General features: G+C 38.4%; 63 protein-coding genes (1 of these 63 only partly in view). 58 read left to right on the forward strand and 5 right to left on the reverse strand.

Annotation, left to right across the window (positions count from 1 at the left end; all coding sequences use genetic code 11):
- Positions 1 to 119: 119 nt before the first annotated feature.
- The 4 genes from spoIIR (at position 120) to Q9306_RS06985 (ending at position 3,227) form a co-directional block, all read left to right on the forward strand.
- Entirely contained in the window at positions 120 to 947 is an 828-nt protein-coding gene (gene spoIIR, locus Q9306_RS06970) for a stage II sporulation protein R (protein WP_306196659.1), read from the forward strand.
- Positions 948 to 999: 52 nt separating this feature from the next.
- The gene (locus Q9306_RS06975) at positions 1,000 to 1,458 is read left to right on the forward strand and encodes a GNAT family N-acetyltransferase (RefSeq protein ID WP_306196661.1); all 459 of its coding nucleotides are present in this window, start codon (positions 1,000 to 1,002) and stop codon (positions 1,456 to 1,458) included.
- A gap of 107 nt (positions 1,459 to 1,565) precedes the next feature.
- Positions 1,566 to 2,609, forward strand: coding sequence for an L-threonylcarbamoyladenylate synthase (locus Q9306_RS06980; RefSeq protein WP_306196663.1), 1,044 nt, complete (start codon positions 1,566 to 1,568; stop codon positions 2,607 to 2,609).
- Between the two features lie 57 nt (positions 2,610 to 2,666).
- A complete protein-coding gene (locus Q9306_RS06985; RefSeq protein ID WP_306196666.1) occupies positions 2,667 to 3,227 on the forward strand; it encodes a manganese efflux pump MntP in 561 nt (186 codons plus the stop codon).
- Between the two features lie 552 nt (positions 3,228 to 3,779).
- On the opposite strand, the gene Q9306_RS06990 is transcribed toward Q9306_RS06985, so the two are convergent.
- Positions 3,780 to 4,388, reverse strand: a complete 609-nt coding sequence (locus Q9306_RS06990; protein ID WP_306196669.1) for a flavin reductase family protein — start codon at positions 4,386 to 4,388, stop codon at positions 3,780 to 3,782.
- Positions 4,389 to 4,571: 183 nt separating this feature from the next.
- Positions 4,572 to 4,958, reverse strand: a complete 387-nt coding sequence (locus Q9306_RS06995) for a DoxX family protein (RefSeq protein WP_306196671.1) — start codon at positions 4,956 to 4,958, stop codon at positions 4,572 to 4,574.
- Positions 4,959 to 5,397: 439 nt separating this feature from the next.
- Between Q9306_RS06995 and Q9306_RS07000 the strand changes: the two genes are divergently transcribed.
- From Q9306_RS07000 to Q9306_RS07080, 18 genes are all read left to right on the forward strand, one after another.
- Complete coding sequence (locus tag Q9306_RS07000; protein ID WP_306196673.1) at positions 5,398 to 5,895, forward strand: PTS sugar transporter subunit IIA; 498 nt, start codon at positions 5,398 to 5,400, stop codon at positions 5,893 to 5,895.
- A gap of 365 nt (positions 5,896 to 6,260) precedes the next feature.
- The gene (locus Q9306_RS07005) at positions 6,261 to 6,701 is read left to right on the forward strand and encodes a low molecular weight protein arginine phosphatase (RefSeq protein WP_306196674.1); all 441 of its coding nucleotides are present in this window, start codon (positions 6,261 to 6,263) and stop codon (positions 6,699 to 6,701) included.
- A gap of 99 nt (positions 6,702 to 6,800) precedes the next feature.
- Positions 6,801 to 7,244, forward strand: a complete 444-nt coding sequence (gene rpiB, locus Q9306_RS07010) for a ribose 5-phosphate isomerase B (RefSeq protein WP_098917345.1) — start codon at positions 6,801 to 6,803, stop codon at positions 7,242 to 7,244.
- Between the two features lie 66 nt (positions 7,245 to 7,310).
- Positions 7,311 to 7,883: a TIGR01440 family protein gene (locus Q9306_RS07015; RefSeq protein WP_306196679.1), complete on the forward strand. Its 573-nt coding sequence runs from the start codon at positions 7,311 to 7,313 to the stop codon at positions 7,881 to 7,883.
- Positions 7,884 to 8,061: 178 nt separating this feature from the next.
- On the forward strand, positions 8,062 to 9,303 hold the full coding sequence (gene glyA / locus Q9306_RS07020) for a serine hydroxymethyltransferase (RefSeq protein WP_306196681.1): 1,242 nt from the start codon (positions 8,062 to 8,064) through the stop codon (positions 9,301 to 9,303).
- Between the two features lie 544 nt (positions 9,304 to 9,847).
- Positions 9,848 to 9,967, forward strand: a complete 120-nt coding sequence (locus Q9306_RS07025) for a helix-turn-helix domain-containing protein (RefSeq protein ID WP_306196683.1) — start codon at positions 9,848 to 9,850, stop codon at positions 9,965 to 9,967.
- Positions 9,968 to 10,284: 317 nt separating this feature from the next.
- The gene (upp, locus tag Q9306_RS07030) at positions 10,285 to 10,914 is read left to right on the forward strand and encodes a uracil phosphoribosyltransferase (RefSeq protein WP_020061432.1); all 630 of its coding nucleotides are present in this window, start codon (positions 10,285 to 10,287) and stop codon (positions 10,912 to 10,914) included.
- A 398-nt stretch (positions 10,915 to 11,312) separates the two neighbouring features.
- Positions 11,313 to 11,357 carry a DUF4024 domain-containing protein gene (locus Q9306_RS24575; protein WP_368087050.1) on the forward strand — a complete coding sequence of 15 codons (45 nt, stop codon included), beginning with the start codon at positions 11,313 to 11,315 and terminating at the stop codon, positions 11,355 to 11,357.
- A gap of 41 nt (positions 11,358 to 11,398) precedes the next feature.
- Positions 11,399 to 11,623 carry an AtpZ/AtpI family protein gene (locus Q9306_RS07035; RefSeq protein WP_306196687.1) on the forward strand — a complete coding sequence of 75 codons (225 nt, stop codon included), beginning with the start codon at positions 11,399 to 11,401 and terminating at the stop codon, positions 11,621 to 11,623.
- Positions 11,623 to 12,015 carry an ATP synthase subunit I gene (locus tag Q9306_RS07040; RefSeq protein ID WP_306196689.1) on the forward strand — a complete coding sequence of 131 codons (393 nt, stop codon included), beginning with the start codon at positions 11,623 to 11,625 and terminating at the stop codon, positions 12,013 to 12,015. The genes Q9306_RS07035 and Q9306_RS07040 overlap by 1 nt, the downstream gene beginning before the upstream one ends.
- A 7-nt stretch (positions 12,016 to 12,022) precedes the next feature.
- Positions 12,023 to 12,745, forward strand: coding sequence for a F0F1 ATP synthase subunit A (gene atpB / locus Q9306_RS07045; RefSeq protein ID WP_306196691.1), 723 nt, complete (start codon positions 12,023 to 12,025; stop codon positions 12,743 to 12,745).
- A gap of 57 nt (positions 12,746 to 12,802) precedes the next feature.
- Positions 12,803 to 13,021: a F0F1 ATP synthase subunit C gene (gene atpE / locus Q9306_RS07050; RefSeq protein ID WP_020061436.1), complete on the forward strand. Its 219-nt coding sequence runs from the start codon at positions 12,803 to 12,805 to the stop codon at positions 13,019 to 13,021.
- A 126-nt stretch (positions 13,022 to 13,147) separates the two neighbouring features.
- A complete protein-coding gene (gene atpF / locus Q9306_RS07055; protein ID WP_306196693.1) occupies positions 13,148 to 13,657 on the forward strand; it encodes a F0F1 ATP synthase subunit B in 510 nt (169 codons plus the stop codon).
- Positions 13,654 to 14,196 carry a F0F1 ATP synthase subunit delta gene (locus Q9306_RS07060; RefSeq protein ID WP_306196695.1) on the forward strand — a complete coding sequence of 181 codons (543 nt, stop codon included), beginning with the start codon at positions 13,654 to 13,656 and terminating at the stop codon, positions 14,194 to 14,196. Before atpF ends, Q9306_RS07060 begins: the two co-directional genes overlap by 4 nt.
- A gap of 11 nt (positions 14,197 to 14,207) precedes the next feature.
- Positions 14,208 to 15,716, forward strand: a complete 1,509-nt coding sequence (gene atpA / locus Q9306_RS07065) for a F0F1 ATP synthase subunit alpha (RefSeq protein ID WP_306196697.1) — start codon at positions 14,208 to 14,210, stop codon at positions 15,714 to 15,716.
- A gap of 204 nt (positions 15,717 to 15,920) precedes the next feature.
- Positions 15,921 to 16,778 (forward strand): ATP synthase F1 subunit gamma, encoded by an 858-nt coding sequence (gene atpG, locus Q9306_RS07070; protein WP_306196699.1) that lies wholly within the window; start codon positions 15,921 to 15,923, stop codon positions 16,776 to 16,778.
- 152 nt (positions 16,779 to 16,930) lie between these two features.
- Positions 16,931 to 18,325: a F0F1 ATP synthase subunit beta gene (gene atpD / locus Q9306_RS07075; RefSeq protein ID WP_306196701.1), complete on the forward strand. Its 1,395-nt coding sequence runs from the start codon at positions 16,931 to 16,933 to the stop codon at positions 18,323 to 18,325.
- Between the two features lie 20 nt (positions 18,326 to 18,345).
- Positions 18,346 to 18,747: a F0F1 ATP synthase subunit epsilon gene (locus Q9306_RS07080; RefSeq protein ID WP_306196703.1), complete on the forward strand. Its 402-nt coding sequence runs from the start codon at positions 18,346 to 18,348 to the stop codon at positions 18,745 to 18,747.
- Between the two features lie 228 nt (positions 18,748 to 18,975).
- On the opposite strand, the gene Q9306_RS07085 is transcribed toward Q9306_RS07080, so the two are convergent.
- From Q9306_RS07085 to Q9306_RS07095, 3 genes are all read right to left on the reverse strand, one after another.
- A complete protein-coding gene (locus tag Q9306_RS07085; protein ID WP_306196706.1) occupies positions 18,976 to 20,910 on the reverse strand; it encodes a sensor domain-containing diguanylate cyclase in 1,935 nt (644 codons plus the stop codon).
- Positions 20,911 to 21,070: 160 nt separating this feature from the next.
- Positions 21,071 to 21,355, reverse strand: a complete 285-nt coding sequence (locus tag Q9306_RS07090; RefSeq protein WP_306196708.1) for a GNAT family N-acetyltransferase — start codon at positions 21,353 to 21,355, stop codon at positions 21,071 to 21,073.
- A gap of 60 nt (positions 21,356 to 21,415) precedes the next feature.
- Positions 21,416 to 21,643 (reverse strand): (4Fe-4S)-binding protein, encoded by a 228-nt coding sequence (locus Q9306_RS07095; RefSeq protein ID WP_306196710.1) that lies wholly within the window; start codon positions 21,641 to 21,643, stop codon positions 21,416 to 21,418.
- A 430-nt stretch (positions 21,644 to 22,073) separates the two neighbouring features.
- On the opposite strand from Q9306_RS07095, the gene Q9306_RS07100 reads away from it, so the two are divergent.
- The 36 genes from Q9306_RS07100 to Q9306_RS07275 all read left to right on the forward strand — a co-directional run.
- Entirely contained in the window at positions 22,074 to 23,165 is a 1,092-nt protein-coding gene (locus tag Q9306_RS07100; protein ID WP_306196712.1) for a low temperature requirement protein A, read from the forward strand.
- Between the two features lie 174 nt (positions 23,166 to 23,339).
- Positions 23,340 to 23,993, forward strand: a complete 654-nt coding sequence (locus tag Q9306_RS07105; protein ID WP_306196714.1) for a DUF975 family protein — start codon at positions 23,340 to 23,342, stop codon at positions 23,991 to 23,993.
- A gap of 269 nt (positions 23,994 to 24,262) precedes the next feature.
- Entirely contained in the window at positions 24,263 to 24,631 is a 369-nt protein-coding gene (locus Q9306_RS07110) for an NADH-quinone oxidoreductase subunit A (protein WP_020061446.1), read from the forward strand.
- Positions 24,622 to 25,140 (forward strand): NADH-quinone oxidoreductase subunit NuoB, encoded by a 519-nt coding sequence (gene nuoB / locus Q9306_RS07115; protein WP_306196717.1) that lies wholly within the window; start codon positions 24,622 to 24,624, stop codon positions 25,138 to 25,140. The genes Q9306_RS07110 and nuoB overlap by 10 nt, the downstream gene beginning before the upstream one ends.
- Complete coding sequence (locus Q9306_RS07120) at positions 25,137 to 26,318, forward strand: NADH-quinone oxidoreductase subunit C (RefSeq protein WP_306196719.1); 1,182 nt, start codon at positions 25,137 to 25,139, stop codon at positions 26,316 to 26,318. The genes nuoB and Q9306_RS07120 overlap by 4 nt, the downstream gene beginning before the upstream one ends.
- 3 nt (positions 26,319 to 26,321) lie before the next feature.
- Positions 26,322 to 27,422 (forward strand): NADH-quinone oxidoreductase subunit NuoD, encoded by a 1,101-nt coding sequence (nuoD, locus tag Q9306_RS07125; RefSeq protein ID WP_306196721.1) that lies wholly within the window; start codon positions 26,322 to 26,324, stop codon positions 27,420 to 27,422.
- Positions 27,422 to 28,423, forward strand: coding sequence for an NADH-quinone oxidoreductase subunit NuoH (gene nuoH / locus Q9306_RS07130; RefSeq protein ID WP_306196853.1), 1,002 nt, complete (start codon positions 27,422 to 27,424; stop codon positions 28,421 to 28,423). Before nuoD ends, nuoH begins: the two co-directional genes overlap by 1 nt.
- A 21-nt stretch (positions 28,424 to 28,444) precedes the next feature.
- Entirely contained in the window at positions 28,445 to 28,864 is a 420-nt protein-coding gene (nuoI, locus tag Q9306_RS07135) for an NADH-quinone oxidoreductase subunit NuoI (protein ID WP_306196723.1), read from the forward strand.
- Entirely contained in the window at positions 28,861 to 29,385 is a 525-nt protein-coding gene (locus tag Q9306_RS07140) for an NADH-quinone oxidoreductase subunit J (RefSeq protein WP_306196725.1), read from the forward strand. Before nuoI ends, Q9306_RS07140 begins: the two co-directional genes overlap by 4 nt.
- A complete protein-coding gene (gene nuoK / locus Q9306_RS07145) occupies positions 29,378 to 29,692 on the forward strand; it encodes an NADH-quinone oxidoreductase subunit NuoK (protein WP_098917324.1) in 315 nt (104 codons plus the stop codon). The genes Q9306_RS07140 and nuoK overlap by 8 nt, the downstream gene beginning before the upstream one ends.
- A gap of 29 nt (positions 29,693 to 29,721) precedes the next feature.
- Positions 29,722 to 31,587, forward strand: coding sequence for an NADH-quinone oxidoreductase subunit L (gene nuoL / locus Q9306_RS07150; RefSeq protein WP_306196728.1), 1,866 nt, complete (start codon positions 29,722 to 29,724; stop codon positions 31,585 to 31,587).
- Positions 31,584 to 33,086, forward strand: coding sequence for an NADH-quinone oxidoreductase subunit M (locus tag Q9306_RS07155; protein ID WP_306196730.1), 1,503 nt, complete (start codon positions 31,584 to 31,586; stop codon positions 33,084 to 33,086). Before nuoL ends, Q9306_RS07155 begins: the two co-directional genes overlap by 4 nt.
- 7 nt (positions 33,087 to 33,093) lie before the next feature.
- Positions 33,094 to 34,614 (forward strand): NADH-quinone oxidoreductase subunit NuoN, encoded by a 1,521-nt coding sequence (gene nuoN / locus Q9306_RS07160; protein ID WP_306196855.1) that lies wholly within the window; start codon positions 33,094 to 33,096, stop codon positions 34,612 to 34,614.
- A gap of 125 nt (positions 34,615 to 34,739) precedes the next feature.
- Positions 34,740 to 34,976: a DUF1146 family protein gene (locus Q9306_RS07165; RefSeq protein ID WP_306196732.1), complete on the forward strand. Its 237-nt coding sequence runs from the start codon at positions 34,740 to 34,742 to the stop codon at positions 34,974 to 34,976.
- A 70-nt stretch (positions 34,977 to 35,046) separates the two neighbouring features.
- Positions 35,047 to 35,745 carry a YwmB family TATA-box binding protein gene (locus Q9306_RS07170; RefSeq protein ID WP_371932347.1) on the forward strand — a complete coding sequence of 233 codons (699 nt, stop codon included), beginning with the start codon at positions 35,047 to 35,049 and terminating at the stop codon, positions 35,743 to 35,745.
- A gap of 34 nt (positions 35,746 to 35,779) precedes the next feature.
- On the forward strand, positions 35,780 to 37,084 hold the full coding sequence (murA, locus tag Q9306_RS07175) for a UDP-N-acetylglucosamine 1-carboxyvinyltransferase (RefSeq protein ID WP_306196737.1): 1,305 nt from the start codon (positions 35,780 to 35,782) through the stop codon (positions 37,082 to 37,084).
- Between the two features lie 201 nt (positions 37,085 to 37,285).
- Complete coding sequence (gene spoIID / locus Q9306_RS07180) at positions 37,286 to 38,311, forward strand: stage II sporulation protein D (protein ID WP_306196739.1); 1,026 nt, start codon at positions 37,286 to 37,288, stop codon at positions 38,309 to 38,311.
- Between the two features lie 242 nt (positions 38,312 to 38,553).
- Entirely contained in the window at positions 38,554 to 40,164 is a 1,611-nt protein-coding gene (locus Q9306_RS07185) for a long-chain fatty acid--CoA ligase (RefSeq protein WP_306196741.1), read from the forward strand.
- A gap of 152 nt (positions 40,165 to 40,316) precedes the next feature.
- Positions 40,317 to 41,318: a LytTR family transcriptional regulator DNA-binding domain-containing protein gene (locus Q9306_RS07190; RefSeq protein ID WP_306196743.1), complete on the forward strand. Its 1,002-nt coding sequence runs from the start codon at positions 40,317 to 40,319 to the stop codon at positions 41,316 to 41,318.
- Positions 41,319 to 41,686: 368 nt separating this feature from the next.
- Positions 41,687 to 42,529 carry an ABC transporter ATP-binding protein gene (locus tag Q9306_RS07195; protein ID WP_306196746.1) on the forward strand — a complete coding sequence of 281 codons (843 nt, stop codon included), beginning with the start codon at positions 41,687 to 41,689 and terminating at the stop codon, positions 42,527 to 42,529.
- Complete coding sequence (locus tag Q9306_RS07200; protein WP_306196857.1) at positions 42,529 to 43,236, forward strand: ABC transporter permease; 708 nt, start codon at positions 42,529 to 42,531, stop codon at positions 43,234 to 43,236. Before Q9306_RS07195 ends, Q9306_RS07200 begins: the two co-directional genes overlap by 1 nt.
- Before the next feature lie 163 nt (positions 43,237 to 43,399).
- On the forward strand, positions 43,400 to 44,368 hold the full coding sequence (spoIIQ, locus tag Q9306_RS07205; protein ID WP_306196748.1) for a stage II sporulation protein SpoIIQ: 969 nt from the start codon (positions 43,400 to 43,402) through the stop codon (positions 44,366 to 44,368).
- Between the two features lie 661 nt (positions 44,369 to 45,029).
- Positions 45,030 to 45,164: a hypothetical protein gene (locus tag Q9306_RS07210; RefSeq protein ID WP_020061466.1), complete on the forward strand. Its 135-nt coding sequence runs from the start codon at positions 45,030 to 45,032 to the stop codon at positions 45,162 to 45,164.
- 317 nt (positions 45,165 to 45,481) lie between these two features.
- Positions 45,482 to 45,754, forward strand: a complete 273-nt coding sequence (spoIIID, locus tag Q9306_RS07215) for a sporulation transcriptional regulator SpoIIID (protein WP_020061467.1) — start codon at positions 45,482 to 45,484, stop codon at positions 45,752 to 45,754.
- A gap of 158 nt (positions 45,755 to 45,912) precedes the next feature.
- Positions 45,913 to 46,914, forward strand: coding sequence for a rod shape-determining protein (locus tag Q9306_RS07220; RefSeq protein WP_098917311.1), 1,002 nt, complete (start codon positions 45,913 to 45,915; stop codon positions 46,912 to 46,914).
- Positions 46,915 to 47,397: 483 nt separating this feature from the next.
- Complete coding sequence (gene fabZ, locus Q9306_RS07225; RefSeq protein ID WP_035430592.1) at positions 47,398 to 47,832, forward strand: 3-hydroxyacyl-ACP dehydratase FabZ; 435 nt, start codon at positions 47,398 to 47,400, stop codon at positions 47,830 to 47,832.
- Between the two features lie 277 nt (positions 47,833 to 48,109).
- Positions 48,110 to 48,787 (forward strand): CpsD/CapB family tyrosine-protein kinase, encoded by a 678-nt coding sequence (locus Q9306_RS07230; RefSeq protein ID WP_371932346.1) that lies wholly within the window; start codon positions 48,110 to 48,112, stop codon positions 48,785 to 48,787.
- Positions 48,788 to 49,091: 304 nt separating this feature from the next.
- Positions 49,092 to 49,835 (forward strand): YveK family protein, encoded by a 744-nt coding sequence (locus Q9306_RS07235; protein ID WP_306196761.1) that lies wholly within the window; start codon positions 49,092 to 49,094, stop codon positions 49,833 to 49,835.
- A complete protein-coding gene (locus Q9306_RS07240) occupies positions 49,825 to 50,529 on the forward strand; it encodes a CpsD/CapB family tyrosine-protein kinase (protein WP_306196764.1) in 705 nt (234 codons plus the stop codon). The genes Q9306_RS07235 and Q9306_RS07240 overlap by 11 nt, the downstream gene beginning before the upstream one ends.
- 63 nt (positions 50,530 to 50,592) lie before the next feature.
- Positions 50,593 to 51,360: a tyrosine-protein phosphatase gene (locus tag Q9306_RS07245; RefSeq protein ID WP_306196767.1), complete on the forward strand. Its 768-nt coding sequence runs from the start codon at positions 50,593 to 50,595 to the stop codon at positions 51,358 to 51,360.
- Positions 51,361 to 51,626: 266 nt separating this feature from the next.
- Complete coding sequence (galU, locus tag Q9306_RS07250; protein WP_306196769.1) at positions 51,627 to 52,508, forward strand: UTP--glucose-1-phosphate uridylyltransferase GalU; 882 nt, start codon at positions 51,627 to 51,629, stop codon at positions 52,506 to 52,508.
- Positions 52,509 to 52,527: 19 nt separating this feature from the next.
- The gene (locus tag Q9306_RS07255) at positions 52,528 to 53,214 is read left to right on the forward strand and encodes a sugar transferase (RefSeq protein ID WP_306196771.1); all 687 of its coding nucleotides are present in this window, start codon (positions 52,528 to 52,530) and stop codon (positions 53,212 to 53,214) included.
- Positions 53,215 to 53,232: 18 nt separating this feature from the next.
- The gene (fcl, locus tag Q9306_RS07260) at positions 53,233 to 54,177 is read left to right on the forward strand and encodes a GDP-L-fucose synthase (RefSeq protein WP_306196773.1); all 945 of its coding nucleotides are present in this window, start codon (positions 53,233 to 53,235) and stop codon (positions 54,175 to 54,177) included.
- 46 nt (positions 54,178 to 54,223) lie between these two features.
- Complete coding sequence (gene gmd / locus Q9306_RS07265; RefSeq protein WP_306196775.1) at positions 54,224 to 55,300, forward strand: GDP-mannose 4,6-dehydratase; 1,077 nt, start codon at positions 54,224 to 54,226, stop codon at positions 55,298 to 55,300.
- A 219-nt stretch (positions 55,301 to 55,519) separates the two neighbouring features.
- Complete coding sequence (locus Q9306_RS07270; protein ID WP_306196777.1) at positions 55,520 to 56,839, forward strand: flippase; 1,320 nt, start codon at positions 55,520 to 55,522, stop codon at positions 56,837 to 56,839.
- A gap of 3 nt (positions 56,840 to 56,842) precedes the next feature.
- On the forward strand, positions 56,843 to 57,671 hold the 5' portion of the coding sequence (locus tag Q9306_RS07275) for a polysaccharide pyruvyl transferase family protein (RefSeq protein ID WP_306196779.1). 125 nt of this gene lie beyond the right edge of the window; only the first 829 of its 954 coding nucleotides appear in the window; the start codon lies at positions 56,843 to 56,845; the stop codon falls past the right edge of the window.

Genomic DNA, 57,671 nt, shown 5'->3' on the forward strand with positions numbered 1-57,671 from the left:
GCCGATATATCAGTGGACATGTAATCGCTCGTTTAAAAAATGAATAGATTCTAAATTTAGTAGTTTAGAAAGAAAAAAACTTGTCTACACTGTTTTACTGAAGGGGCGGTGGAGATAAGATGAAAAAACAAGCGATTGCTTATCTACTTTTATTATTAATCGGTGCACAAATGATTGCGCACTTTGGATATATGAAAGCTGATGCAAAGGGACCTGTCCTAATTCCAAAAGAGGCAATTCGATTACGTATTTTGGCTAATAGTGATTCGAAGGAAGACCAAGAGTTAAAACGTAAAGTGCGTGATGAAGTGAAAGCGCAAATCGATGGCTGGGTGGCAGAGTTAAAATCGTTTGAAGACGCACGCCGCGTCATTCAAAGCCGCATTCCAGAACTTGAACAAACAGTTGCAAAAACATTGAAACGAGAAGGTAGTAAGGAAACTTTTACAGTTCAGTTTAATAAACATATAAAATTTCCAACGAAAGTATATGGAAACTTTATTTATCCAGCTGGAGAGTATGAAGCAGTACTTGTGACAATCGGAAAAGGTGAAGGGGCAAATTGGTGGTGTGTGTTATTCCCACCTATGTGTTTCTTAGACTTTTCAAGTGGTACAGCTGTAAAGCGAGAAGAGAATGTTGTACAGGCAGAAACAATTGATGAAGACGATATAGAAGAAAATTATGAACAGAAAGAAATTGTAAAAGAAGAAGTAAAACAATTTCTTAAAGTGAAGAAAGAGACGCAAATCGCACCGAAACAAAAAGTGAAAGCAAAGGCTGCGCAAGAAAACCGTATTGAAAAAGAATTACAAGAAGAAAGTAAGCAAGAAGAACCGCGTGTTAGTAAACAAGAAGAGCAAGTGAAGGTAGTAGAAGAAACGGAAGAAAAGCCAGAAGTAAAATTGTTTATTGTAGAGGCATTTACATCTTTATTTTCAAAATAAGTTCTAAAAAAGAATCCCTCCTCATATATAAAAGTATGGGGAGGGATTGTGTATGAAACAAATCCGTTTTGCTACAAAAGCAGATGTGGAAAGACTGCAAATCTTTTTTGGACAAGCTCGGATGAAAGAAGAGTGCTTAGATCAATTGTATGGGAATTTTATGATATTAGAAGAAGAGGAACAAATTCAAGCAGCTGTTGGATATGAGCAAGCTGGAAATGATGCGCTTCTTCGTTCTTGTTTATTCACACCTGCTGTGGATAAAACGATGTTCCTACATTTTTTCGAAACGTTTTTACAGTATATTAAAGAGAAAAATATTGAACAATTATATTTACTCACAAATAGTCCACAATCTGTGACAATATTTCAGTTTTTTCAATTTGAAATGGTTGAAAAGGATGTTGTAGCAGAAGGAATCCGGGAATTAGAACATTTTTGTAAAAATATAAAACAACCGAATGTAATTATACTAAATTGTCAGCTATTCACAAAGTTATCCACTGATTAAATGAATTTATCCACATTTTGTGGATAAATCTTATTTGTCTTTTGGATAAATATCATAGTAAACTACAAATAACAAGTATTTCATGGCAGAAAAGGACGTGGAAAAAAATGAATACAAAAATGTGGACTGTGGATAATGTTGTGGAAATAAAAAAAGATTATCCACAATTACAAGAAGCAGCGCATTTATTACGAGAAAATGAAGCGATAGCATTTCCGACTGAAACAGTGTATGGACTTGGTGCGAATGCATTAAGTGACGAAGCTGTTGCAAAAATTTTCGAAGCAAAAGGAAGACCAAGCGATAATCCGCTTATTGTACATATTGGTACGGAAGAACAATTAGATGGCATTGTAGCTGATATTCCGCCAGTTGCGAATGTATTAATGAAGCATTTCTGGCCAGGACCATTAACGCTTGTTTTTCCGAAAAAAGACGGGATCTCTGAAAAAGTAACGGCTGGATTGGAGACGGTGGCAGTTCGTATGCCAGATCATCCGGTAGCATTAGCGCTTATTGAAGCAGCAAGTGTACCAGTAGCGGCTCCAAGTGCGAATCGTTCTGGGCGCCCTAGCCCAACGCTCGCTTCCCATGTATATGAAGATTTAGATGGGAAAATTGCTGGTATTGTGGATGGCGGGGCAACTGGTGTTGGTGTGGAATCAACTGTACTAGATTGTACGAGTGAAATACCAACGATTTTGCGTCCGGGTGGTATTACGAAGGAACAATTAGAAGAAGTAATTGGCCCTGTTTTATTAGATCCAGCATTAAAGGATGAAACGGAAAAACCAAAATCGCCAGGGATGAAATATACACATTATGCACCGAAAGCCCCACTTAGTATTGTTGAAGGTTCACGTACATTTATTCAACAACTTGTGGATAATAAAAAGCAAGAAGGTTATAAAGTAGGTGTATTAACAACAGAGGAATATGAGCATGTGTATAAAGCAGACGTTGTTCTTTCTTGCGGAAAGCGCAGTGAGTTAGCAACCGTTGCGACAAAGCTTTATGATGTATTGCGTACATTTGACGCAAGTGGTGTTGATATTATTTTTAGCGAGTCGTTCCCAAGCGAGGGGATTGGCAGTGCAATCATGAATCGTTTAACAAAAGCTGCAGGTCACCAAATCATCTTCGAAAAATAAATTCTAACTCTCCTCGGACGTGCATATTGTGAAGTAGCAAGTCCGAGGAGGGACATTATGACGATTGAACATATTATAAGCGAATTGTTGCCGCTATTTATTATGGCATTTGCGCTAGGGCTTGATGCGTTTTCTGTTAGTCTCGGTATGGGGATGATTACGCTTAAGCTGCGTCAAATCTTTTATATAGGCATTACAATTGGTACATTTCATATCATTATGCCTTTTATCGGTATGATGCTTGGTCGTTTTTTATCAGAGCAATTTGGCTCTGTTGCTACTATTATAGGTAGTATTTTATTAATGGGATTAGGATTTCACATTGTGTATACGTCAATGTCACATGATGATGAGCATAGAAATGTTCCGGCCGGGGCAAGTTTACTATTGTTTGCTTTTAGTGTGAGTATGGATAGTTTTTCGGTTGGCTTAAGTCTCGGTCTTTACGGAGCGCGTACGTTTGTTACAATTCTCATATTCGGTATTGTGAGCATGATGCTTACTTGGTTTGGATTGTTAATTGGTCGCAAGGCACATAGCTTTCTTGGAACATATGGAGAAGTACTTGGCGGTATTATACTTGTTGGATTTGGGATAAAATTATTATTTTCAGTATGAACGCAGTCAACTTCTTAGAAGGAATGACGACTATGGTTAAAATCAAACGATTTTTTGATATTATTGTTAGCTTTTTTATTTTCTGGTTTATCTTATTTCCTTATATTTCTTTGTTGTGAAATTAGCGAAACCGAAGAAAGAAGCAGAATCATTTCGCGAAGAGTAAAAGCCTAGCTGCGATAAGTAGCTGGGCTTTCGTAGTATTTACATAATATATCGGTGGCTTCGCGTCTTCCGCCGAGGCAAAAAGCGCCTCTATGTCAGAAGCTCCATCCCCCTCTTGTTCTGAGCGAGCCGCCTCCGCTTTTAATCTATCCAGCTCCGACTCCCAGCCCCTCCCGTCTAAGAACCTTCCGCACAAAAAGGTAAAGAGCACCTTTTGTACGAAAGAACCTTAGTCGACGAGGCTGAACAGTCGCCTCCGCTTTTAATCTATCCAGCTCCGGCTCCTAGCCCCTCCCGTCTAAGAACCTTCCGCACAAAAAGGTAAAGAGCACCTTTTGTACGAAAGAACCTTAGTCGACGGGGCTGAACAGTCGCCTCCGCTTTTAATTACGGCCTTACAAGTTCAAATTGCTCTCCAAGTTTTGCGTAGTTATGCCCGGCTAATCGGCTTATTGGTTTTAGTTGTTCAGCGTGAATGCGTCCATTTTCATATAGGTGCTCAGCGATATGGAATCGGACGATGCGACCGATTAGTAGATCGCATGCTGGGGAATCCTCTGTTCCACCTAATTGAATCGCGCGCTCTAATACACATTCCATACGAATACTTGCTTCTTTTACCCCTGGTACAGAAATGACATCGCTATCAATTGGTGTTAGTTTGGCAAGTTCAATTTCGCTTTCGTTTGGAGGAAGATTAGCTGCTGTTTTGTTAATAGCCTCTGCATAAGATTCATCAGAAATATGAACGACAAATTCTTCTTTTTCCATTGCATTTCGTGCTGTATCTTTTGGCTTTCCATCTTTTCGTTGTACGGAAACGGAGATAAGAGGCGGATTCGCCGCAACGATATTAAAGTAGCTAAACGGGGCGCCGTTTAGGATCCCCTCATTTGTAACAGTTGTGACAAATGCAACTGGGCGCGGAATAATGCTTCCCGTTAGTAATTTGTAATTGTCTTTTTCAGTTTGCTCATTTGGATTAATAGACAGCATATATGTAATCCCCCTTCTTAATATGTGTAGCACTTCTTTGTTTGTTTACAAGATAAAAGGGGGAAACTCCTGCTGGAAAAATATATTTTTGTAAGGGGATAAAAAATGGAGCTGGCTCAAAAGAGATGTAGAAGTCTTTTGAATCAGCCCCATTGGAAAAAATCTTGAATTCGAGATTTTTAGTTAAATTAACGTGTAAGCACCAGGTCCAATAAGCGCTACGCCAACTGCAACTGCGATTAAAATAAGGTTATATTCAAAGCCGTTTTGTGTAACCCAGTAGCCGTTTTTACCGTGAACTGTGATGATGGCCACTAACATCGTGCCGACAATAAATAGAGCACCTACCCAAGTGAAAATACCAGCAGCAAATAAGAAACCGCCTAGTAATTCAGTTGCTCCGGCCATAAATGCCATCAATACGCCTGGTCGTAAGCCGATTGATTCCATCCAGCCGCCAGTTCCTTTTAAACCGTAACCACCGAACCAGCCAAATAACTTTTGAGCGCCATGCCCCATGAAAGTAATCCCGATAATAAGACGAATAATAAGAAGACCAATGTTCATCATTTTATAAAACCTCCAAAAAGTTTATTTACTTATCTTATGTAAGTAATAATAAAATAGTTACTTACTTTAGTCAAGTGGATAATTAAATAAATAAAAATAAATTTTACAAACAATAAATGAAAAGATAATGATGTTGTTAAGCGTTTTAGAAAATTTGTGGGAAAAATCAAAGGGAATTCGCTTCCTTTTCGATTAAATTCAGACAGTCTGAATTGACTGGAATTTTGCGAGGCGATACAATAAGGGTCTGGTTAATAATTTCATTTTTATCCCGCATTAACGGGCAGTAAAGGATGAGGAAGAACAGGGAAGAAAACTGCCCGTAAAAGCCCGGTTGGGCGGGCTAACCATCAGTGAAAAAAGCGTCACTGATGGAAGTTTCACTTTATGGAAATTTTTTTATATCGCTAAAGCGGTGAATGATGAGGAGGATTATCCTATGTTTAAAAAATTATTTGGTTTTGGTTCTAAAACAAATGCAGAAACAATCGTATCTCCATTAACTGGAGAAGTGAAAAATATTGAAGAAGTACCAGATCCAGTATTCGCTGGTCGTATGATGGGGGACGGTGTTGCCATCGATCCAACTGAAGGTGTAGTAGTATCCCCGGTAGATGGTGAGATTGTACAATTATTCCACACAAAACATGCTGTAGGGATTAAATCAACAAACGGTGCAGAAATCTTAATCCACGTCGGATTAGAAACTGTAAAAATGGAAGGCGAAGGTTTCGAAACGCATGTATCGGAAGGACAAACTGTTAAAGCTGGCGATAAATTAATCTCTTTCGATTTAGAATTAATTCGTGAAAAAGCGAAAAGTACAATTACACCAATCGTTATTACAAACACAGATGCAACAGAATCTATTGAAACAACTGTAGGTGTAACAGCTACAAAAGGTTCAACTGGAGTAATGAAAGTAACAATGAAATAATCGTTTGACAAATCAGGAATCCATTTCATAATCGGAATGGATTCCTTTTTTATGTTGGGTGTTAAAATGGAGAATAGTGGTATATTTTTTCTTGTGTTACTATATATCCATTTTAATTTTCCGGCACATAAGCCATTGCTATGCAGAATACAACATACCTGCTACTGGCTTGCTCCTTTTGTTTCAAACCTCGCATGTGGCAGGAAAAAGGGATCTGACCGCTCCTATACACGACTAGACGCTCTCGCCCTCCCCTAAAAAAGCGGTTTTTATGTCTGTTTTTTAACTTATATATACATTTCTTTTTTTCGCTATCATTGTGAGTTATGATGAAAAGAGATATTCATCATAAGGAGTGGTGTTTGGTGAAGCGAGTATTATTCGTTTGTACAGGAAATACGTGCCGCAGCCCGATGGCAGAGGCACTATTACGTCATCATGGTAAGGGGCAGTTTGATGTACAATCTGCCGGTGTTTTTGCGGCGGTTGGTAGCGATGCATCTCTTCATGCTAAAAATGCGTTAGAAGAAAAAGGTATCCTGATTGCGCATTCTTCCAAGCAAGTGACAGAAGAGTTGTTAGAGTGGTCGGATGTTGTCTTGACGATGACCGCAGGACATCGTCAGCTTTTATTAGCGCACCATCCAGAAGTAAGCGAAAAAGTGCATACATTATACGAATTTGTAGAAGGTACAAATAAGGATATTTCTGATCCTTTTGGCGGTTCGCTTGCTGTCTATCAAGCGACACTGGCAGAAATGCAACAACTTGTGCAAACTTTGGTGAAAAAACACTCAGAAAGCTAATGTTTCGTGTATAATACGATATTGGAGATTATGCTGATTTAATGGAAAGAAGAGATTTCTACTAATAGAAGTTTCATTTTATATTTGGAGGGGTTTAGAATGAAAGTAGTTGTAGCATCTGATCATGGCGGATTGAATATTCGTAAAGAAATCGTAAGTCTATTAGAAGAATTGAACATTGAATATATTGATTTAGGTTGTGAGTGCGAGGCAGGTTCTGTAGATTATCCTGATTTTGCATTCCCAGCAGCAGAAATGGTTGCAAATGGTGAAGTAGATCGTGGTATTTTAATTTGCGGAACAGGCATTGGTATGTCAATTGCGGCAAATAAAGTACACGGCATTCGCTGCGCATTAGTGCATGATACATTTAGTGCAAAAGCAACGAGAGAACATAATGATACGAACATGCTAGCAATGGGTGAGCGTGTAATTGGAGCTGGATTAGCGCGCGACATCGCGAAGATTTGGTTAACAACGGATTATGAAGGCGGCCGTCATGAAAATCGTGTAGGAAAAATTAAAGCATACGAAGCGAAGTAATTGTAGTCTAACTTCTAGTAAGAAGTAATATAATTTGTTGAACCTACCTGCGAAAGGAAGAGCGTAATGAGTGAAATATCACAATTAAAAGAGCAGTTGCAAACAGCGCTTTTTGAGTTTCAAGAGCAAGCCACGCTGCGGAATGGGAACCTTTTTGTTGTGGGATGTAGTACAAGTGAAGTGCTTGGTGAAAGAATTGGAACATCAGGAACGATGGAAGTAGCAGAGGCGATTTTTTCTGAGTTAAAACATTTTCAAGAGCAATATGACATTACCCTAGCATTTCAGTGTTGTGAACATTTAAACCGTGCTTTAGTGGTAGAAAGAGAAGTCGCAGAAAAGCATCAGTTCGAGATTGTAACTGTTACGCCTGTCAGATCAGCGGGTGGGGCTCTTGCAACATATGCATATCATAATATGAAAGACCCCGTTATCGTAGAGTTCGTAAAAGCGGATGCAGGTATTGATATTGGAGATACATTTATCGGTATGCATTTAAAACATGTAGCTGTTCCGGTCCGCACACGAGTGAAAGAGATTGGGCATGCTCATGTAACGATGGCAAAAGCGCGTCCGAAGTTAATTGGCGGAGCGCGTGCAGTATATGCAATAAAAGAGGAAACGTTTACTTGTAGTTAAGTAAGAAAAAAAGACCGAATTTGGTCTTTTTTTCTTTTATCATGTGTGGAGTCGTGTTAGAATGTAGTTGAAAATGTGAAGATTTAAAAGAATTACAGCTAGAACTTTCGTTTTTTCTTAGGAAATGAAGGGAAAATATCGGAAATAGGTGTAGTTCGTTCAGAAAAGGGGGATTTTGGTGGAGCATTTAAAACGTCAAGATGAAAAGGTGTTTGCTGCAATTGAATTAGAATTAGGAAGACAGCGTTCAAAAATCGAGCTTATTGCATCTGAAAACTTCGTAAGCGAAGCAGTAATGGAAGCACAAGGCTCTGTATTAACGAACAAGTATGCAGAAGGATATCCTGGGAAACGTTATTACGGTGGTTGTGAGCATGTGGATATCGTAGAAGATATCGCACGTGATCGCGCAAAAGAAATTTTTGGCGCAGAGCACGTAAACGTTCAACCGCACTCTGGTGCACAGGCAAATATGGCTGTATATTTCACGATTCTAGAGCAAGGTGACACAGTACTTGGTATGAACTTATCCCACGGCGGTCACTTAACACACGGAAGTCCTGTTAACTTTAGTGGCGTGCAATACAACTTCATTGAATACGGTGTAGATCCTGATACACATCACATCAATTATGAAGACGTATTAGAAAAAGCGAAAGAGCATAAACCAAAATTAATCGTTGCCGGTGCTAGTGCATATCCTCGTGTGATCGATTTCAAGAAATTCCGTGAAATCGCTGATGAGGTTGGCGCATATTTAATGGTAGATATGGCACATATCGCAGGACTTGTAGCAGCAGGCTTACACCCAAACCCAGTACCATACGCTGATTTCGTAACAACAACCACTCATAAAACATTACGCGGACCACGCGGCGGTATGATTTTATGTAAAGAACAATTTGCAAAGCAAATTGATAAATCCATCTTCCCTGGTATTCAAGGCGGACCACTTATGCATGTAATCGCAGCAAAAGCAGTTGCATTTGGAGAAGCATTGCAGGGCGACTTCAAAGCATATGCACAAAACATCATTAACAACGCAAATCGTTTAGCTGAAGGTTTGCAAAAAGAAGGAATTACTCTTGTTTCTGGTGGAACGGACAACCACTTAATTTTAATTGATGTTCGCAATTTAGACATTACTGGAAAAGTTGCAGAGCATGTATTAGATGAAGTTGGTATCACAGTAAACAAAAATACAATTCCATTTGATCCAGCTAGCCCATTTGTAACAAGCGGCGTTCGTATTGGAACTGCAGCTGTAACATCAAGAGGTTTCGGATTTGCTGAAATGGATGAAATCGCATCAATTATGGCTCACACATTAAAAAATCATGATAATGAAGCAGCATTAGAAGAAGCACGCGTGCGTGTAAATGCTTTAACTGATAAATTCCCAATGTATAAAGAGCTATAAGATAGATAAAAAAGGCGACTTTCTGTTCAGCCATGAACGGAAAGTCGCCTTTCTCTATGCTCTTTTTCAATTTGTTTGATATACAGATTATTTGTATAATACTTATAAAATAATATAATGGCACTAAATACGATTTACATTACTGCTTTTAAAAGGTCTGCTACTAATGGAATTACTGCACCTAGAAATTTTAAAACTGCCATTGCGATTTCCATAAACAATCTCTCCTTTTTCTGAATATTTTATTATTTATCTATACCTTTATTATACTTTTGCATAATTAACTTTACAACTTATTTTTATATGCAATATTGCATATAAATGTAATTGGCTTAACAAAATTCCAACAGAAGTCCCCTTCCTCAAGCATGTGTAGGGGATAGCCCAAGTAATAGTGAGGGGATGAATGTTGGTCGTACACAGCACGAAATTTCTCTTTCCTTTTTATGTAACATCATGTATGTTAGTACTAGAAACAAGACGGAACATACATTCTATTTTTGTGTGTGGATCTGAAAACCTACAACAAAAAAAGAGGTAGGTGATGACAATGTTGCTGAGCCAAAAATATGAAATTTTTCCAACCCAAGAACAAAAAGAAATGTTAGAACGTTGGTTACAATATTGTCGTCAAACTTATAACTCTGCTCTTTTAGATAAATAAAGAAAATATAAAGAATATAACAGTCTCACTTTCACTCAATTTGGATTCAAACCGAATGGGAAACACCGCTATGCAATGTCATTCACAGGGTTGTCTCATAAGTCTATGTAACTGATTTATAGAACAATCTCTTTTTTTGAGTAGCAATTCAACAAGTATGTTTTTTGTCTAAATAAGAAAAATAAATAGAAATGACAGTTGTTTTACATCTATATCCCAAATTCACCCTTGAATATTAGAAGCGTTTTCTTTACAATCGTACATAGTGTAAAACAGTGTGCTCTCACGCACCAATATCATCTGAAGGAGCGATTCACATGGGAAAACTGTATGTTTTTGATCACCCTTTAATTCAACATAAGATTACATATATTCGCGATAAGAATACAGGTACGAAAGAATTTCGTGAACTAGTAGATGAAGTAGCAAGTTTGATGGCGTTTGAAATTACACGCGATCTTCCGCTTGAAGAGATTGAAATTGAAACACCTGTAAGTAAAGCGAAAACAAAAGTGATTGCAGGTAAGAAGCTTGGTTTAATTCCGATTTTACGCGCAGGCCTAGGAATGGTAGATGGGATTTTGAAATTAATTCCAGCAGCAAAAGTAGGTCATATCGGTTTATACCGTGATCCAGAAACATTACAACCTGTAGAATATTATGTGAAGCTTCCAACTGATGTAGAAGAACGTGATTTTATCGTACTTGATCCAATGTTAGCGACAGGCGGCTCTGCATCAGAAGCGATTACTTCATTGAAGAAGCGCGGTGCGAAACATATTAAATTAATGTGTATCGTTGGTGCTCCAGAAGGCGTAAAAGTTATTCAAGAAGATCATCCTGATGTAGATATTTACGTGGCTGCATTAGATGAAAAATTAAACGATCATGGATATGTTGTACCAGGTCTTGGAGATGCTGGCGACCGTTTATTTGGGACGAAGTAAGACAACAGACGAGAAGGCACCCTTCTCGTCTGTTTTTTTTGTGCAACATAATCTGTGGTGAAATTGCATATAATATAGAAACTTCTTATTTGAGGAAGTCATATCAAATGTGAAAATTTATATATCAAGAAAATATAATAGTGACAAACTTGTGAACATTTTTCTTCTATTATAAAGAGAAAAGGTCTAGAAAGTAGACGACTTTTAACATTATTTTGAAGGAGAACGTTTTCAGTTATGGGAATAAATACCTAATACTCAAATTTTTTGATTTTTTTCGATTTGACGTTGACACTGTTTAACACCCTATTGTATGCTAACAACGGGGATAGATGGTAGGGTTTTCATTGACAAATTTTCGTCTATTCTTTGACAAAAAAATTAATTTTCTCATTTAAATAGGATTTATGCAAAAAAATGAGTTATTATTAACACATTCTTAAACACATAGTGAATGAGGCTTTACATATGGAGGGATGAATCCTTGGAGGAAAACAAGCGTAGTCCATTTAAGGCGTATGCTTTAATGACTGGAATTCTTTCTCAGCTCGTTGGTGCTATTTTAGTTGGAATTTTTGGCGGGCAATGGATTGATGGTAAGCTTGGAACGTTTCCATTATTTCTAGTAATCGGTTTATTACTAGGACTTGGAACAGGGGTTTATGCTATGATTCAACTCATTCGAAAATTTTATTCGGGAGAGCAATGATGATAGAAGTACATGAACTTGTCCAAAGACAAAAGAAATATATGTACAACCTTCTCGCACTCTTTGTATTAGGATGGGGCTTTACCTCATACAAAGATGTCTTTCTAGGACTGATTATCGGAACGATTTTCGGTTTTCTTAGTTTGCGCATCGTTGCACACAAGACGGACAAGCTGTTAGATCGCGTTACACAAGGTGAGCAAGTGAAGTATAAAGCGACTGCAGTGAGTACATATTCGAGATTAGCCGCGATAGGGCTATTAATTTTATTTGCAGCAAAATATCAGCATTTAATGGCGATGTGGAGCTTGGCATTAGGATTGCTGACAGGATATCTTGTCATGATCATAGATTTTCTTTATCTACAGTATAAGAGCAGGGAAGAGAGGTGAATTACTAGTGGAACACGGTAAATTAGTTGAATTTCTAGGTTTAACGTTCGACTTGTCCTCTGTTATGATGACGACTGTTGCGGCAGTAATCGTATTTATCATCGCTGTTATTGGTACCCGTCGCTTAGCCTTGCGTCCAACAGGAATGCAAAATTTCTTTGAATGGGTTATGGACTTCGTAAAAGGTATGATTAATAGTACGATGGATTGGAAAACAGGTGGACGCTTTTTAACGCTTGGAGTTACACTCATTATGTATATCTTTGTAGCAAACATGCTCGGTTTGCCGTTCATGATTGCGACAGCTGAAGGTGGAGAGCATATTGCATGGTGGAGATCTCCAACGTCTGACCCAGCAGTTACTCTAACTTTAGCCGTGATGGTAGTTGCCCTCACCCATTATTATGGAGTTAAGATGAAGGGTACGAAAGAATATTTAAAAGGCTATATTCAACCAATGAAGTTCTTATTCCCTTTAAAGGTAATTGAGGAATTTGCGAATACATTGACGTTAGGTCTGCGTTTATTTGGTAACATTTATGCGGGTGAGATTTTATTAACGTTACTTGCTCAGTTAGGAGCAAGCGGTACATTTGGCGGCGCATTAGGTGCTGTTCTACCGATGTTAGCGTGGATGGGCTTCAGTATTTTCGTAGGTGCTATCCAGGCATTTATCTTTACAATGTTAACGATGGTATACATGGCTCACAAAGTAAGCCACGACCATTAATATATTTACAGTAAGTACAAAATTTATTTTTTATTGATAAAAAGGAGGACTTTTAAAATGAGTTTAGGTGTAATCGCAGCTGCAATTGCTATTGGTTTATCTGCATTAGGTGCTGGTATTGGTAATGGTCTTATCGTATCTCGCACAGTTGAGGGTGTTGCTCGTCAACCAGAATTACGTGGTGTACTTCAAACAATCATGTTCATCGGGGTAGCTTTAGTTGAGGCACTTCCAATCATCGGTGTAGTAATCGCGTTTATCGTATTAAACAAATAAGGGATAGCTCCCCTTACAATAAGTGGCGAAGATCGTTTTGGGACCTTCTTCGCCATTGCTTTATGAATGAAACATTACTTGTCTTTTCATTTATTTAATTTAGATTTTTGAAGGGAGTGAATCCTTGTGCCAACTCTATTATTAGGAGCTGCTGCTGTTCCATACGGAACAATGCTTTATACAATTGTTGTTTTCTTAATTCTATTAGCATTACTTCGTAAATATGCATTTGGACCTTTAATGGGAATTATGAAGGAACGTGAAGATCATATTTCTAACGAAATCGACGCTGCGGAAAAGAACAATGCAGAGGCGAGAAAGTTAGTAGAAGAACAACGTGAAATGTTAAAACAATCACGTATTGAAGCGCAAGAATTAATCGAGAGAGCGAAAAAGCAAGCAGAGGATCAAAAAGAAAGTATCGTTGCTGCTGCTAAAGAAGAAGCAGTATCTATTAAAGAATCTGCTGTACAAGAAATTCAACGCGAAAAAGAGCAAGCAATTGCTGCTCTTCAAGAACAGGTTGCTTCTTTATCTGTCCAAATTGCTTCTAAAGTTATGCAAAAAGAACTGAAAGAAGAAGACCAAGTTCAATTAATTCGCGATTATATTAAAGAGGTAGGAGAAGCGCGATGAGCAATGAGATTGTAGCTAAACGTTATGCTGTCGCTCTTTTTCAAATCGCAAAAGAAAAACACGTACTAGAAATGTTTGAGGAAGAGCTGCGCCTTGTGCAAAGCGTTTTTGTAAGTAGTAAAGAACTACATACTTTTTTAGGACAACCAAACATTTCAGCAGAAAAGAAAAAACAAACTCTTTCTAACGTGTTTTCTACTGTTTCTCAGCCGATTTTAAACACGTTATATCTTTTAATTGATAATCATCGCGAAACATTAGTACCTGAAATTGTAGATGTGTATGTTGCACTTGCAAATGAAGAGCGTAACGTAGCTGATGCAACTGTGTACTCTACTCGTTCTTTAACAGAAGATGAGAAACTGAGCGTTGCAGAAGCATTTGCAAAGAAAACAGGAAAAGATGCAATTCGCGTTCAAAATGTTGTAGATGAAGATTTACTAGGCGGTATTAAAGTCCGCATTGGAAACCGCATTTACGACGGCAGTTTACAAGGAAAGTTAGCACGTATTCAGCGTGAACTTATGAAGAATAGATAGGGGTGAAGCGCATGAGCATCAGAGCTGAAGAAATTAGCGCACTGATTAAGCAACAAATTGAAAACTATCAGTCTGAGATCGAAGTTAGCGATGTTGGTACAGTTATTCAAGTTGGTGACGGTATTGCACGTGCTCATGGTCTTGATAACGTTATGGCTGGTGAGCTTGTTGAGTTCGCTAACGGCGTTATGGGACTAGCACAAAACTTAGAGGAAAATAACGTAGGTATCATTATTTTAGGACCTTATACTGAAATTCGTGAAGGTGACGAAGTACGTCGTACAGGTCGCATCATGCAAGTACCAGTAGGTGAAGAATTAATCGGTCGTGTTGTAAACCCACTAGGTCAACCAGTAGATGGTTTAGGTCCAATTAGCACAACAAAAACTCGTCCAATCGAAAACCCAGCACCAGGTGTAATGGATCGTAAATCTGTTCATGAGCCACTTCAAACTGGTATTAAAGCGATCGACGCTCTTGTACCAATTGGACGCGGACAACGTGAGTTAATCATCGGTGACCGCCAAACTGGTAAAACAGCTGTTGCACTTGATACAATCTTGAACCAAAAAGATCAAGATATGATTTGTATCTATGTAGCAATCGGACAAAAAGAATCTACAGTTCGTAACGTAGTTGAAACATTACGTAAGCACGGTGCATTAGATTACACAATCGTTGTAACTGCATCTGCATCTCAACCTGCTCCATTATTATACTTAGCTGCATATGCTGGTGTAACTATGGGTGAAGAGTTCATGTACAACGGCAAACACGTATTAGTTGTATATGATGACTTATCAAAACAAGCGGCTGCATACCGTGAGCTTTCATTACTATTACGTCGTCCTCCAGGTCGTGAAGCGTATCCAGGGGATGTATTCTACTTACACTCCCGCTTACTAGAGCGTGCGGCGAAATTAAGTGATGCAAAAGGCGCTGGTTCTTTAACAGCATTACCTTTCATCGAAACACAAGCAGGGGACGTATCAGCTTACATCCCAACAAACGTAATCTCTATTACGGATGGACAGATTTTCTTACAATCTGATCTATTCTTCTCTGGTGTACGTCCAGCGATCGACGCAGGTACTTCTGTATCTCGTGTTGGTGGTTCAGCTCAGATTAAAGCGATGAGCAAAGTATCTGGTACACTTCGTCTTGACCTTGCATCTTATCGTGAATTAGAAGCGTTCGCTGCGTTCGGTTCTGACCTTGATAAAGCAACACAAGCGAAATTAAGCCGTGGTGCACGTACAGTAGAAGTATTAAAACAAGGCTTACATAAGCCATTAAAAGTAGAGAAGCAAGTTATGATTCTTTACTCATTAACACGCGGATTCTTAGATGATATCCCAGTAGTAGATATCACTCGTTTTGAAGACGAGTTCCATGCTTGGTTAGATACAAATGCTGCTGAGTTATTAACTGAAATTCGTACAACAACAAAACTTCCTGAAGACGAAAAAATGGCAACTGCTATTAACGGCTTCAAAAAAGTTTTCGTAGCATCTGAATAATAAAAGGCGGAGCCGGCTGTTTAGCCGCTCCACTTCTATATAAACAGGGCTCTTACATAGAGTGCTAACGGATGTGAAGAGGAAAAGAGTAGGTGCACCTATTCTTTTCCTTCAATCATGAACAAGTAAAACGATTAGGAAGATCGACGAAATGGAACTCTTTCTGATCATGCCAACTTCCGGAAAAAAAGGTGGTGAAAACCTGTGGCATCTTTACGCGATATAAAAGCGAAAATTAACTCGACAAAGAAAACGAGTCAAATTACGAAAGCGATGGAGATGGTATCTGCATCGAAGTTAAGCCGTGCAGAACAAAATGCTAAATCTTTCGTTCCGTATATGGATAAGATTCAAGAAGTAGTAGCGAGCATAGCGCAAGGCAGCGGTGTAAATCATCCAATGCTAACAGCGCGTCCTGTAAAGCGAACAGGATACATCGTTATTACATCGGATCGCGGACTAGCAGGTGGATATAACAGTAACGTTTTACGTGCAGTAAGTAACGTAGTGAAAGAGCGTCATAACATGGATGCAAATCAGTACGCAATTATTGTACTTGGACGTCTAGGACGTGATTATTTAAAACGTCGTGGTTTTAATATCATTGATGAAGTACTTGGATTATCGGATCAACCAGCATTTGCTGATATTAAAGATATTGCTTCAAGAGCAATTTCTATGTTTACAGATGGCGCTTATGATGAATTGTATATTTACTACAACCATTATGTAAGTAAGATCTCACAAGAAGTAACGGAGAAGAAAATTTTACCGCTTACAGATGTGGCATCTGAAAAAGCAACAACTTCATATGAGTTTGAACCATCTGAAGAAGATATTTTAAAAGTATTATTGCCACAATACGCTGAAAGCTTAGTTTACGGTGCATTGCTAGATGGTAAAGCAAGTGAACATGCAGCGCGTATGACAGCAATGAAAAGTGCTACAGACAACGCAATGGAAGTTATCGATACACTTACACTTTCTTTCAACCGCGCTCGTCAAGCAGCGATTACGCAAGAAATTACGGAAATCGTCGGCGGTGCAGCAGCGTTAGAGTAGAAATAAAAAGCGGAAGCGGACCGTTCTAGCCGCTGGAGCTGGATTGATAAAAAGCGGAAGCGATAGTCTTCATGCGAAATGAAATATAAAAAAATGAAAACCGACTGTTCGTGGAAAAGCCGGTAATTTAAAGAAAGCTAGGAGGGAACCCGATGAATAAAGGGCGCGTTACGCAAATCATGGGTCCGGTTGTAGACGTTAAGTTTGACGGCGGAAAGCTACCTGAAATCTACAATGCCCTTAGAATTAAAGAAGGCGCAATCGACTTAACTTTAGAAGTTGCACTTCATCTTGGTGACAATACAGTTCGTACAGTAGCAATGTCTTCTACTGATGGACTTGTTCGTGGTACAGAAGTAGAAGATACTGGTAAACCAATTTCTGTTCCAGTTGGTGATGCAACACTTGGTCGTGTATTTAACGTATTAGGTAATGCAATTGACTTAGGTGAAGCAGTGGCAGCGGATGTACGCCGTGATCCAATTCACCGCCAAGCACCTGCATTCGAAGAGTTATCTACAAAAGTAGAAATTCTTGAAACTGGTATTAAAGTAGTAGACTTATTAGCTCCTTATATTAAAGGTGGTAAAATCGGTCTATTCGGTGGTGCCGGTGTAGGTAAAACGGTATTAATCCAAGAATTAATTAACAACATCGCACAAGAGCACGGCGGTATCTCTGTATTCGCAGGTGTAGGTGAGCGTACTCGTGAAGGTAACGACTTATACCACGAAATGAGCGATTCTGGCGTAATCAAGAAAACAGCGATGGTATTCGGACAAATGAACGAGCCACCTGGAGCGCGCCAACGTGTTGCGTTAACAGGTTTAACAATGGCTGAACATTTCCGTGATGAGCAAGGACAAGACGTACTTCTGTTCATCGATAATATCTTCCGTTTCACGCAAGCTGGTTCTGAAGTATCTGCCCTACTTGGTCGTATGCCATCTGCGGTAGGTTACCAACCAACACTTGCAACAGAAATGGGTCAATTACAAGAGCGTATTACATCAACAAATAAAGGGTCTATCACGTCTATCCAAGCGGTATATGTACCAGCCGATGACTACACTGACCCAGCACCAGCTACAACGTTCGCTCACTTAGATGCAACAACAAACTTAGAGCGTCGTTTAACACAAATGGGTATTTACCCAGCGGTAGACCCATTAGCATCTACATCTCGTGCACTTTCTCCAGAAATCGTAGGAGAAGAGCATTATGCAGTTGCTCGTCAAATTCAGCAAACGTTGCAACGTTACAAAGAGCTTCAAGATATCATCGCCATCTTAGGTATGGATGAGTTATCTGAAGAAGATAAATTAGTTGTACATCGCGCTCGTCGCGTTCAGTTCTTCTTATCACAGAACTTCCACGTAGCAGAACAGTTTACAGGTCAAAAAGGATCTTATGTACCTGTAAAAGAAACAGTTCGTGGATTCAAAGAAATTCTAGAAGGAAAACATGATGACCTTCCAGAAGATGCATTCCGTCTTGTTGGTGGTATTGAAGAAGTTATTGAAAACGCGAAGAAAATGATGGCATAAGGCCTTAGGAGGGACGAATTATGAAGACATTTCCAGTCAGTATTGTAACTCCTGATGGACCGGTTTACGAAAACGAAGTTGAAATGGTAAGCGTAAGAGCAGAGAGCGGGGAAATGGGGATCTTAGCAGGTCACATTCCGACTGTTGCACCACTTAAAATTAGTGCAATTCGCTTGAAAAATGGTGGACATACAGATTACGTAGCAGTTAGCGGTGGCTTTATTGAAGTTCGCCCTGATAAAGTAACAGTATTAGCACCATCTGCTGAAACAGCAAATCATATCGACGTTCATCGTGCAAACGAAGCGAAGCGCCGCGCTGAGCAACGTATGCAAGATAAACAAGCACATGTTGATTTCAAACGTGCGGAAATGGCACTTAAACGTGCGATTAACCGTTTGGACGTTTCAAATCTTAAGTAAAGAAAAGCCGTGAAGGGATGACCTTTGCGGCTTTTTTGCATTTATATATAAATACAAAGTAACTACTCAGTTACTTTATGAAAAACCGACAGAAAAGCATTTTTTTAAATGGGTGAGAGGGACTGGTGATGCATAGGAGCGGTCAGGGCCTTTTCCTGCCATGTGCAAAGTTTAAAACAAAGAGAGAAAGCAAGTAGCGGTTCACTAAAGTAATAACTTTGCATATATTTACAAACGTGCTTTTGTATAAATTGAAAAGCCGTTTTTTCCTTTATTTTTCGTTTCATACATTGCCATATCAGCATGCTGTAGAAGTGACATAGCGTCGTCCCCTGCGTCTGGATATGTGGCAATCCCAATACTCGGTGTAATTTGTAACGTATGATTTTCTAATTCAATTGGTTCGTTCATGATTTGTAAAATAGCGTTTGCGATCCTTTCAATTTCTGAAAGGGTTTCGTATTTTTCAATTAAAATGGTAAATTCATCGCCTGCAAACCGGGCAACCATTCCGTTTTGTCCAACCGCATGTTGCAAGCGTTTTGCAACTTCAATTAAGAGAAAGTCTCCAGTTTTATGCCCATGTGTATCATTAATAATTTTGAACCGATCTAAATCGAGAAACATAATAGCGAGTTTTATGTTTTCTTTCTTAGCGTGAAGAATGGCATGATTAAGTTGTTTTTCAAAGGCACGGCGATTGACGAGCTGTGTTAATGTATCGTGATACGCTAAGAAGCTAATTTGCTCTTGCTGTCGTTTTCCTTCTGTAATGTCCTTTATCATTAAGTAAATACCTGTGATGCGTGCTTGCAATATGATGGGTACCACCGTTACATGTAAATAATAAATATCTCGGTTTTGATGATACGCTCTTATTTCTAAAGTTGTAGAGTGTCCCTCCTTCGCATAACGAAAAGCATGTATGGCTTTTTCTAAATCTTCCTCATATACGAGAGAGCGATAAGACTCATGTAACAGTGCATCTGTTTGATAACCAAGTAATATAATCCCCGCATTGTTTACATTAAAAAAATTCCCGTGCAAATCTAATGTAAAAATGGGATCTGGGTGATGTTCATACAATGATTTAAACATTTGTTGGCTTTTATATAATTCATTTGTTTGTTCCACTAAGTCTTCTGTACGCAGTTCAATTTGCTTTTCTAACTCTAAATTAAACTGTTGTTGCTTTTGTAATAGCCGTTTATTTTGGTGCCTTACTAACATGTGACGAATAAGTACGAAGAAAAATGTTAAAAATACGCCTTTTTCCAAAATGGGAGAAAAGTTTTTTTCATGTAAGGTAAATAGAATTAATGCCGCAACTGCTAAATAAGGAAGTGATAATCGCACCTTTTCACCTATTTTAGGATGGAAAAAATGTTGTTCATTTTTGTTTTCTTCGTGCAGCAGGCAAGCGATTGCAACTAGTCCTAAGACGATTTGGAAGAAAGGTGTTATCGTGAACAAAGAATGGTCTGTCCGAAAATATTTAATATATCCATACATCGAATCAAGCAGTGCATATAAAATGAGTGAACCGCTTAGTAAAGCAACAACTACTCGAGAAACAAATGATAAGGGCCGAAGTAATAAACGAATGCCCATGACTAAAAATAATAAATCTGTAATTGGATATACAAGCAATATAAATTTGTGAATGTTGGATATCGCATCTGGATGGACAGTATTTTTAAAAAATAGATAGTAATGTAAGGTAAATGCTGCTGTAACGATGATACAAATATCACATAACATAAAGATTTTTTCCCAATTTGTGCATTCATACATATTCTTATAGAAAAAAGCTAGCGTATAGAAAAGTAAAAATAATAAATAGAATAGATCTGAGGAATCTATAATTGCTTTGTAATTATGCAAAATGAGGTGTTGATACATAACGACCGTGTCACCAATAAAGTAAAGGAATGAGCCAATTGTTAAGAGCATCCAAAACGTATAGGCATGTCCTTCTTTACGGGAAGTAGAATACAATAACGAGCCACATATAATCCCATTAAGAATGAAAGTTACGATACTCATTTGTAATTGAAATTGAAGTGAGTATTCATCCCATATTTGCAAAGCTATATAATGAACCGCAATATAAATCAATAAAGAATATGTAAGAAAAAACAAATGGGTTTGTCTATTTTTCACAATAATAAGTCCCCCATGAAGTTAGATGACATGTTTCCTTTTTATTTATAGTATGTCGTTTTTTAAAAAGGAATAGTATTTTCAAAACATATTTGTTTAGACAATACGAAAAGTCCGATTCTTCTGTGGTGCAGAGAAATCGGACTTTTTTAATATACAATCAATATTTTGCTAAAACATCATGATAATCTGCATTACGTTCTATTTGGCTCTTTGCAAAAGGGCATAGGGGAATAATTACTTTTCCTTCTTCTCTAGCGAACTCGACGATCTTTTTCACTAATGCTTCTCCGACTCCTTGACCTCTGGGGTTGTCTGAAACAAATGTATGGTCTACGATAATTTTTTCTTTGCCAGTCGGAACATAATGTATTTCTGCTTCTTTTTTATTTTCTTCTCCTACATAAAAAGTGTTGGTATCTTTTTTTATATCAAGCAATTTCATATGTCCTCCTTTTAAAAATTATGCCTTTCACATTTGCCTTAAGACTTCTTTTCGTATTTCTTATTTACAACTGTCTTTTCTTATATATTTCAATGCACCGCTTGGACATTGATCAATAGCTTTTGCAATTTCGTCAGCCTCTGCTCCATCAGCGTTCACCCACGGCTTTTTCTTTATATCAAAAACCTCTGGTAATCCTTTTACGCATTTTGCGGAATGTGCACATATTTCAGCGTTGAAAAAGACATCGATATCTTTCCCTGTATAACGTTTGTATTCATCATTCATAGAATCTCACTCCTGTCAGTTTACTTTTGAACTTTCCGAAGTAAATCTAAAAGTTGTTTTTTCTCTTCATGATTCAAATTGGAAAATTGTGATGCTTGAAAGTGCTCTTGCATCATGTCACCTAATTCTTTCTTTTTTACATTGAATTTATGACTAAACTGATAGAATGTAAATATTGGGATTGTTTACCATTACATTTTATGATGATATATAATTCCAAATTAAAAAACCGACATAAAAACTCTTTTCTTTTTAGGTGGGCGAGAGCGTCTGGCCATGCGTAGAAGTGGTCAGTTCCTTTTTTTTTCACATGGGATATTCAAACAAAGGGAGTAAGAAAGTAGCAGAATCTTTGTTTTTGCATAGCCGTAATCTATATGTCAAAAAGGATTTATATATACCTTATCAGGTGTGAAAAGGAGTGTTAAAAATGGAGGAGAAAAAAGTAACGTGGTTAGAACTTTTTTATGACTTGTTATTTGTAGCAGCGGTCTCAACTGCTACTAAGGTTTTAATTCATGTTGAAAACGGATATATTCACCCAGAATATTTCTTGAAATTTGTTCTCATATTTATCCCGATATGGTGGTCTTGGACTGGACAAACACTGTTCACGAATCGGTTTGGGCAAGATATTTTGCATCAACGTATGTTTATGATTTTTCAAATGTTGTTTGTTCTCATTATGATATCCAGTTTATCGGTGGATTTTGATCAATACTATTTGTCGTTTCTGATTGGCTATATTGGATTAAGAGCATTAACGGCGATTCAATATCTTGTTGTTCAGAAGTTAGAAGTAGGGAATAGAAAAAAAACGGCTCATTTTTTAGGAACACGTTTTTGGATTGGAATTATTATTTCGTGTTTCTCCATCTTTTTTGATTCATGGATTCGATATGCCGTGTTATATGCAGGAATTATTGTTGATATCATTGTGCCTTTTTTCGGACGCAAGTATTTGGTGAAATCTCCGACCAACACGGCTCATTTATTAGAGCGTTTTGCTTTATTAACATTAATTTTGTTTGGAGAATCGGTCGTCAGCACCCTTTCAGTATTGCAGCCGCAAAAAGGAGATTGGGATTCGATTTTATTCTCAATTATTTCATTCATCCTTATCATTTCCATGTGGTGGCAGTATTTTGATAATGTAGAAAAGAAAGTAGACAAATCAATCCAAACAGCCGGTCAAACGATTATTTACGGTCATTTGTTTATTCTCATGTCGCTTAGCATGATTGCGGCTTCTATTGAACTACTATTTTTACAAGAGGTTCGTTATTCATTCATCCTCTATTTTGTATTCGGTTCAGTCTTACTTTATTTCATTGCAACTTCTATCGTTTTTCATCAATACAGATATGAACAACACCGCTTAACATACTCTCATTTAGGGTTATTTTTAGGGATTCTAGCAATCTTTTTCATTATTGATTTGATTGTGGTAGTTCCAAGTATTGTCATAATGGGGCAATTAGCTATATTTTTCATTGTCTATGCTAAATTGACAACTACGTGAATAGTAATGTAAAGAGAAACCTTGATTTCCACTGTAGCATAGAAAAATAACTAACCGAAAACTGTATTAAACAAAGTGGATAAAGAAAGATAGTTTCAACATAAATATAGGGGTATAATGAAATAAATGGTATATAGATATAATAGTATCATTTAGAGGATTAGGAGGTTATATATGATCAGTCAATTAAAAAAAGAAGCACTTGATGCATTAAGAGGAAGATGGGGATTAGCGGTAGGAGCGACTTTATTAATCGGAATTCTTATTGGTGCTGTGACGTTAGCAACTACAGGTATCTTCTCAATGTTTTGGGGATGGAAAGAGGCGCGGGATTCTATTACAGTAGATATTGTGGCGATGCTTATTATCGGTCCGTTAACGCTTGGTGCTTATTATCTTGTTTTAAACGCAGTTCGTGGGACAGAGGTTCGTATCGGTCATATATTTAAATGGTTCAGCGATGGAAATCAGTTTATTAAATCATTTTTAACATACTTATTAATGTATGTGTACCTTATTTTATGGACATTACTTCTTATTATTCCAGGAATTATAAAATCATTTTCTTATTCCATGACGTATTTTGTTTTAAATGATCACCCAGAGTATACAGCGAATCAAGCAATTACTGAAAGTCGCCGTATGATGGATGGTCATAAAATGGACTACTTCTTATTATGTTTAAGTTTTCTAGGTTGGTTTATATTAAGTGTCGTTACTTTAGGAATTGGTTTCTTATGGTTAACTCCATATTTTTACACGACATCTGCAGCGTTTTATGAGGAAATTTCAAAGAAATATTATAAAAAAGAAGATATTACTATTTAAAAAACGACTAGCATGAAATGAATCATTCATGCTAGTTTTTATGAGAATAAAATTAGTTTCAATTACTGTACACCAAGTAATATAAGGGGAAGTCTTCCTCTAGTTACTTGGTTTTTCTTTTTTTCCAATGTATCGACATTAGAATTTGAAATTTGCTATAATATCTATAATTGCATTATTTAGAAAAATTAAAAAATAATAAATAATGCAAATGAATCATAACTTGTACTGAGTAAGCTTGTTTTTATGAGGGGGGAGAGGGTTTCACAATGGTAAATGTATATGAAAATAGTTATATGATTGTCGGTATTTTTTTGCTATTAGGTATATTGTTGCCGGTTGTCGCACTCACCTTGGGGAAATTGCTACGTCCACATAAACCAAGTGCAGCGAAGAAAACAACATATGAAAGTGGAATTGAGCCGTTTCATGATGCAAACGTCCGCTTCCATGCCCGCTATTATATTTTTGCATTGCTTTTTGTCATCTTTGATGTGGAAACTGTGTTTTTATATCCGTGGGCGGTAGCGTATGACAAACTGGGGTTATTTGCATTAGTGGAAATGCTCATTTTTGTTATTATGCTACTCATTGGTCTTGCATATGCTTGGAAAAAGAAGGTGTTACAATGGCTATAAATTTTGAAGATATTCATCCACAGGAACGTGCTGAGTTAGAAAGAAATATATTTTTTACGACGCTTGAGCAAGTAAAAGGGTGGGCACGCAGTAATTCATTATGGCCAATGACATTTGGATTGGCGTGCTGTGCCATTGAGATGATGGGAGTCGGTTCTTCGCATTATGATCTAGATCGATTTGGCTCGTTTTTCCGTACATCTCCGCGTCAATCGGATGTCATGATTGTATCTGGAACGGTAACGAAGAAAATGGCCCCAATTGTGCGGCGCTTATATGATCAGATGCCAGAACCGAATTGGGTCATTGCCATGGGATCTTGTGCAACGGCGGGTGGACCGTACGTAAATTCATATGCCGTTGTAAAAGGGGTAGATCAAATCGTGCCGGTGGATGTATACATTCCTGGTTGTCCGCCGAATCCAGCAGCTTTAATTTACGGGATTAATAAATTAAAAGAAAAGATTCGTTACGAAGCAAAGACAGGAAAGCAGGTGACGAATAAATGAGCGATCAAGATAAAAATATAGATGATCTGAAAAAAGAAGCAGCAAGACGTGCAAAGGAAGAAGCAAAAAAGCGGCTCGCGGCACGTCAGGAAAATGAGGTTCATCATGTAGAAGAAAAAGAGAAAGCGCTATCAAATGAGAGTGAAATAGATATAGCAGAAGCAAAGCGCCGCGCAGCAGAGGAAGCAAAGGCGGCCGCGTTAGCGAAGCAGAAAGAAAAGGAAAACGCAGATGGACCGGAAGAGAGTGAGAAAGAAAAAGCAATCGCAGCTGCGAAGGCAAAAGCAGCTGCAGCAGCAAAAGCAAAGGCGGCCGCGTTAGCGAAGCAGAAAGAAAAGGAGAACGCAACTGACCCGGAAGAGAGTGAGAAAGAAAAAGCAATCGCAGCTGCGAAGGCAAAAGCAGCTGCAGCAGCGAAAGCAAAGGCGGCCGCATTAGCGAAGCAGAAAGAAAAGGAGAACGCAACTGACCCGGAAGAGAGTGAGAAAGAAAAAGCAATCGCAGCTGCGAAGGCAAAAGCGGCCGCAGCAGCAAAAGCAAAGGCGGCCGCGTTAGCGAAACAGAAAGCATCAGAAGGCGGAAGTATAGACGCTGAGAAAGAAAAAGCAATTGCGATTGCAAAAGCGAAAGCAGCAGCTGCAGCAAAGGCCCGGGCTGCTGGAGGAAAGAAAGAGGAAGAAGTGAAAGTAGAACAACCTTCGCAAAATCAGCCACATTTAGATGCGTATGTTCAGGCAGTTACAGCAAAACTTGGCGAAGGTGTGCTAGAAGATTTCTATATTAATAGGTTGTCTAAAGATGTTCCAACGCTCGTCGTGAAAGTAGAGCATTACTACGAAGTGATGGAGCTTTTAAAGAAAGATCCTGAATTGGTATTTAATTATATGTCAGAATTACATGCAACAGATTTTGCTACGCATATGGAAGTGTATGTGCATTTATTTTCATACGGCAAGAAGCAATCTGTAGCGGTGAAAGTAAAACTTGACCGGGACGAGCCGAGGGTGTCTTCCATTGTACCGCTTTGGAAAGGGGCAGATTGGCCGGAGCGCGAGGCGTATGATTTGCTTGGCGTTGTGTTTGAAGGGCATCCAAATTTAAAGCGGATTTTGATGCCAGACGATTGGATTGGTCATCCGCTGCGAAAAGATTATGAGCCTTTTGATGCGGGGGTGTAAAACATGATTCGTACAGAAGAAATGCTTTTAAATGTAGGGCCGCAGCACCCGAGTACGCACGGTGTATTTCGGCTCGTTATTAAAATTGATGGGGAAATTATTAAAGAAGCTACGCCTGTTATTGGTTATTTGCACCGCGGCACAGAGAAAATTGCGGAAAGTTTGCAGTATACGCAAATTATCCCGTACACAGACCGAATGGATTATTTAGCAGCTATGACAAATAACTACGTCATCTGTCACGCAGTGGAGACGATGATGGGGCTGGAAATACCGGAGCGCGCTGAATATTTACGCATACTTGCAATGGAGCTTGGGCGCGTGGCGAGTCACCTTGTTTGGTGGGGAACCAATTTGCTTGATATTGGAGCGGTCAGTCCGTTTCTATATGCATTTCGCGAACGCGAGATGATTATTAACCTACTAAATGAATTATGCGGAGCGCGTTTAACGTTTAATTATATGCGCGTTGGCGGGGTGAAGTGGGATGCGCCGGATGGCTGGATTGAAAAGGTGCAGGGGTTTGTTCCTTATATGAGAGAGCAGTTAGAGGGGTATCACGACCTTGTGAGCGGCAATGAAATTTTCTTAAACCGCGTAAAGGAAGTCGGTATTTACTCGGCAGAAGATGCCTTGCAATATTCGTTAAGCGGAGCAAACTTGCGCTGCACGGGTGTGAAATGGGATCTTCGGAAAGATGAGCCGTACTCTATTTATGACCGTTTTGATTTCGATGTTCCTGTCGGTAAGGTCGGGGATGCTTGGGATCGTTACGTTTGCCGAATGGAGGAAATTGAAGAGTCGCTGAAAATTATTGAACAAGCGGTAGAGCAGTTTCCGAAAGAAGGAGCAATTTTAGCGAAGGTGCCAAAGATAATTAAACCACCAAAAGGTGAAGCATTCGTGCGAATTGAGTCACCGCGCGGCGAGATTGGCTGTTACATTGCAAGTGATGGAAAGAAAGAGCCGTATCGCTTAAAGTTCCGCCGCCCATCTTTTTATAATCTGCAAATTTTACCGCATATCTTGAAAGGCGAGAATATCGCAAACTTAATTACAATTTTAGGTGGCATTGATATTGTACTTGGGGAGGTTGATGGGTGATGATACAAAACCTCTTAGAGTCACCTGCAAGCTGGACGAATTTTCTTATCTTTTTCGGATTGGCAACGTTGTTGTTGTTTGTCGTTCTTGGCTTTGTTACATATGGGATTTTAGCAGAGCGGAAAGTAATGGGATTTATGCAGGGACGTATCGGACCGAACCAAGTGGGCGGTCGTTTTGGACTCTTGCAAACAGTAGCGGACGTGTTAAAACTTTTGCTAAAGGAAGATACGATTCCGAAAGCAGCCGATAAACCGCTCTTCATATTAGCACCGGTCATTGCGTTTGCACCGGCATTCATGGTATTAGCGGTCATTCCGTTTACAGATAAGTTGCAGTTTGCCGATATCGGCGTCGGCTTGCTGTATTATATTGCAGTCTCAGGGGTTACAACAATTGGTGTTGTAACCGGGGGCTGGGCATCTAATAATAAATATTCGTTACTCGGCGGAATGCGCGCCGCGGCACAAATGATCTCCTATGAAATTCCACTTGTGATGAGCGTAATTGGGGTCATCCTTCTAACAGGCAGCTTAAATTTAAATGATATTGTAGAGGCGCAAGAAGGGGTTTGGTACATTTTCGTGCAGCCAATTGGTTTTATCGTCTTTTTAATCGCAGCTGTTGCGGAATTGAACCGAACGCCGTTTGATTTACCGGAAGCCGAATCGGAGCTCGTCTCTGGATATCATACGGAGTATTCGGGATTTCGCTGGGCGTTCTTTATGCTTTCTGAGTATGTGTATTTCTTCGGAATGGCATCGCTTATGACAGTATTATTTTTAGGAGGTTGGCAGCCAATTCCGTTTTTAGCGTTTATTCCAGGAGCTGTTTGGTTTGCGCTCAAATTTAGTGCAGTTGTCTTTCTGTTAATTTGGTTCCGCGTAACGTTCCCGCGTATACGAGGCGATCAATTAATGGAGTTTGGCTGGAAAGTATTACTGCCGGTAGCACTTGCGAATATTTTCTTAGCAGCATTGATAAAAGAATTGTTCTTCTAATCTAAAGGGGGCAGGAGTACAATGAAGGGTTTATTTAAAGGTTTAAAATATACACTTAGCAATTTAAGTAAGAAGAAAGTAACGTACGACTATCCAAATCAGCCACTACCACTCCCAGATCGCTTTCGCGGTATTCAAAAGTTCTATCCAGAAAAGTGTATCGTTTGTAATCAATGCGCAAATATTTGTCCGACAGACTGTATTCAACTAACAGGGAAAAAGCACCCAGATCCAGAGAAGAAAGGGAAAATCATTGATACGTATGATATTAATTTCGAAATTTGTATTCTTTGCGATCTTTGTACGGAAGTTTGCCCGACAGAAGCCATTGTGATGACAAATAACTTTGAGCTAGCCGAATATTCGCGTGATGACTTATTTAAAAACTTACAGTGGCTTGATGAAAATGATCAGCATGTGAGAAGGGAGAATAAAGTATGAGCGGTGAGTTAGTAGCGTTTTTAGCATTAGCCCTGCTCGCGGTCATGGGCGGTGTACTTATGCTGAGCTTAACGAAAGTGATGCATATGATGCTCGCTTTAGTGTTTACATTCCTTAGTATTGCCGGGCTTTATTTCATGCTGTCAGCAGAATTTGTCGGGGTTGTCCAAATTCTGATTTATTCCGGTGCGATTACGATCATTATGATTTTTGGCATTATGTTAACGAAGCATAATGATCAAGAAGAATTGCGCTTTGGCTGGCGGAAACTCATTGTTTTTCTTGCTGTGGTCATCTTTGGTGCGGTGCTGTATTTTGCGGTGAATAACGTCGACTTCGAAAGTGGACGTGTTCAAGATGGTACGGTGCTTCATGAACAAAATACACGTCAGATCGGAGAGTTGTTGTATTCGAAATATATAATACCGTTCGAGTTAACGTCTGTTGTATTACTGGTTGCCCTTGTGGGTGCAATTGTACTTGCGAAGAGGGACGAGAAAAAGGAGGATTCGCATGAATAGTATTCCAGCTTCTGCGTACCTGACGCTTGCGATTATATTGTTTTGCATCGGTTTATTTGGAGCACTAACGAAGCGCAATACAGTAATTGTATTGGTTTGTATTGAGCTTATGTTAAATGCGGCGAACTTAAATTTAGTTGCCTTTAGTAAATTAGGGATGTTTCCAAATTTAAAGGGACAAATTTTTTCATTGTTCACAATGTCCGTTGCTGCAGCAGAAGCAGCGGTTGGTTTGGCGATTTTAATTGCTCTATATAGAAACCGCGCAACTGTTAATACGGATGAAATGGATTCGCTAAAGCATTAAGGTAATGACCGAAAAGGGGGGAGAAATTCATGATGGATTATGCATGGTTAATACCGCTTTTCCCGCTTGTGTCTTTCGTTTTACTCGTGATGTTTGGCAAGAGGCTAAAGGAAGGAAGCAGCTGGCTTGGCATCTTGCTTACCTTTCTTTCATTTGCGGGTGCGGTAGTTGTATTAATAGAACGGCTATCATCAGAAACGGTAAAGCAGCAATGGACTTGGCTCCAAATCGGAGATGTGAACATTTCTTTTGGTTTTGAAGTAAATGCATTAAACGCATTAATGCTCTTTATTGTCACACTTGTCAGTTTGCTCGTTCATATGTATTCGAAAGGGTATATGCACGGTGATGAAAGACTCCATATCTTTTATGCATACTTAGGGTTATTTACATTTGCAATGCTTGGGCTTGTTATCTCTACTAACTTATTACAGCTTTATATATTCTGGGAGTTAGTAGGACTCGGTTCCTTCTTATTAATTGGTTTCTATTTCTTTAAAGAAGAAGCAAAGGCAGCTGCAAAAAAAGCATTTATTATGACGCGTATCGGTGATGTAGGCTTGTTTATTGGGATGATTCTATTATTCTGGCAAGTTGGCAGCTTTGATTACAATGTAATTTTTCAATCCGTACAAGCTGGAGACATTTCGCAGGCGATGATTACATTAACCGCGATTTTAATCTTCGTCGGCGCAATTGGGAAATCAGGTCAGTTTCCGCTCCATACGTGGCTTCCAGATGCGATGGAAGGTCCGACGCCAGTATCAGCGCTGATCCATGCGGCGACGATGGTCGCTGCTGGGGTATATTTAGTTGCTACGATGTTCCCGCTTTTCGCAGCGAGCGAAGCGGCGATGCAAACTGTTGCAATTGTTGGTGGTATTACGGCAATTTTTGCAGCATCTATCGGTATCGTGCAAACGGACATTAAGCGTGTATTAGCGTATTCCACAGTGAGTCAGCTTGGTTATATGATGCTTGCGCTCGGTTCTGCAGGGTACGTGGCGGGGGTGTTTCATTTAACGACGCACGCTTTCTTTAAAGCATTATTGTTCTTAGCGGCCGGCAGCGTCATTCATGCGGTGCATACGCAAAACATTGAAGAAATGGGCGGCTTGTTTAAGAAGATGAAAGTGACCGGCTCATTGTTTTTAATTGGAACGTTTGCGATTAGCGGTGTTCCGTTATTTTCTGGTTTCTTTAGTAAGGATGAAATTTTAGCGGCGACGTGGGAGCGCGGCAACTACGGTTTATTCGTCCTTGCGGTAATCGCAGCTTTCTTCACAGCCTTCTATATGTTCCGCTTGTACTTCCTTGTCTTCACGGGAGAGGCGCGCGGGGAGCAGAAACATGTGCATGAGTCTCCAAAGGTCATGACGGTGCCAATGATGGTTCTTGGCGTTCTAGCGATTGGGGCTGGTTATGTGAATACACCTTGGTTCGGAACGTTTCTTGGGGATTGGCTTACAAAAGACGCGGCGTTTCAAGTGAGAGAGGTTCATGGCCCGGCCTGGATTATGATCGTGGCAACGCTCGTTTCATTGGCTGGGATTGGCTTAGCGTATTTGATCTATGGAAAACATACAATTTCTCGTGATTGGCTTGGCGGAAAGAACGCTGCCATGTATAGCTTGCTGAAGGAGAAATATTATATTGATGAATTGTATAGCGTAACAGTGCTTCCGCTCGTGAAAGGAATTGCATATGTTCTATATTTCTTTGAAACGTATATTGTGGAAGGAGCTATGCAGCTCATTGGCGGCATCGTAAAAGGCGTGAGTACGATTGGCTCGAAACTACAAAACGGACAAGTGCAAATGTATGGCACAGTTACAGCGGTTTGCTTAGCTGCACTCGTAGTGATTCTGTTATTGACAGGGGGGTATGGGCAATGAGTTCCTTTCTATTATCTTTCTTCATTTTCTCCCCGCTGCTCTGTATCATCCTGCTGGCATTTGTACCAAAGAAAGAAGAAAGAGCGGCGAGGATTGTTGGTTTGCTCGGAACATTACTTCCGCTTGGGTCCGCGCTCTTTATCGCAAGTACATATGCATCGGGAAAAAGTTTAACGATGTTTGCAGAAAAGGTAAAGTGGATTCAATTTGGAAACTTTCCAAGCGTAGAGAAAGAACTGTTTACCATTTATTACGAACTTGGCATTGATGGATTCTCACTCGTTATGATGTTCCTTACGGCATTATTGGCGACATTGGCAGCTATTACAGCCTTTTCCGTTACAAAGCACGTAAAAGGTTTCTATATGCTCTTGCTTATGCTTGAAGTCGGTATGCTCGGCGTCTTCGCTGCCGAAAATTTGCTGCTGTTCTTCGTCTTCTTTGAAATGACACTGCCAGCTATGTTTTTACTTGTTGGGAAATGGGGCAAATTTAGCAGTGAAAAAGCGGCGTACAGCTATTTAATTTATAACGGCATCGGGTCAGCAATTTTGCTTATTGCTTTTTCCATTTTATTTGCAAGAGCAGGTACAACGAATATTGCAGAGCTGCAAGCCGTTTTAGCAGGAAAAGAAATGACAACGGTTGGTGAACTGTCTAATTCCTTGCAGTTCGGTTTATTTCTAGCGATTATGATTGCATTCATGATTAAACTTCCAGTCTTTCCGCTGCATCGCTGGATGGTGAATGTCCACGTGGAGGCGCACCCAGCGGTAGTTATGCTGCATGCAGGTGTTCTCTTAAAGATTGGAGCATACGGGATTGTCCGTTTTGGAATGGGACTGTTCCCGGAGCAGTTTGAAAAATTCGCTATGTTCCTAGGGGTTTTAGGAGTTATTAATTTGCTGTACGGAGCACTCTTAGCACTTGTTCAAACAGATTTTCGGAAGGTGCTTGCATATTCTAGTATTTCGCATATGGGAATTGTATTAATTGGTTTAGCCGCGCTGAACGCGGCAGGAATGAAAGGGGCATTGTTCCAAGTCGTTTCCCACGGTTTAATTGCGGCGCTGTTATTTTTCTTGCTTGGTATAATCGAGCAGCGCTTTCATACTTCTGACATTACAAAACTTGGCGGCTTAGCGAAGCAAGTGCCAGTGCTTAGCGGATTCTTGTTAGCGGGAAGTATGGCTTCGCTCGGACTTCCTGGAATGTCCGGCTTTGTAAGTGAATTTCTCGCATTTCTTGGCTTATTTCAGGAGCACAGAGTATTAGCGGCGGTGGGGGCAATCGGTATTATTTTAACAGCTGTGTACGTACTCCGGGCGGCGATGCAAGTTATATTTGGAAAAAGCGAGTGCGAAGCGAAGAGCGATATACACGGATTGGAGTATATTCCAGCGATAATTTTGCTGACGTGTATCCTTGTGATTGGTATTTTGCCAGATGTACTAGGTGAACCACTTCGTGACACATTACAGTCGTTAGGGGGTAGATAGAATGGATATGAAAACATTACTAGGCTTATCATGGCATTTAATGACGCCAGAATTTATCCTGCTTGGCGGGGCTATTCTTCTATCACTTCTTGATTTGTTTGCAAAACAATCGTTTCAGCGCCGAAATTTAGCATACGGGGCAATTGGAACGGCTGTGCTCGCACTTGCGCAGCTCGTGACATTATACGGTGCACCGGCTGGAGAGATTTTAGATGGATCTTTTATTTTAGACGGATTTTCAAAAGCATTTAAAACGCTCTTATTGCTCGGCGGCATTCTTGTATTATTTCTTGCGGTGAGCGATGATGATAAGCAGCCGATTGAAGACATGGGAGAATATTATTACTTATTTTTAACGGCGCTTCTTGGTGCAATGTTTATGGCATCTAGCAGTGATTTTATTACGCTGTTTGTCGGTCTTGAGTTATTGTCATTGTCTTCGTACATTTTAGTGGGCATTCGTAAGAACAATAAAGCTTCGAATGAAGCGGCGATGAAGTATGTCATAAACGGTGGTATTTCTACGGCAATTACGTTGTTTGGAATGAGCTATTTGTACGGACTGACAGGTTCAACAAATATTTTAGATATGCAGCGTTTGTTTGCACAAGGTGTGAGCGGTGATATACAACTTTTGCTGTCGCTTGCGTTTATCCTGCTTTTTGTCGGTTTATCTTTCAAGATTGCGACTGTCCCATTTCATATGTGGGCACCTGATGTGTACGAAGGAGCAGCAACGCCTGTTACGGCATTCTTAGCAACTGTATCGAAAATTGCTGGGTTTGTAATGATTGTACGCATTTTCTTAATTATTTTCGGAACTATTCCTGTGCAAAATAGGGAAGCATCACTATTTGGTAATATGAGCATCTATCTTGCCGTTCTTGCTGGGATAACGATGATTATTGGAAATAGCGTTGCTTTAAAGCAGTGCAGTATAAAGCGGATGTTTGCGTACTCAGGGATGGCGCATGCTGGTTATTTACTCGTACCGCTTGTTGTGATGTCACCATTTCTTATGGATAGCATGTGGTTTTATATGCTTGCTTATGTACTGATGAATATCGGGGCATTTGCAATTATCCATGGTATAATCTTACAAACGGGACAGGAAAATACGACTGCTTTTGCTGGTTTGTATAAACGATCACCGTTTATGGCGATTATGATGACAATTTTTATTCTGTCACTTGCTGGTATTCCTGGGACAGCCGGATTTATCGGGAAGATTAACATCTTTTTAGGAGCATTTATCGTCCAGCCAGCTCATTACGTGCTAGCATCCATTATGATGGGGACAACGGTTATCTCATTTGTTTACTATTTCCGCATTTTGCAGCAAATGTTTTTTCGCCGGGCAGAAAGTGAGGAGCGCATCGTCCTTCCGGTTAACTTAAAAATTGTTGTAAGTATTTGCGCGATTGCAACGGTTGTACTCGGTATATTACCGGTAAGCGGTTACAATTTCTTTTACGATTATTTTCCACTTATGAAGGATTTCTTCTTTCTTGGGAACATGGTACAATAGTACAAACTTAAAGTGTAGAGCATAAACTCTGCACTTTTTATTTTGGTAAATTTTAGTTTACTACACGTGTGGTAAACAAGGTTCAGACGAGAAGTTTCTCGTTAGAGCAGGAGGGTCGATTTATTATGGCACAAATTTTAGGGCAACAAGCACTCATTGCAATTGTGTCGCATTTATTGTTTATTACCATCACGTGGTGGGCGCTGCAAGGTCTTCATCTAGAACGATTAATGAAGCCGGGGAAAGTCATGCAAACGAGGATCCTTCTTATTCTTGTAACGATTGCCATCGGTGCATCGGTAAGTAACTTTTTCCTTGATTATTTAGGGTATTCAAAGAGTTTAACGTACCTTGTAAAGTAAAAAAGTACAACGTATAGAACCATCCTTCTCCGTCAACAATGGGGACTAGGAGGGGATGAACGTGAAAAAAATGCAAGCCATGATGTTGATTGTCGTGAGTGTAGTTATTTTTTTGGTTGGATATCGAGAAATGAAACCTGTGAGCGATCAGGAAAAGATGGAAAGTATGATTGCTGCTTTAGAAAAGAACGGTGCTGATGTTCAGCGGTGGTCTTGGTTAGCAAGGGAGACAAGAACAATTTCAAATATACATACGTTTGAAAAGCTGTTAAGTCAAGTGAAGGAACGTGCAAATGTAGTAGAATGGAAAATTGAGCAGTCTAAAGACGGCTACAAAGCAACTGCACAAAAAAAATTTTCTTCATATGAAGAAAGACTAGTAGTTACTTGGACAATGGAAAATACTAAAGAAAACACTTTCGTTATATATGAAGTGAGCGGAACAAAATGGGACCCGAAATATACAGATAAAACGATTCAAATTTTTGATACAAAACCAAAAATTTATACTTGTATTCAAGGTGCGCTCAGTGATAAGATTGAAGGTGTTTTGCAAGATAAAACAAATGAAGTTTTGAAAGATCTTTCAGCAAGAACGATTGAAAAAATAGAAGAAAGAGCATTTGTGTCAGTCTCCGCATATAATAAAAAATGGAATGACGCTCTTTCGACAAATAAAGAGAAAATCAATGTGCAAATAGCAATACGTTCTACGAACAACAAGAATACAATTGTGGTTGGCACACCGATCATAACTTCTGAGTATTGAATAGATGTGAAAAAAGGACACGGAGGGGAATAACTTGGAAAAGATCATCGTCCGTGGCGGAAAGCGGTTGAACGGCACAGTGCGCGTAGAGGGCGCAAAAAACGCTGTATTACCTATAATCGCTGCAGCCCTATTAGCGAGTGATGGAAAGAATGTACTATCTGAAGTACCAGAACTGTCAGATGTATACACAATTAATGAGGTATTGCGTCATTTGAATGCAGAAGTATCTTTTGCAAACAATGAAGTAACAATTGACGCATCAAAAGAACTAAACATCGAAGCACCATTTGAATATGTACGTAAAATGCGCGCGTCCGTTCTTGTAATGGGACCGCTTTTAGCACGTAATGGTCGTGCACGTATTGCGCTTCCTGGCGGATGTGCAATCGGTTCACGTCCAATTGACCAACATTTAAAAGGCTTTGAAGCAATGGGAGCAAAAGTGAAGGTTGGTAACGGATTTGTTGAGGCGTATGTAGACGGTAAGTTAACAGGTGCGAAAATTTACTTAGATTTCCCGAGCGTAGGGGCAACAGAAAACATTATGTCTGCCGCTGTATTAGCAGAAGGAACAACAGTTATTGAAAACGTAGCAAAAGAACCAGAGATCGTAGACTTAGCGAACTTCTTAAATGCAATGGGAGCAAAAGTACGTGGTGCTGGAACTGGCACAATTCGTATCGAAGGTGTCGATAAATTATATGGTGCAAACCATTCCATTATTCCTGATCGTGTTGAAGCAGGAACATTTATGGTTGCAGCAGCAATTACAGGCGGAAACGTGTTAATTGAAAATGCTGTACCAGAACATTTACGCTCTATTACAGCGAAAATGGAAGAAATGGGAGTTACAATTGTTGAGGAAAACGAAGGTATTCGTATTATCGGTCCTGAGAAGTTAAAAGCGGCTGATATTAAAACGATGCCACACCCAGGATTCCCAACAGACATGCAATCACAAATGATGGCATTATTACTGAAAGCAAATGGCACAAGCATGATTACAGAAACAGTATTCGAAAACCGTTTCATGCATGTGGAAGAGTTCCGTCGTATGAATGCAGATATTAAAATCGAAGGCCGTTCTGTAATTATGAATGGACCAGGGAACCTGCAAGGTGCTGAAGTAGCAGCAACTGATTTACGCGCTGCAGCAGCATTAATCTTAGCTGGTTTAGTATCTGAAGGTCATACGCGTGTAACAGAATTAAAACACCTTGACCGCGGATATGTAAACTTCCATGGTAAGTTAGCTGCATTAGGTGCAGATATTGAACGTGTAACTGAACAAGTAGCGGAAGTAGTAGAACAACAAGTATCTGATCTTCACGCTTAATCAGGATAGCTTCTATGCAAAGGCATGGGAGCTATTTTTTTATGCATTATTATTGTTATAGTCAAGAAACATAATATTTATGCCTGTTTCATTTAAAATTCTAAAAATTAAAACAAAAAATAGATGAAGAAGAACGTGTTCTAAATGCTTGTCTTACTCCATAAGAATGAAATGAGTCTAATTTCATAGTGGAGGAAGATCATGAAAACGACAAAGCCCATTATCGTCATCATAACGCTGTTAATAGCGTTAGTGATTATCGTACCAAGCATGCTTGTTTTTCCATTTGGGAAAATGAAAGAAGGGAAGAATCATTCACCTTCTGCTCCTAAGTCCGCACAAGACGTACCGGCTCCCTCTCCTGCAAAAACTGATGTGCAAGTATCTGTGTATCGCAGTCAGCAAAAAAAGAACGAAACGGTTTCAATTGAAGACTATGTTGCCGGCGTTGTCGCGGCAGAAATGCCAGCAAACTTTGAAATGGAAGCATTAAAAGCACAGGCATTAACAGCGCGTACATTCGTTGTGAAGCGTATGTTAAGCGGACAAAAGCTTCAAAATAAAGCGGACGTAACAGATACGGTAGAAAATCAAGTGTACAAAAGTAAAGCGGAGCTAAAAGAACAATGGGGCAAAGAGTACGAAAGCAAAATGAAGCGGATTGAAGACGCGGTATCAAAAACAGCCGGACAAGTTTTAACGTATGAAGGCAATCCGATTACAGCGTCATTTTTCTCGACAAGTAATGGCTATACAGAAAATGCCGCAGACTATTGGGGCAGTGACTACCCGTACTTAAAAAGTGTGAATAGCCCTTGGGATCAACAACAAGCACCGAAATTTACGAGTGAACAAAAGTTTACTGTTGCTGACTTTCAAAAGCGTCTTGGCGTAAAAGTATTAGCAAATGGGAAGGTTGGCGATATTAAAGATCGTACAGAAGGAAAGCGCGTGAAGGAAGTTGACTTTCAAGGAAAGACATTAACGGGGAAAGATGTAAGGGAAAAGTTAGGTTTACGTTCCTCCGACTTTATGTGGAAGCAGCAAGGTGACCAAATTGTCATCACAACAAAAGGCTATGGTCACGGCGTCGGAATGAGTCAATACGGTGCAAACGGAATGGCGAAGGAAGGCAAGGTGTACACAGATATTGTCGCCCATTATTATAAAGGTGTGGCAATTTCAACGCTGAATCAATATGAGGGAAAATTGACAGCGAAGAAGTAAAGGCATAGCGCGGCGGCGCTATGCTTTTTTTTTGTTGGGTGTCTCGTTTTGTCGAAGGGTCTTTAAATCGTGTCGAATCGCCGATAAACGGTGACCATGATGCAAATACATCGCCCGTATGATGGAAGTATCTGTCAGACTTTGTAGAAAAGGAAAGAACGGTTGTTAGTTTTTGCCTAGGTTTGTCGTGTTATAATACAGTTGTATCTATAGATATACAATGATGATAGGGGGAACGAAAGATGATGATGGATGTACCACTTCTCATTCCGGCAATGATGGAACGGGCAGAGAAATACTTTTCCAAAAAGGAAGTTGTCTCACGTACGGCATCACGGATTCAAACATTAACATACGGAGAAATTGCAAAGAGGACAAGAAAGCTTGCAAGTGTGCTACAGAAAATGGGGATTAGGACAGGGGATAAAGTAGGAACAATCGCCTGGAATCATCATCGCCATTTAGAAGCATATTTTGCAATTCCAGGAATCGGAGCGGTCTTACATACGATTAATTTACGCCTTTCCGCAGAACATATTTCCTATATTATTAACCACGCCGAAGATGAAATTATTTTGGTAGATGAAGATATGGTTCCTGTATTAGAAAGTATTCAACACGAAATTCCTCATGTGAAAGCATTTATCATTATGACAGATGACGATGCACTACCTCAAACAACACTATCACCAGCATATCATTATGATCAACTCCTTGAAGAAGGTGATGAAACATTTCAATTTATAACAGACTTAGATGAGAAGGCACCTGCCGGTATGTGCTATACTTCCGCGACGACAGGAAAACCGAAAGGCGTCGTGTACACGCACCGTAGTATTGCACTCCATAGCTATACGCTAGGACTTGTAGACGGAGGAGGCATATCAGAAGTAGATACTTGTATGCCTGTTGTTCCGATGTTCCATGTCAACGCGTGGGGACTCCCATTCGCAAGTACATGGTTCGGTACAAAGCTTGTCTTACCAGGACCGCACTTTACCCCGGAAATTTTAGCAGAGTTAATTGACCGCGAGAAAGTAACAATTACTGCCGGTGTCCCGACCATTTGGATTGGCTTACTGCAAGAGCTTGAAAAGCACCCGTATGATATTAGCAGTGTTCGTACGATATGGTCAGGCGGATCGGCAGCACCGAAAGGTATGATTCGCACCTATGAAGAAAAATATGAAATTGCGTTCAGACAAATTTACGGCATGACGGAAACAAGTCCAGCTGTTGTCATTAACTGTCCGAAGTCGTATCAACGTGATTTACCGAAAGAGGAATATTATGAGCTTCGTTCTCGCCAAGGTTATTTATTCCCGGGCCTTGAAATGAAGGTAATTGGTCAAAACGGTGAGATTAAGTGGGACGGTGAAGAAATGGGAGAACTTTGCCTCCGCGGACCATGGATTGCCGGCAGTTATTATCGTGATGAACGCACTGAAGAGTCGATGAAAGATGGTTGGCTGCACACCGGAGATATCGTAACAGTCGATCCGGAAGGCTTTATTAAAATTGCTGACCGTACGAAAGATTTGATTAAAAGCGGCGGCGAATGGATTTCCTCCGTTGATTTAGAAAATGCTTTAATGACACACGAAAAAGTATTAGAAGCATCTGTCGTTGCTGTTCCGCACGAAAAATGGCAAGAGCGCCCTGTTGCCTGTGTCGTTCTAAAAGAAGGAGAAGTAGTCAATCAAGAAGAGCTATATGAGTTATTAGAAAATCAATTTCCAAAATGGTGGATGCCAGATGATATTTTATTTGTCGAAGAAATTCCGAAAACATCTGTCGGGAAGTTTTTGAAGCGAGCACTTCGCGATCAGTTGAAGAGTTATATGGTGAAGTAGGAAGACAAAAATAGGCTGCCTCTACATGAGGTAGCCTATTTTCCTTCTCGCATTATATATGAATTTTAATCTTCTAATATTAGGAATTATATCACAAATTTCCATAAAACGTCTGATATAATGGAACAAAAAACCAACATAGGGGTGAGAAGATGGCGTTATTAGAACTGAACCAATTGGCAAAGACAAATGTTTTGCCATCTATTCAGTTAGAGATTGAGAATGGACAGTGTGTTGTGCTGCAATGCAATAATCATATTGGTAAAACGTTGCACCGCATTATTATGGGAGAAGAAGAAGCGTCGACGGGAACAGTATTATTTGATGGACAGCCGCTTGGAAAACATTCTTTTTCTCGAATCGGTTTTTGTTTGTTAGCTGATGAGGCGTACGAACGATTAACGGTAAAGGATTACTTTATTTTTTTGCGAGGATTGTATGGTAATGGATTATCGGTAGATGAAGTCGTTCAGCTTGTGGGCCTTCTAGATAAAAAAGAGGTAAAGATAAAGGAGTTAACCTTTTCGGAAAAACGCCGCCTTCATATTGGGAGAAGTATGATACATAATCCGGAGCTTGTTATTTTGGAGGAACCGGAACAAAACGTAGATATAGAAAGTACAATTATTATTCGAAACGCCATTACAAAGTTAAAAGAACAAGGAAAAGCTATTTTTATTACTTCTGCCTTTCTTTCGGACGCTTTATCTGTAACGGAGGACGTGTATGTGTTACATCCAGATGGTGTGAAAAAAGTGGAAATTGAGCAAGAAGAACAGGTAGAAGACGAAAAGGTAATCGAAATGATTCCGCAAATGAAATTAGAGCGTATCCCGGCAAAAGTAAACGATAAAATCATTTTATTAGACCCAATGGAAATTCAATATATGGAAACACAAAATGGTACTACACATATTCATGTGCGTGAAGGTGATTTTATTTGTGCACTTACGTTAAGTGAATTAGAGGAACGTCTAAAAGGGTTCGGATTCTTCAGATGTCACCGCTCTTATCTTGTAAACTTACAACGAGTACGAGAAATGATTACATGGACGCGAAATAGTTATAGTTTAATCCTTGATGATGAACGAAAAACATCCATTCCGCTGTCAAAAGGAAGAATGGATGAATTGAAAGATGTAATTGGACTGTAAATGTATATAAAAACCCCTTTCTTTTTAGGTGGGCGAGAGCATCTGGCTATGTATAGAAGCGGTCAGAGCCTTTTCCTGCCACGCGCAAGGTTAAAAATAAAGGGAGAAAGCAAGTAGAGGTCACTGTTTGCTCCGCATAGCAGTGATTTATATGTTGCGTTACCCTCAATATTACTTCACTCGCCTCTTATGGTGTTTCAATGGGCTCAAACTATGCTCCATTCACCGGTAAAAATACTCCTTTTACCGGTATTTTACTGCCAAGACCCTTTATTTTTCATATGATTGACTCAAGAAAAGCGAAACGAACAAACGAAATTCGTTGAAGCGAGTTTCATCTATAAATGAAAAACAAAGGGGATGACGAGATGGCATTGGCAATTGAAATGAAAGATGTGATGAAAACCTTCGATAGTAAAACAGCGCTTCGTAATGTGAATATTGAAGTGAAGCAAGGTGAAATTTTTGGGTTTCTTGGACCGAGCGGATCGGGGAAAACAACAACGGTAAAAATCTTAACGTCTCAGTTACTTCATAGTGTAGGAACAGTAAAAGTACTAGGGAAAGATATTACAGGGCCAGACAGTATTGACTATAAACGAATTGGTATTTTAACAGATAACAGCGGCCTATATGAAAGACTTAGCGTTTATGATAACTTACTATTATTTTGTGACTTATATGATTGTAAAAAAGAACGAATTGACGAAGTGTTAGCAGAAGTGAACTTATTAGATGATAAAAAAACACAGGTGAAAAAGCTGTCAAAAGGAATGAAACAGCGCGTGACGCTAGCAAGAGCGATACTACATAAACCAGATATGCTTTTCTTGGATGAACCAACTTCTGCACTTGATCCAGCGAATGTCCAAAACATTCATAATATCTTAAGAGATTTAAATAAAGAAGGAACGACAATCTTCTTAACGACGCACAATATGGATGAGGCAGAAACACTTTGCGACCGCATCGCGTTCTTGTGCGGCGGGGAAATTGTCGCGCTGGATACACCAGAAAATCTCCGTTTGCAATATGCAAAAGACAAAATTGAAGTTGTGTTAAAAGATAAGAAAAAAGAAACAGTGCAAAAAGATGAATTAGGAGCAAAACGTATTTCAGAATGGATGAAAAAAGGTGAATTACTATCGATTCATTCTTATGAGCCAACCTTAGGGGATATTTTCATTGAAGTAACTGGGAGGGGATTATGATGACATTTTCTATGAAGCGGTTTTCGGCAATTTTACGGAAAGAGATGCAAGATTTAAAAAGTAATGCACAAGTATTATTAATGGCAATTTTACCACTAGGATTAGCACTTTTTTATAAGCAAATGGGGAGCGGGAAAGAATTTTTAGCGGGAATTGTAGTTGTTATGGTATTGAGTATGGTGACAACAATTACACAAGCGACTCTAATTGCAGAAGAAAAAGAAAAACATACTCTTCGCGTTATGATGCTATCACCAGCTTCTCCTATAGAAGTCATTTTAGGGAAGTCTTTACCAATAATGGTTTTATCGTTCTTTTTAAGTGTAATCAGCTTATTTTTATTAGATTCGTTGAAGGGAAATGTCTTTTTATTAATGACTATTATTTTATTGGGAGTACTGCTATTCATTATAATAGGGACAATGGTTGGTCTTTTAGCTAAAAACCTAGTGCAAGTTTCTGTGCTTGGTACACCGATTATGATGATTTTTTTTGCAGGGCCTTTATTGCACCTCTTTGTGAAGAATGAAATCGTAAAAAAAATTCTTTATCATATCCCAACAAATCATATTTTTAATGCAATTACAGGTGTATTAGAAGGAAAAGGCTTTTCTGCATTGAGTGAAAATGTAATAAATATTTTCGTTTGGATTTTGATTACGTTTATTCTGTTTCTCTTCGTCTACAAAAAGAAACAACTAGATTAAAAAACTGAGCATTTTAGCTCAGTTTTTTTCTTTTTTTTATCATTTCCTCGGAAATTTTGTAATTCCGATGCATAATTTTACAAATTTTGTCGAAAAGTAATCAGTTATAGATTGTATAGGATGGATGAATCTTGTTCAAAATGATTGCTGAGGTGATGATAGAATGAGAGAGAGGGAAAACAAGAAGTCTTCTCGAAAAGTAGTCCATTTGTTTCAAAAGCGTTGGGTATTCCCGACACTATACATTGTGTGTGCAGCAGTCATTTTAACGGTTGCATTATGGTATCAGGCAATGAATACGAAGAAGATGCCTGAGAAAAATGAAGCAACGCAGCAAAGCCAAGGTGAAAATCCAACAGTGCCAGTAATCAAATCTTCAGAAGTTGTGAAGATGCCAACTGCAAGTAGCACAGAAGTTGTTGTAAAGAAGAAGTTTTACGAAGATAAAGCAGCGGCTGAGGAGCAAGAACAAGCACTTGTTTTTTATAACAACACATACTCTGCGAATACAGGAATCGATATCACAGCGAAAAATGGAAAAGAGTTTGATGTAACTGCAGCGTTAAGCGGAACAGTTACAAAAGCAGAAAAAGATCCACTTCTTGGCTATGTTGTAACAGTTGACAGCGGCAATGGTATTACAACGTTTTACCAAAGCTTAGGAAATGCAAAAGTGGAAAAAGGCGCGAAAATTAATCAGGGTGAAGTGTTAGGGAAAGCGGGATTAAGCGAAGTGAATAAAGACGCAGGTTATCACGTTCATTTCGAAGTTCGTAAAGATAATGTTGCTGTAAATCCAGAACGCTTCTTTGACAAGTCTGTTGCGGATATTAAAGTTGAAAAGCAAGAAAAGCAAAAAGAAGAGAAATCAACAAGCGGCTCAGCTAATGATAAGCAAAAAGAAGAGAAATCAACAAACAGCCCAGCTGACGATAAGCAAAAAGAAGAGAAATCAACAAGCGGTCAGGCTGATGATAAGCAAAAAGAAGAAAAATCAACAAATAGCTCAGCTGATGACAAGAAAAAAGAAGAGAAATCAACAAATGGTTCAGCTGATGACAAGAAAAAAGAAGAGAAGTCAACAAATGGTTCAGCAGAGAACGAAACGACATCTTCTGAACAAGCTGAGTAATGAACAAAACCATCAACTCTCTATACGAGAATTGATGGTTTTATTTTTATATAAGAATAAAATGGAAGTAACTACTCAGTCACTCTATGAAAAACCGATAGAAAAGCATTTTTTTAAGTGGTCGAGAGGGACTGGCTATGTATAGTAGCGGTCAGTACCTTTTCCTGCCACGCGCAAAGTTTGAAAACAAAGAAAGGCAGCGAGGTGTAGGTCTATTTTTACTCCGCATTAACGAGCAGTAAGACCCCCACCTCAAGATTGAGAAAGAATCGTTGTCCAGCTCCAATGGCTAGAATGTTCGGTGGCTTCGCTTCCTCCTACGAGGTAAAAAGCACCTCTATGTCAGAAGCTCCATCCCCCTCACATTCTGAACGAGCCACTTCCGCATTTCTTAAGAAGATAGGTGGGGGACAACTGCCCGTAAAAGCCCGATTGGGCGGGCTTTCCATCAGTGAGAAAAGCGTCACTGATGGAAGTTTCACTTTATTTTCATGGCAGCAATTATAGGTAAGTGTATTTTCGTTGGAATTATACTCCTTATCAAACTTCTAAATGAAATGTATGGCTGAATAGTTACAAATGTATTTTTAAAAACCTTGTAATGGCAAGGAAATTGGACAGAATTCTCGAATATATATATTACTAAAGGGAGGGGATTGTTTTGTCGTTATTATTTGTTGTGTCAATTGCAATTATTTTATTATTTGTTTTGTTTTCCTTATATTATTTGATTACCAGCAAGAGAGAAGTCCCCCGTCAAAGCCTTTTGGAAGAAGAATTTGATCGAGAGGAATGACGCTTTTTAGAAGGCGTCATTTTTTTTGCCTTTCCAAAGAAGAAACTTTCATTTTTCACCGATTTCTCAAAAAAAAATGTAATTTTTGTCACTGTAGTCCGCAAAAATAGAGAACTTGTAGCATATAAATACAATGCGGGCAATACAATGGTTATAAACCAAAGCAAAGAGAGTGTTTGAGGTGAGAAATCGTGGATCATTTCATTATAAATCCCAAAAAGTGTAGCGCTTACAAACAGCACTCGAACTTACAGCTTAGTCACATGCAGCGAGTCTCATTTCACCCTTCTCACATCCAATTTAGGGAGGCGAGTGGTGTGCACGATTACATCAAAGAGAGAACAATCAAGATTGGCAAGTATATCGTGGAGACAAGAAAAACAGTTCGTGTTATTGCGAAGGAATTTGGTGTGTCAAAAAGTACTGTGCATAAAGATTTAACAGAACGCTTACCAGAAATTAATCCAGAGCTCGCAAATGAAGTGAAGGAAATTCTTGATTATCATAAGTCAATTCGTCATCTCCGGGGCGGCGAAGCGACGAAACAAAAGTACCAAAAAGAGGATACAGAAAAAATCGTGCGTCAATAATCTGACATGAAGCAAACATTCCGAAGAAAAGTAACTTTTTTTTCAGCATAATTCATTTCTTCAATATTACGTTTCAGGAAAGAATATGATAAAATTAGGAATTAGGTGTAAAGAATTCGGGTTTAACCTGATTTAGATATTGAGGAGGAAGCACAGGAATGTTTGCGAGAGATATCGGAATTGACCTTGGCACGGCCAACGTATTAATTCATGTAAAAGGTAAAGGAATTGTATTAAATGAACCGTCTGTTGTGGCAATTGACCGCAACACAGGAAAAGTATTAGCGGTAGGGGAAGAAGCAAGACGTATGGTAGGGCGTACACCTGGAAATATTGTAGCGATTCGTCCGCTTAAAGATGGTGTAATTGCTGACTTCGAAATTACAGAAGCGATGTTAAAACATTTCATCAACAAACTTGACGTCAAAGGCTTTTTATCAAAACCTCGCATTTTAATTTGCTGTCCAACAAACATCACGTCTGTAGAACAAAAAGCAATCCGTGAAGCTGCTGAAAGATCTGGCGGTAAGAAAGTATACTTAGAAGAAGAACCAAAAGTAGCTGCTGTTGGTGCTGGTATGGAAATCTTCCAACCAAGCGGAAATATGGTTGTGGATATTGGCGGAGGTACAACGGATATTGCAGTACTTTCTATGGGCGATATCGTTACCTCCTCTTCCATAAAAATGGCGGGCGATAAGTTTGATATGGAGATCTTAAACTATATTAAACGTAAGTATAAGCTATTAATTGGGGAACGTACATCAGAAGATATTAAAATTAAAGTAGGTACAGTGTTCCCAGGTGCACGTAGTGAAGAACTTGAAATTCGCGGTCGTGACATGGTAACAGGTTTGCCTCGCACAATTACAGTAGGCTCTGAAGAAATTACAGAGGCATTGAAAGAAAATGCAGCTGTTATTGTACAAGCTGCAAAAGGTGTATTAGAACGTACACCACCTGAATTATCTGCTGATATTATTGACCGCGGCGTTATTTTAACAGGTGGCGGTGCATTATTGCACGGTATTGACATGCTTCTTGCAGAAGAGTTAAAAGTACCTGTATTAATTGCGGAAAATCCAATGCACTGCGTAGCAGTTGGAACGGGTATCATGCTTGAGAACATTGATAAATTACCACGACGCGCTCTTCGATAGGAACGTACTGGAATCAGTGGGAATGAAAAGAACGAAAAACGTTAGGCATACACCCTAACGTTTTTTTAAATTATTATATTTATTTATCTATTTTTAAAAATATAACGCTTTTACGAAAATAAAAGAAAAATGAAGAAAAAAAGAGAAAAATAGATTATTATGGGGAAAAATGTTGAAATTTGTCGTTTTCATCTTGTATATAATTATATTATAATGAAGGCGAATACGACAAATGAGGTGAATATGCCTTTGGTATATTGACTTCCCCTAACTTGGGCATATGCTTTTTCTATCTCCATGTGAACTGTATTTATGCTTGTTATACCAAAAATTGTAGAGAAGAAAGAGTATATGCATTTTTTTTAAAATGACACGAAGCAGAAAAATCTGCTTCGTTTTTTTGTAATGACAAATAATAAACAAAGTGGGATAATATATATAACCTAGTACTAAGACTAATATCTAAAAAAGGAGCGAAATGTGATGTTAAACATAGAGCAAATTAAAGAAATTATCCCGCATCGCTATCCATTTCTACTTGTTGACCAAGTTCTTGAGGTAGAAGAAGGAAAACGTGCAGTGGGGATTAAAAACGTATCTGCAAATGAAGAATACTTTAACGGTCATTTCCCTGACTACGCAGTAATGCCTGGTGTGCTTATTGTAGAAGCATTAGCACAAGTTGGTGCAATCGCTGTTTTAAAGAAAGAAGAAAACCGTGGCCGTCTTGCTTTCTTTGCTGGCATTGACAACTGTCGCTTTAAAAGACAAGTACGACCAGGTGATCAACTTCGCTTAGAAGTAGAAATGACACGTGTACGCGGTCCGATTGGCAAAGGAAAAGCAGTCGCAACTGTAAATGGTGAAGTAGCATGTGAAGCGGAAATTACATTTGCACTTGGAGATAAGAAAGAGTAAACCGTCATGATGATGACGGTTTTTTTTATTTATTGTAATTTCGTTATATAACGTTATATTTTTTGAATATATTTTATATTCAAAAATTTCGTTGTTAATTTAAGTAAAATAATGTATGATTTTGTATGTGGTATTTTCGGTTTTTGATGTTAGAGAAATGCATATCTCATTATAGTCACCTTGAGAATAGAACGAACTTCAATGTATATGCTGATGGTTAATGGAGAATGAATCTCCGTTTCTGAAGGTTCCACTTTATTGAAGGAGGATGTCGTCTATGTTTTTTCGTAAACGTCTGCAGTCGAAGCGGAAACTCATTGCATATGAAAAGCCGCAATCTGTTCTCGCTGAACAATATCGTAATATCCGAACGAACATACAATTTGCTTCTATTGATCAAAAGATCCGTTCTCTTGTCGTAACATCGGCAAATCCAGGAGAAGGAAAAACAACGACGACTGCCAATCTTGCTGTCGCCTTTGCACAACAAGGAGAAAAAATCTTGCTTGTCGATGCGGACTTGCGAAAACCAGTTCTTCATCAGTTATTTCAAGTTGATACCGTTTGGGGATTAACAAATGTATTATCGAGGCAGCGGACACTGCAGGAGTGCATTGCAAAAACGGATATAGAAAACATACATCTGTTAGCATGCGGACCTATCCCGCCGAATCCAGCAGAATTACTAAGCTCAGCGATGATGGAAGAATTATTGCAAGAAGCAGAGAAACATTATGATCTCATCATTTTCGATACACCACCAGTTCTTGCCGTTACAGATGCTCAAGTTGTTGCCAATCAATGCCAAGGTGCGATACTTGTACTATACAGTGGAAAAACGGAAAAAGAGCAAGCGATAAAAGCGAAAAATGTATTACACAATACAAACACAACATTGCTCGGTGTTGTGCTTAATGGGAAACCTCAGTCTGAACATACTTACGGATATTATTAAATTTTTAAAAAATAAAAGACCTAGGTGAAATTTATTGACTCCTAGGTTTTTTATATATATAAATATTTTATATGTATAAAAATACATGATTATTTATTTGGTTTTTATTGCAAATTAACGATATGCTGTTGTCAGATTTAATGGTATTTTGTAATATTAAGTTAGGTTTTAAAAAAATGAATATAGGTACTGTGAGTCGACAATAACATAAAGGTTTTTATAAAAAGCCTACGTTTTATAAAAATCTTATATTTTTTTATGTTATACTTTTTGCTATGTAAAATTACGAGAGCTGGGGGAGCTTATGGAAGACACGATTAGTTTAAAAGAGTTATTTCAAGTTTTACGAAAACGCTTCGCGATGATTCTTACGATTACATTTGGAGCAGCAATCATTAGTGCGATTGTGAGCTTTTTCTTTATGACACCAATCTATCAATCTTCGACGCAAATTCTTGTTAACCAAAAGAAGCAAGAAGGAGCAATGATTCAAGCTGGTGAGGTTCAGACGAACATTCAATTGACCAATACATATAAGGTCATTATTAAAAGTCCCGTTATTTTAGATCAAGTGAAAGAAAAGTTAGGTTTAAATATAACAACGCAAGAATTAAGTAAAAAGATTGAAGTTGCGAATGAGAAAGATTCCCAAGTTGTAACGGTAACAACGCAAGATAAAGACCCAAAAGTAGCCCGTGATATTGCCAACACAACAACGGAAATATTCAAAGGCGAAGTTGCCAAAATCATGAGTGTAGATAACGTAACTGTATTATCAAAAGCAGAAGTGGCAGACAATCAATCGCCAGTTAAGCCACAGCCCGTGATGAATATAGCGATTGCGCTTGTTGTAGGATTAATGGCATCTGTTGGACTAGCATTCTTACTAGAATATTTAGACAACACTGTAAAGAAAGAAGAAGATGTCGAGAAATTACTAGGATTACCAGTTCTCGGTATCGTTGCGCGTATGGATGAAGAAGAATTAGGGAAGAAATCACGTGCAGCGTCAGCGAAGAAAGTGAGGGGGCAAACAATTGGTTCTTAAAAGTTTATTTAAGAAAAAGAATAATCATCGTCAACGTCGTCAATTAATTGCATACCAACAGCCAAAATCACCAATCTCTGAGCAATATCGCAACATTCGTACGAATATTGAGTTCGCCTCAGTAGATCGAAAAATCCATTCTTTAATGGTGACGTCTGCGAACCCAAGTGAAGGAAAAACGACGACAACAGCAAATATTGCCGTTGTATTTGCACAACAAGGAAAGCGCGTCTTACTTGTCGATGCAGACTTACGAAAGCCAGCAACGCATCAAATGTTTCAAGTTGACAACATTTTCGGTTTAACGAATGTCTTAACAGCTGGTGAACGATTAGAAACATGTATTCAAAAAACAGCAGTAGATAAATTAGATTTTCTCCCATCTGGCCCAATTCCGCCAAATCCTGCAGAACTGCTTGGATCAAAGGCGATGAAAGAACTGTTTAGTCAAACTTATAGCTTATATGATCTAGTAATCTTCGACTTGCCACCAATCTTACCAGTAACGGACGCACAAATTATGGCGAGCCAATGTGATGCATCTGTACTTGTTGTACGCAGTGAACAAACAGAAAAAGAAGCAGCACTAAAGGCAAAAACATTATTAGAATCTGCAAAAGGTAAATTGCTAGGTGTTGTTCTAAACGATCGTGAACGTGAACAGAGCCTATATTACTACTACGGTGCAAACTAAAGAGGTGTGCGCTACGCGCACTTCTCTTTCATCTTGAAAATACATAAGAAAAGAGGGTAAACGATGATCGATTTACATTGTCATATTTTGCCTAGTATCGATGACGGGGCCGGGACGTTAACGGATAGTCTCGCGATGGCACAAAAAGCAGCGGCAGAAGGTATTCACACAATCGTCGCAACTCCGCATCATCAAAACGGCAAATATATAAATGAGCGTGCAGAGATTCTTCATCAAGTGAAACAGTTAAATGAAGCGCTCCAAGAACATGATATTCCTCTAACTGTATTACCAGGTCAAGAAGTTCGTTTATACGGGGACTTATTAGCAGATTATGAAGCTGGTAAAATTCTTACATTAAATGAAACAAATAAATATATACTAATTGAATTTCCATCCAATCACGTACCACGTTATGCCGAACAAATGTTATACGAATTACGAGTAAAGGGTATGATTCCCATTATTGTTCACCCCGAACGCAATGCCGAGTTAATCGAGCGGCCAGAGAAGCTATATAACCTCGTAAATAAAGGTGCGTTAACACAAGTAACAGCTGGGAGTTTGCTTGGGAACTTCGGTAAGAAAATTAAAAAGTTCTCCATGCAGCTTGTTGAACATAACTTAACGCATATGATCGCGTCAGACGCGCATAACACAACGACAAGAGCATTTCATTTACAAGCTGGCTATGATGTTATCGAAAATGAATTTGGTACAAACATGCTCATAGACTTCAAGGAAAATCCATATTTGTTAATAAGTGGTAAAACGATCTATAAAGAAGATCCACAACAGATTCGCCGTAAAAAAATATTTGGTATTTTTTAAGGTAAACAATGGTGATGTCTCCTGACCATTATCAACGGAGGCACTCGGTTGTGCTGTGGGTAGAAATTATATTTCAACCTACCTTAGACGCTTGTCGTCGGGAGCATGGCGTGAGGATGGGTTAGATGCCCAATATAATTTATAAAAACTCTAGCTATGGAGTTGTGTATAAGAACACTGTAGCTAGGGTTTTTATTATTGCTGCATCCTTATAGATAGATACAAAAGGTATAAATAGATGTAAAATGTAGTTAGGGGGACTCGTTTTGAAACAAGTAAAAAAAGCAATTATTCCAGCGGCTGGACTGGGAACAAGATTTTTACCAGCAACGAAAGCAATGCCAAAGGAAATGTTACCGATTGTAGACAAACCGACAATTCAATACATCGTAGAAGAAGCAATTGAATCTGGCATTGAGGACATCATTATCGTAACAGGAAAAGGAAAACGTGCAATTGAAGATCATTTCGATCATTCCTTTGAACTGGAAGAAAATCTATTATCCAAAGGTAAATATGAAATTTTAGAAAAAGTACAAGAATCTTCGAAGATTAACATTCATTACATACGTCAAAAAGAACCAAAAGGATTAGGACACGCAGTATGGTGTGCGCGTAAATTTATTGGAAACGAGCCATTTGCGGTATTACTTGGCGATGACATTGTACAAGCAGAAACACCATGCTTACGTCAGTTAATAAATGAATGCGAAGCGACAAGCGCTTCTGTCATTGGCGTTCAAACAGTACCAGACAACGAAACACACCGCTACGGCATTATCGATCCAACTACGCAAAATGGCCGTCGCTACCAAGTGCGTAAATTTGTAGAGAAACCAGCACAAGGAACAGCGCCGTCTAACTTAGCAATTATGGGTCGCTACGTATTAACACCAGAAATCTTCATGTTCTTAGAAAACCAGCAAACAGGTGCAGGCGGAGAAATTCAATTAACAGATGCGATCCAACGTTTAAACGAAATTCAAAGAGTATTTGCATACGACTTTGAAGGAACACGCTATGATGTTGGAGAGAAGTTTGGCTTTATTAAAACGACAATTGAAATGGCACTTCAGCATGATGAACTGAAAGATGAATTGATGAAGTATATGAATGAATTGGTACAGAAAGAGAATGTGCATGTATAAAAAGTGAGGTGGGAGAGCTTTGAACTTGGTAAAAGTATCAAGTGGAGATGTAGAGAAAGTAAATAATAGAGAACTTATTTTGGAAGATGTGAACGGTCGTAAAGGTTATTTAGCAGCAAAGCGATTCATGGACTTTGTTGGTGCGTTATGTGGTCTCATTTTATTATCTCCTATCTTCCTCATCGTGGCGATACTCATTAAATACGAGGATTCAAAGGGACCTGTATTTTTCAAACAAATTCGTGTTGGCAAAGATGGAAAACAATTTTATATGTATAAGTTTCGCTCTATGGTCACGGATGCGGAAGAGCGATTAAACGATTTACTAAAACATAACGAAGTATCAGGTGCAATGTTTAAGATGAAAGAAGATCCTCGTGTGACGAAGATTGGAAAATTTATTCGGAAAACGAGCATTGATGAATTGCCTCAGTTATTAAACGTATTAAAAGGTGAGATGAGTCTGGTTGGGCCACGTCCACCACTGCCTAGAGAAGTGAAAGAATACACGTCTTATGATAAACAGCGATTACTTGTTACACCAGGGTGTACGGGACTTTGGCAAGTGACGGAAAGAAATAATGTTGGTTTTGAAGAAATGGTTGAGTTAGATTTGGAGTATATACGGAATAGAAGTATGTCGTATGATATGAAGATTGTATTGAAAACGTTAAAAGTATTATCAGGATCTAATAATGCTTTTTAAAAAGGAGATCAGTGGATTATGAAAAAAGATTCCAAAATATATGTGGCAGGGCATCGTGGTTTAGTTGGGTCAGCTATTTTACGTAAATTAGAAGAACAAGGATATACAAACCTAGTATATAAAACAAGTAAAGAATTAGACTTGCGTGATTCAAAGCTAGTAGAAGATTTCTTCCAAGCAGAACAAATTAAATATGTATTTTTAGCGGCTGCGAAAGTAGGAGGAATTGTTGCGAACAATGAATATCCAGCTGATTTTATTCGTGATAACTTAATGATTCAAACAAATATTATTGATTCAGCTTATCGCTATGGAGTAGAAAAACTGCTCTTTTTAGGGAGTACATGTATTTATCCAAAAATGGCTCCACAGCCATTAAAGGAAGAATATTTACTGACTGGTGAATTAGAGCCAACGAATGAACCATACGCAATTGCAAAAATTGCAGGGATTAAAATGTGTCAATCGTACAATCGCCAATATGGAACAAAGTATATTTCTGCGATGCCGACAAATTTATATGGTGAAAACGATAACTTTGATTTACATACATCACATGTGTTGCCAGCACTTATTCGTAAGTTCCATGAGGCGAAAGAAAGTAATGATGAATTTGTAGAAGTATGGGGAACTGGTTCACCATTACGTGAATTTTTATACTCTAATGATTTAGCAGATGCTTGTGTATACTTAATGAATAACTATGAAGGTAATGAAATTGTAAACATTGGTGTAGGTGAAGATTTATCTATTAAAGAGCTTGCGGAAAAAGTAAAAACAACAGTAGGTTTTGAAGGAGAGCTTCGTTTTGATGCATCCAAACCAGATGGAACTCCTCGTAAACTAGTAGATGTATCAAAAATCAACTCATTAGGATGGAAAGCAACGACTTCTTTAGATGAAGGTTTAAAGAAAGCATATGATTGGTTTTTAAAAACCGAAAAAGAATTAGTAAGAAAATAAGTTGGAAAATAGATGTGAAAAAACAAATAGATAGCTGGAGGATATTATGAAAAAGGCATTAATTACAGGTGTAACAGGACAAGATGGTTCTTATTTAGCGGAATTCTTATTGGAAAAAGGATACGAGGTACATGGTATAATTCGTCGTAGTTCTTCTTACAACATGGATCGTATTGAGCAATTAGTAAATGAAGAGATTGTAGGATTAAATAACCAAGAAAACTTCCACCTTCATTATGGAGATATTACAGATACATCAAACGTTATTCGTTTAATTAGTGAAATTCGTCCGGATGAAATTTATAATTTAGGTGCACAATCACACGTAAAAGTATCATTTGATGTACCAGAATATACAGCAGATGTAGATGGTGTAGGAACATTACGTATTTTAGAAGCAGTACGTATTTTAGGATTAACAGAAACAACGCGTATTTACCAAGCTTCCACATCTGAACTATATGGTAAAGTACAAGAAGTACCGCAGAAAGAAACAACACCATTCTATCCGCGTTCTCCGTATGGGGTAGCAAAAATTTATGGTTTTTGGATTACTAAGAATTACCGTGAATCTTATAATATGTTCGCAGTAAACGGTATTTTATTCAATCATGAATCAGAACGACGCGGTGAAACATTTGTAACACGAAAAATTACGCTTGCAGTAGCACGTATTGCGCAAGGAAAACAAGATACGTTATATTTAGGAAATTTAGATTCCCTTCGTGACTGGGGATATGCAAAAGATTATGTGGAGTGTATGTGGTTAATTTTGCAACACCACACTCCAGAAGATTTTGTTATTGCAACAGGCGAAATGCATACGGTTCGTGAGTTCACAACATTAGCATTTAAAAACGTAGGTGTTGAACTTGAATGGGTAGGAGAAGGTGTAGATGAAAAAGGTATTGACAAAGAGACTGGTAAAGTAGTTGTGGCAGTAGATCCTAAATTCTTCCGTCCAGCAGAAGTAGAGCAATTATTAGGAGATCCAACAAAAGCGAAAACGCTATTAGGATGGAATCCGACAAAGACTTCTTTTGAAGAGCTTGTTCGTATTATGGTAGAGGAGGATATGAAGAAGGTTGAGAAAGAAGATAAATTGAAGAGGATGTTTGATTAAAAAACTAAATGGTATGAAAGAGATATAGCAGAATGCATACTTTTATAGTAGCATTAGAGATTTTATAACCATATGAGATATATTCTTGTAGTCAAAGCTAAATATAATGTAGGAAATTAAAGGTAGGTAATAAAGTAATTATATTAGAAAAGTAGTTTGATGGTGGATAAAAATATTGGAAGGTTAATTAAAATAAATTTATAGAGAAGGAATAAATTTATGTCAAAGAGTAATTCTAAAATACTGAGTGCACTTTCTTTAAGATTTGATATAAAAAGCAAAATTTTTACTAATACTGTATGGTTACTATTTGATAAAATATTTCGCTTCTTTACTAATTTTATTATTAGTATTTGGATAGCAAGGTTTCTTGGACCGGATAATTTTGGCATATTAAGTTACGCACAAGCTTTTACAACATTATTTATGTATTTTGCTACCCTTGGATTAGATAATATTGTGATAAGAAATATTGTAAATAAGTCAATGGATACTAACACAGTTTTAGGTTCAGCCTTTGTTTTGAAAATTGCAGGAGGAATCATAACTTTTTTTACAATTAACGTAGTGTATTTTTTGATGGCAAAGGAATTGAGTACTACTTTTTGGCTTATTGTAATAATTTCTTTCGGGATGATTTTTCAATGTTTTGACACAATTGGATTCTGGTATCAAGCTCAAGTTAAATCTAAAAAATTTATAATTGCTAAAGATATTGCGTTGGCTATATCGACGATCCTGAAGATATTACTAATTATTTCTAAGGGTTCTTTGATAACATTTGCATTTTTTTCAGTTTTAGAAGTACTAATAGGTGGCTTCCTATTAGTACTAATTTATCGGCGTGATGGAGAATCTTTAAGGAAATGGAAATATGAATCAGAAACTGCTAAAAGGTTACTGAAAGATAGTTGGCCTTTGATATTTTCTGGTATGGCTATAATGATTTATATGCGTATAGATCAAATAATGATACAAAAATTTTTAGGTTCAGCAGCGGTAGGTGTATATACTGCCGCAACTAAACTATCTGAATCTTGGTATTTCATACCAACAGCGATTGCTGCTTCAACTTTTCCATCAATTATCGAGGCTAAAAAGGTTTCAGAAAGTCTATATTATGAAAAGCTTAAAAAATTACTTTTAATTTTAGTTGCAATGGCTTATGCGGTTTCTATTGTTATAACTTTCTCGGCAGACTATATTATTAATTTATTTTATGGAATAGAATACCAAGAATCTGCAATGGTTTTAACGATTCATATTTGGGCATCTGCTTTTGTTTTTGTTCAAATAGCTACAGGAAGTTGGTTTATTAACGAAAATTTACAATTAATGGCTTTTTATAGGAATTTTATAGGTGCTATTGGGAATATATTGTTAAATTTATACACAATTCCTAAGTATGGAATTGTGGGTGCAGCTATAGGGACTATTGTCTCCTATGCATTAGTGGTAGTATTTCCTATGCTTTATAGCCCTTCTTATAGGAAGATTTCACGTTTAATATTTAGCGCGTTTATATTAAAGAGGAGATGAATTATGAAAACAATTTCTGTCTTAGACACCAAAGTGGCGAGTTCAAATTTAGGTGACGGAATAATAATGGATGCAGTAAATGGAATACTTTCCGATATTTTTGAAAATGATTTTTTTATAAATATGCCTACGCACGATGTAATTGGTAAACATTCTTATAATTTCTTAAAACAGAGTGATTATGCATTTGTAGGAGGAACAAATCTGTTATCTTCAAATATGTTCCGACATAATCAGTGGAAAGTTAGTTTATATGATTCATTATTTATTAACAATATAACGTTAATGGGAGTAGGGTGGTGTAAGTACCAAGGAAAAGTTAATTCTTATACTAGATTATTATATAAACGTTTACTAGCTAAAGATGTTATTCATTCTGTTAGGGATTCTTACACGGAAAAAATGCTGAAATCTGCAGGTATCAAGAATGTTATAAATACAGCTTGTCCTACTATGTGGGGACTAGATGAAGCGCATTGCAAACAGATTCCTACAGAAAAATCTGATAGTGTAGTTGTTACATTCACGGAATATAATCAAAATTACGAATACGATAATAAGCTTATTGAAATTTTAGACAAAAATTATAACAACATATATTATTGGACCCAACAACCACATGACTATGAGTACATGAAAACTATAGGTGGAGATAGAATACAGTATTTATCACCTAATATAGACTCATTAAATGAAGTTTTTAATAATAATAATGTTGATTATATTGGTACTAGATTACATGCCGGCGTTCGAGCTTTACAAAAAAAGAAACGTACGCTAATTTTGGGAGTGGATAATAGAGCTACTGAGATATCTAGAGATACTAACCTTC

It is taken from the genome of Bacillus multifaciens (assembly GCF_030756675.1).
In the GTDB taxonomy this organism is placed as follows: Bacteria; Bacillota; Bacilli; order Bacillales; family Bacillaceae_G; genus Bacillus_A; species Bacillus_A multifaciens.

What these genes read in the sequence shown, in the direction of transcription:
- Q9306_RS07270 (WP_306196777.1), top strand. Translation starts at nt 55,520, where the DNA reads ATGTCAAAGAGTAATTCTAAAATACTGAGTGCACTTTCTTTAAGATTT.
- nuoH (WP_306196853.1), top strand. Translation starts at nt 27,422, where the DNA reads ATGATACAAAACCTCTTAGAGTCACCTGCAAGCTGGACGAATTTTCTT.
- atpE (WP_020061436.1), top strand. Translation starts at nt 12,803, where the DNA reads ATGAGTTTAGGTGTAATCGCAGCTGCAATTGCTATTGGTTTATCTGCA.
- Q9306_RS07040 (WP_306196689.1), top strand. Translation starts at nt 11,623, where the DNA reads ATGATAGAAGTACATGAACTTGTCCAAAGACAAAAGAAATATATGTAC.
- nuoL (WP_306196728.1), top strand. Translation starts at nt 29,722, where the DNA reads ATGATGGATTATGCATGGTTAATACCGCTTTTCCCGCTTGTGTCTTTC.
- Q9306_RS07060 (WP_306196695.1), top strand. Translation starts at nt 13,654, where the DNA reads ATGAGCAATGAGATTGTAGCTAAACGTTATGCTGTCGCTCTTTTTCAA.
- Q9306_RS07015 (WP_306196679.1), top strand. Translation starts at nt 7,311, where the DNA reads ATGAGTGAAATATCACAATTAAAAGAGCAGTTGCAAACAGCGCTTTTT.
- Q9306_RS07105 (WP_306196714.1), top strand. Translation starts at nt 23,340, where the DNA reads ATGATCAGTCAATTAAAAAAAGAAGCACTTGATGCATTAAGAGGAAGA.
- Q9306_RS07090 (WP_306196708.1), bottom strand. Translation starts at nt 21,355, where the DNA reads ATGAAATTGCTTGATATAAAAAAAGATACCAACACTTTTTATGTAGGA.
- Q9306_RS07000 (WP_306196673.1), top strand. Translation starts at nt 5,398, where the DNA reads ATGTTTAAAAAATTATTTGGTTTTGGTTCTAAAACAAATGCAGAAACA.
- atpD (WP_306196701.1), top strand. Translation starts at nt 16,931, where the DNA reads ATGAATAAAGGGCGCGTTACGCAAATCATGGGTCCGGTTGTAGACGTT.
- Q9306_RS07100 (WP_306196712.1), top strand. Translation starts at nt 22,074, where the DNA reads ATGGAGGAGAAAAAAGTAACGTGGTTAGAACTTTTTTATGACTTGTTA.
- Q9306_RS07140 (WP_306196725.1), top strand. Translation starts at nt 28,861, where the DNA reads ATGAGCGGTGAGTTAGTAGCGTTTTTAGCATTAGCCCTGCTCGCGGTC.
- nuoB (WP_306196717.1), top strand. Translation starts at nt 24,622, where the DNA reads ATGGCTATAAATTTTGAAGATATTCATCCACAGGAACGTGCTGAGTTA.
- Q9306_RS07165 (WP_306196732.1), top strand. Translation starts at nt 34,740, where the DNA reads ATGGCACAAATTTTAGGGCAACAAGCACTCATTGCAATTGTGTCGCAT.
- Q9306_RS07095 (WP_306196710.1), bottom strand. Translation starts at nt 21,643, where the DNA reads ATGAATGATGAATACAAACGTTATACAGGGAAAGATATCGATGTCTTT.
- Q9306_RS07170 (WP_371932347.1), top strand. Translation starts at nt 35,047, where the DNA reads ATGCAAGCCATGATGTTGATTGTCGTGAGTGTAGTTATTTTTTTGGTT.
- Q9306_RS07245 (WP_306196767.1), top strand. Translation starts at nt 50,593, where the DNA reads ATGATCGATTTACATTGTCATATTTTGCCTAGTATCGATGACGGGGCC.
- nuoN (WP_306196855.1), top strand. Translation starts at nt 33,094, where the DNA reads ATGAAAACATTACTAGGCTTATCATGGCATTTAATGACGCCAGAATTT.
- fabZ (WP_035430592.1), top strand. Translation starts at nt 47,398, where the DNA reads ATGTTAAACATAGAGCAAATTAAAGAAATTATCCCGCATCGCTATCCA.
- spoIID (WP_306196739.1), top strand. Translation starts at nt 37,286, where the DNA reads ATGAAAACGACAAAGCCCATTATCGTCATCATAACGCTGTTAATAGCG.
- Q9306_RS07220 (WP_098917311.1), top strand. Translation starts at nt 45,913, where the DNA reads ATGTTTGCGAGAGATATCGGAATTGACCTTGGCACGGCCAACGTATTA.
- Q9306_RS07155 (WP_306196730.1), top strand. Translation starts at nt 31,584, where the DNA reads ATGAGTTCCTTTCTATTATCTTTCTTCATTTTCTCCCCGCTGCTCTGT.
- Q9306_RS06975 (WP_306196661.1), top strand. Translation starts at nt 1,000, where the DNA reads ATGAAACAAATCCGTTTTGCTACAAAAGCAGATGTGGAAAGACTGCAA.
- Q9306_RS06980 (WP_306196663.1), top strand. Translation starts at nt 1,566, where the DNA reads ATGAATACAAAAATGTGGACTGTGGATAATGTTGTGGAAATAAAAAAA.
- nuoK (WP_098917324.1), top strand. Translation starts at nt 29,378, where the DNA reads ATGAATAGTATTCCAGCTTCTGCGTACCTGACGCTTGCGATTATATTG.
- rpiB (WP_098917345.1), top strand. Translation starts at nt 6,801, where the DNA reads ATGAAAGTAGTTGTAGCATCTGATCATGGCGGATTGAATATTCGTAAA.
- Q9306_RS07235 (WP_306196761.1), top strand. Translation starts at nt 49,092, where the DNA reads ATGGAAGACACGATTAGTTTAAAAGAGTTATTTCAAGTTTTACGAAAA.
- spoIIQ (WP_306196748.1), top strand. Translation starts at nt 43,400, where the DNA reads ATGAGAGAGAGGGAAAACAAGAAGTCTTCTCGAAAAGTAGTCCATTTG.
- upp (WP_020061432.1), top strand. Translation starts at nt 10,285, where the DNA reads ATGGGAAAACTGTATGTTTTTGATCACCCTTTAATTCAACATAAGATT.
- nuoI (WP_306196723.1), top strand. Translation starts at nt 28,445, where the DNA reads ATGAAGGGTTTATTTAAAGGTTTAAAATATACACTTAGCAATTTAAGT.
- Q9306_RS07025 (WP_306196683.1), top strand. Translation starts at nt 9,848, where the DNA reads ATGACAATGTTGCTGAGCCAAAAATATGAAATTTTTCCAACCCAAGAA.
- spoIIR (WP_306196659.1), top strand. Translation starts at nt 120, where the DNA reads ATGAAAAAACAAGCGATTGCTTATCTACTTTTATTATTAATCGGTGCA.
- Q9306_RS07120 (WP_306196719.1), top strand. Translation starts at nt 25,137, where the DNA reads ATGAGCGATCAAGATAAAAATATAGATGATCTGAAAAAAGAAGCAGCA.
- gmd (WP_306196775.1), top strand. Translation starts at nt 54,224, where the DNA reads ATGAAAAAGGCATTAATTACAGGTGTAACAGGACAAGATGGTTCTTAT.
- Q9306_RS07080 (WP_306196703.1), top strand. Translation starts at nt 18,346, where the DNA reads ATGAAGACATTTCCAGTCAGTATTGTAACTCCTGATGGACCGGTTTAC.
- Q9306_RS06995 (WP_306196671.1), bottom strand. Translation starts at nt 4,958, where the DNA reads ATGATGAACATTGGTCTTCTTATTATTCGTCTTATTATCGGGATTACT.
- Q9306_RS07110 (WP_020061446.1), top strand. Translation starts at nt 24,263, where the DNA reads ATGGTAAATGTATATGAAAATAGTTATATGATTGTCGGTATTTTTTTG.
- Q9306_RS07190 (WP_306196743.1), top strand. Translation starts at nt 40,317, where the DNA reads ATGGCGTTATTAGAACTGAACCAATTGGCAAAGACAAATGTTTTGCCA.
- Q9306_RS07200 (WP_306196857.1), top strand. Translation starts at nt 42,529, where the DNA reads ATGACATTTTCTATGAAGCGGTTTTCGGCAATTTTACGGAAAGAGATG.
- atpA (WP_306196697.1), top strand. Translation starts at nt 14,208, where the DNA reads ATGAGCATCAGAGCTGAAGAAATTAGCGCACTGATTAAGCAACAAATT.
- Q9306_RS07230 (WP_371932346.1), top strand. Translation starts at nt 48,110, where the DNA reads ATGTTTTTTCGTAAACGTCTGCAGTCGAAGCGGAAACTCATTGCATAT.
- fcl (WP_306196773.1), top strand. Translation starts at nt 53,233, where the DNA reads ATGAAAAAAGATTCCAAAATATATGTGGCAGGGCATCGTGGTTTAGTT.
- Q9306_RS06985 (WP_306196666.1), top strand. Translation starts at nt 2,667, where the DNA reads ATGACGATTGAACATATTATAAGCGAATTGTTGCCGCTATTTATTATG.
- nuoD (WP_306196721.1), top strand. Translation starts at nt 26,322, where the DNA reads ATGATTCGTACAGAAGAAATGCTTTTAAATGTAGGGCCGCAGCACCCG.
- Q9306_RS06990 (WP_306196669.1), bottom strand. Translation starts at nt 4,388, where the DNA reads ATGCTGTCTATTAATCCAAATGAGCAAACTGAAAAAGACAATTACAAA.
- Q9306_RS07185 (WP_306196741.1), top strand. Translation starts at nt 38,554, where the DNA reads ATGATGATGGATGTACCACTTCTCATTCCGGCAATGATGGAACGGGCA.
- Q9306_RS07195 (WP_306196746.1), top strand. Translation starts at nt 41,687, where the DNA reads ATGGCATTGGCAATTGAAATGAAAGATGTGATGAAAACCTTCGATAGT.